General features: G+C 69.6%; 50 protein-coding genes and 2 pseudogenes (1 of these 52 running past the window's edge). 27 read left to right on the forward strand and 25 right to left on the reverse strand.

Annotated elements, in window-relative coordinates; all coding sequences use genetic code 11:
- Positions 1 to 442: 442 nt before the first annotated feature.
- Both NRP21_RS23480 and NRP21_RS23485 read left to right on the forward strand, forming a co-directional pair.
- Positions 443 to 1141, forward strand: a complete 699-nt coding sequence (locus tag NRP21_RS23480; RefSeq protein ID WP_257718673.1) for a tyrosine phosphatase family protein — start codon at positions 443 to 445, stop codon at positions 1139 to 1141.
- Positions 1142 to 1157: 16 nt separating this feature from the next.
- A complete protein-coding gene (locus tag NRP21_RS23485; protein ID WP_257718674.1) occupies positions 1158 to 1805 on the forward strand; it encodes a 3'-5' exonuclease family protein in 648 nt (215 codons plus the stop codon).
- 259 nt (positions 1806 to 2064) lie between these two features.
- Here NRP21_RS23485 and NRP21_RS23490 read toward each other — a convergent pair whose 3' ends face one another.
- The 3 genes from NRP21_RS23490 to NRP21_RS23500 all read right to left on the reverse strand — a co-directional run bounded on the left by NRP21_RS23490 (position 2065) and on the right by NRP21_RS23500 (position 6039).
- Positions 2065 to 3339 carry an SEL1-like repeat protein gene (locus tag NRP21_RS23490; protein ID WP_257718675.1) on the reverse strand — a complete coding sequence of 425 codons (1275 nt, stop codon included), beginning with the start codon at positions 3337 to 3339 and terminating at the stop codon, positions 2065 to 2067.
- 331 nt (positions 3340 to 3670) lie between these two features.
- The gene (locus NRP21_RS23495) at positions 3671 to 5236 is read right to left on the reverse strand and encodes an ABC transporter substrate-binding protein (RefSeq protein WP_257718676.1); all 1566 of its coding nucleotides are present in this window, start codon (positions 5234 to 5236) and stop codon (positions 3671 to 3673) included.
- Entirely contained in the window at positions 5233 to 6039 is an 807-nt protein-coding gene (locus NRP21_RS23500) for an alpha/beta fold hydrolase (RefSeq protein ID WP_257718677.1), read from the reverse strand. Before NRP21_RS23500 ends, NRP21_RS23495 begins: the two co-directional genes overlap by 4 nt.
- 160 nt (positions 6040 to 6199) lie before the next feature.
- Between NRP21_RS23500 and NRP21_RS23505 the strand changes: the two genes are divergently transcribed.
- The 3 genes from NRP21_RS23505 to NRP21_RS23515 all read left to right on the forward strand — a co-directional run bounded on the left by NRP21_RS23505 (position 6200) and on the right by NRP21_RS23515 (position 10012).
- On the forward strand, positions 6200 to 7060 hold the full coding sequence (locus NRP21_RS23505) for a helix-turn-helix domain-containing protein (RefSeq protein WP_257718678.1): 861 nt from the start codon (positions 6200 to 6202) through the stop codon (positions 7058 to 7060).
- A 400-nt stretch (positions 7061 to 7460) separates the two neighbouring features.
- Positions 7461 to 9191 carry an ATP-binding protein gene (locus NRP21_RS23510; protein ID WP_257718679.1) on the forward strand — a complete coding sequence of 577 codons (1731 nt, stop codon included), beginning with the start codon at positions 7461 to 7463 and terminating at the stop codon, positions 9189 to 9191.
- 176 nt (positions 9192 to 9367) lie between these two features.
- Entirely contained in the window at positions 9368 to 10012 is a 645-nt protein-coding gene (locus NRP21_RS23515) for a DUF3182 family protein (RefSeq protein ID WP_257718680.1), read from the forward strand.
- A gap of 120 nt (positions 10013 to 10132) precedes the next feature.
- On the opposite strand, the pseudogene NRP21_RS23520 reads toward NRP21_RS23515, so the two are convergent.
- The 9 genes and pseudogenes from NRP21_RS23520 to NRP21_RS28100 all read right to left on the reverse strand — a co-directional run bounded on the left by NRP21_RS23520 (position 10133) and on the right by NRP21_RS28100 (position 17354).
- Positions 10133 to 11208, reverse strand: a pseudogene (locus tag NRP21_RS23520) (IS3 family transposase).
- A 95-nt stretch (positions 11209 to 11303) separates the two neighbouring features.
- Positions 11304 to 11939, reverse strand: a complete 636-nt coding sequence (locus tag NRP21_RS23525) for a calcium-binding protein (protein ID WP_257718681.1) — start codon at positions 11937 to 11939, stop codon at positions 11304 to 11306.
- Positions 11940 to 12074: 135 nt separating this feature from the next.
- Entirely contained in the window at positions 12075 to 12281 is a 207-nt protein-coding gene (locus NRP21_RS23530) for a hypothetical protein (protein ID WP_257718682.1), read from the reverse strand.
- A gap of 1347 nt (positions 12282 to 13628) precedes the next feature.
- On the reverse strand, positions 13629 to 13910 hold the full coding sequence (locus NRP21_RS23535) for a DUF6894 family protein (RefSeq protein WP_257718683.1): 282 nt from the start codon (positions 13908 to 13910) through the stop codon (positions 13629 to 13631).
- Positions 13911 to 13933: 23 nt separating this feature from the next.
- Positions 13934 to 14389, reverse strand: coding sequence for a helix-turn-helix domain-containing protein (locus NRP21_RS23540; protein WP_308219930.1), 456 nt, complete (start codon positions 14387 to 14389; stop codon positions 13934 to 13936).
- Between the two features lie 968 nt (positions 14390 to 15357).
- A complete protein-coding gene (locus tag NRP21_RS23545) occupies positions 15358 to 15636 on the reverse strand; it encodes a hypothetical protein (RefSeq protein ID WP_257718684.1) in 279 nt (92 codons plus the stop codon).
- A 185-nt stretch (positions 15637 to 15821) separates the two neighbouring features.
- A complete protein-coding gene (locus tag NRP21_RS27955) occupies positions 15822 to 16175 on the reverse strand; it encodes a hypothetical protein (protein WP_308219931.1) in 354 nt (117 codons plus the stop codon).
- Positions 16176 to 16590: 415 nt separating this feature from the next.
- Positions 16591 to 16797, reverse strand: a complete 207-nt coding sequence (locus NRP21_RS23555; RefSeq protein ID WP_257718685.1) for a hypothetical protein — start codon at positions 16795 to 16797, stop codon at positions 16591 to 16593.
- A 62-nt stretch (positions 16798 to 16859) separates the two neighbouring features.
- Positions 16860 to 17354 (reverse strand): Fic family protein, encoded by a 495-nt coding sequence (locus NRP21_RS28100; RefSeq protein ID WP_408639656.1) that lies wholly within the window; start codon positions 17352 to 17354, stop codon positions 16860 to 16862.
- Positions 17355 to 17747: 393 nt separating this feature from the next.
- Here NRP21_RS28100 and NRP21_RS23565 point away from each other — a divergent pair, with 393 nt between their 5' ends.
- The 14 genes from NRP21_RS23565 (at position 17748) to NRP21_RS23630 (ending at position 32805) form a co-directional block, all read left to right on the forward strand.
- Positions 17748 to 18395: a hypothetical protein gene (locus tag NRP21_RS23565; protein ID WP_257718687.1), complete on the forward strand. Its 648-nt coding sequence runs from the start codon at positions 17748 to 17750 to the stop codon at positions 18393 to 18395.
- Between the two features lie 118 nt (positions 18396 to 18513).
- Positions 18514 to 19116: a TetR/AcrR family transcriptional regulator gene (locus NRP21_RS23570; protein WP_257718688.1), complete on the forward strand. Its 603-nt coding sequence runs from the start codon at positions 18514 to 18516 to the stop codon at positions 19114 to 19116.
- Between the two features lie 81 nt (positions 19117 to 19197).
- Positions 19198 to 20457, forward strand: a complete 1260-nt coding sequence (locus NRP21_RS23575) for an FAD binding domain-containing protein (protein WP_257718689.1) — start codon at positions 19198 to 19200, stop codon at positions 20455 to 20457.
- Between the two features lie 45 nt (positions 20458 to 20502).
- Positions 20503 to 20805 carry a DUF485 domain-containing protein gene (locus NRP21_RS23580; RefSeq protein WP_257718690.1) on the forward strand — a complete coding sequence of 101 codons (303 nt, stop codon included), beginning with the start codon at positions 20503 to 20505 and terminating at the stop codon, positions 20803 to 20805.
- Complete coding sequence (gene actP, locus NRP21_RS23585) at positions 20802 to 22469, forward strand: cation/acetate symporter ActP (RefSeq protein ID WP_257718691.1); 1668 nt, start codon at positions 20802 to 20804, stop codon at positions 22467 to 22469. Before NRP21_RS23580 ends, actP begins: the two co-directional genes overlap by 4 nt.
- Positions 22470 to 22495: 26 nt before the next feature.
- Positions 22496 to 22924, forward strand: a complete 429-nt coding sequence (locus NRP21_RS23590) for a cupin domain-containing protein (RefSeq protein ID WP_257718692.1) — start codon at positions 22496 to 22498, stop codon at positions 22922 to 22924.
- A 255-nt stretch (positions 22925 to 23179) separates the two neighbouring features.
- On the forward strand, positions 23180 to 23803 hold the full coding sequence (locus NRP21_RS23595) for a hydrolase (protein ID WP_257718693.1): 624 nt from the start codon (positions 23180 to 23182) through the stop codon (positions 23801 to 23803).
- A gap of 132 nt (positions 23804 to 23935) precedes the next feature.
- Positions 23936 to 25039, forward strand: a complete 1104-nt coding sequence (locus NRP21_RS23600; RefSeq protein WP_257718694.1) for an HlyD family secretion protein — start codon at positions 23936 to 23938, stop codon at positions 25037 to 25039.
- Positions 25036 to 26595: an MFS transporter gene (locus tag NRP21_RS23605; RefSeq protein WP_257718695.1), complete on the forward strand. Its 1560-nt coding sequence runs from the start codon at positions 25036 to 25038 to the stop codon at positions 26593 to 26595. The genes NRP21_RS23600 and NRP21_RS23605 overlap by 4 nt, the downstream gene beginning before the upstream one ends.
- 106 nt (positions 26596 to 26701) lie before the next feature.
- Complete coding sequence (locus NRP21_RS23610) at positions 26702 to 27970, forward strand: c-type cytochrome (protein WP_257718696.1); 1269 nt, start codon at positions 26702 to 26704, stop codon at positions 27968 to 27970.
- Entirely contained in the window at positions 27967 to 28455 is a 489-nt protein-coding gene (locus NRP21_RS23615; protein WP_257718697.1) for a (2Fe-2S)-binding protein, read from the forward strand. The genes NRP21_RS23610 and NRP21_RS23615 overlap by 4 nt, the downstream gene beginning before the upstream one ends.
- Positions 28452 to 30698 (forward strand): xanthine dehydrogenase family protein molybdopterin-binding subunit, encoded by a 2247-nt coding sequence (locus NRP21_RS23620; protein ID WP_257718698.1) that lies wholly within the window; start codon positions 28452 to 28454, stop codon positions 30696 to 30698. Before NRP21_RS23615 ends, NRP21_RS23620 begins: the two co-directional genes overlap by 4 nt.
- Positions 30699 to 30772: 74 nt before the next feature.
- On the forward strand, positions 30773 to 31081 hold the full coding sequence (locus NRP21_RS23625) for a UBP-type zinc finger domain-containing protein (RefSeq protein WP_257718699.1): 309 nt from the start codon (positions 30773 to 30775) through the stop codon (positions 31079 to 31081).
- Between the two features lie 47 nt (positions 31082 to 31128).
- Entirely contained in the window at positions 31129 to 32805 is a 1677-nt protein-coding gene (locus NRP21_RS23630; RefSeq protein WP_257718700.1) for an FAD-dependent oxidoreductase, read from the forward strand.
- 208 nt (positions 32806 to 33013) lie between these two features.
- On the opposite strand, the gene NRP21_RS23635 is transcribed toward NRP21_RS23630, so the two are convergent.
- Entirely contained in the window at positions 33014 to 34129 is a 1116-nt protein-coding gene (locus NRP21_RS23635) for an FAD binding domain-containing protein (protein WP_257718701.1), read from the reverse strand.
- Positions 34126 to 35349, reverse strand: a complete 1224-nt coding sequence (locus NRP21_RS23640; RefSeq protein ID WP_257718702.1) for an MFS transporter — start codon at positions 35347 to 35349, stop codon at positions 34126 to 34128. The genes NRP21_RS23635 and NRP21_RS23640 overlap by 4 nt, the downstream gene beginning before the upstream one ends.
- Positions 35350 to 35444: 95 nt before the next feature.
- Here NRP21_RS23640 and NRP21_RS23645 point away from each other — a divergent pair, with 95 nt between their 5' ends.
- Entirely contained in the window at positions 35445 to 36347 is a 903-nt protein-coding gene (locus NRP21_RS23645) for a LysR family transcriptional regulator (RefSeq protein WP_257718703.1), read from the forward strand.
- 183 nt (positions 36348 to 36530) lie between these two features.
- Here the strand turns inward: NRP21_RS23645 and NRP21_RS28105 are convergent, their stop codons facing one another.
- The 5 genes from NRP21_RS28105 to NRP21_RS23665 form a co-directional block, all read right to left on the reverse strand.
- On the reverse strand, positions 36531 to 36809 hold the full coding sequence (locus NRP21_RS28105) for a sensor histidine kinase (RefSeq protein ID WP_408639657.1): 279 nt from the start codon (positions 36807 to 36809) through the stop codon (positions 36531 to 36533).
- Positions 36810 to 36812: 3 nt separating this feature from the next.
- Positions 36813 to 37031, reverse strand: coding sequence for a hypothetical protein (locus NRP21_RS23650; RefSeq protein ID WP_257718704.1), 219 nt, complete (start codon positions 37029 to 37031; stop codon positions 36813 to 36815).
- Positions 37032 to 37048: 17 nt separating this feature from the next.
- The gene (locus tag NRP21_RS23655) at positions 37049 to 37423 is read right to left on the reverse strand and encodes a hypothetical protein (protein WP_257718705.1); all 375 of its coding nucleotides are present in this window, start codon (positions 37421 to 37423) and stop codon (positions 37049 to 37051) included.
- Positions 37424 to 37795: 372 nt separating this feature from the next.
- Positions 37796 to 38299 carry an MFS transporter gene (locus NRP21_RS23660; RefSeq protein WP_257718706.1) on the reverse strand — a complete coding sequence of 168 codons (504 nt, stop codon included), beginning with the start codon at positions 38297 to 38299 and terminating at the stop codon, positions 37796 to 37798.
- Between the two features lie 72 nt (positions 38300 to 38371).
- A complete protein-coding gene (locus NRP21_RS23665) occupies positions 38372 to 38926 on the reverse strand; it encodes a helix-turn-helix domain-containing protein (RefSeq protein ID WP_257718707.1) in 555 nt (184 codons plus the stop codon).
- A gap of 269 nt (positions 38927 to 39195) precedes the next feature.
- Here NRP21_RS23665 and NRP21_RS23670 point away from each other — a divergent pair, with 269 nt between their 5' ends.
- Both NRP21_RS23670 and NRP21_RS23675 read left to right on the forward strand, forming a co-directional pair.
- The gene (locus tag NRP21_RS23670; RefSeq protein WP_257718708.1) at positions 39196 to 40710 is read left to right on the forward strand and encodes an ATP-binding response regulator; all 1515 of its coding nucleotides are present in this window, start codon (positions 39196 to 39198) and stop codon (positions 40708 to 40710) included.
- Positions 40685 to 41329: a response regulator transcription factor gene (locus tag NRP21_RS23675; RefSeq protein WP_257718709.1), complete on the forward strand. Its 645-nt coding sequence runs from the start codon at positions 40685 to 40687 to the stop codon at positions 41327 to 41329. Before NRP21_RS23670 ends, NRP21_RS23675 begins: the two co-directional genes overlap by 26 nt.
- A 7-nt stretch (positions 41330 to 41336) precedes the next feature.
- Here the strand turns inward: NRP21_RS23675 and NRP21_RS23680 are convergent, their stop codons facing one another.
- Entirely contained in the window at positions 41337 to 46301 is a 4965-nt protein-coding gene (locus NRP21_RS23680) for an AAA family ATPase (protein WP_257718710.1), read from the reverse strand.
- A gap of 80 nt (positions 46302 to 46381) precedes the next feature.
- Positions 46382 to 46774 (reverse strand): Dps family protein, encoded by a 393-nt coding sequence (locus tag NRP21_RS23685; protein ID WP_257718711.1) that lies wholly within the window; start codon positions 46772 to 46774, stop codon positions 46382 to 46384.
- Positions 46775 to 47439: 665 nt separating this feature from the next.
- On the opposite strand from NRP21_RS23685, the pseudogene NRP21_RS23690 reads away from it, so the two are divergent.
- From NRP21_RS23690 to NRP21_RS23705, 4 genes and pseudogenes are all read left to right on the forward strand, one after another.
- Positions 47440 to 48611, forward strand: a pseudogene (locus tag NRP21_RS23690) (IS3 family transposase).
- Positions 48612 to 48846: 235 nt separating this feature from the next.
- Positions 48847 to 51066, forward strand: a complete 2220-nt coding sequence (gene katG, locus NRP21_RS23695; RefSeq protein WP_257718712.1) for a catalase/peroxidase HPI — start codon at positions 48847 to 48849, stop codon at positions 51064 to 51066.
- Positions 51067 to 51429: 363 nt separating this feature from the next.
- Positions 51430 to 52146, forward strand: a complete 717-nt coding sequence (locus NRP21_RS23700; protein ID WP_257718713.1) for an IS6 family transposase — start codon at positions 51430 to 51432, stop codon at positions 52144 to 52146.
- Positions 52143 to 52688 carry a hypothetical protein gene (locus tag NRP21_RS23705; protein WP_257718714.1) on the forward strand — a complete coding sequence of 182 codons (546 nt, stop codon included), beginning with the start codon at positions 52143 to 52145 and terminating at the stop codon, positions 52686 to 52688. Before NRP21_RS23700 ends, NRP21_RS23705 begins: the two co-directional genes overlap by 4 nt.
- Positions 52689 to 52722: 34 nt before the next feature.
- Here the strand turns inward: NRP21_RS23705 and NRP21_RS23710 are convergent, their stop codons facing one another.
- Genes NRP21_RS23710 through NRP21_RS23720 form a run of 3 tightly spaced genes read right to left on the reverse strand, consistent with a single transcriptional unit; the run spans position 52723 to position 54313 of the window.
- Entirely contained in the window at positions 52723 to 53145 is a 423-nt protein-coding gene (locus tag NRP21_RS23710) for a hypothetical protein (protein ID WP_257718715.1), read from the reverse strand.
- Positions 53146 to 53148: 3 nt separating this feature from the next.
- Positions 53149 to 53589: a hypothetical protein gene (locus NRP21_RS23715; protein ID WP_257718716.1), complete on the reverse strand. Its 441-nt coding sequence runs from the start codon at positions 53587 to 53589 to the stop codon at positions 53149 to 53151.
- A gap of 4 nt (positions 53590 to 53593) precedes the next feature.
- The gene (locus NRP21_RS23720; protein ID WP_257718717.1) at positions 53594 to 54313 is read right to left on the reverse strand and encodes a hypothetical protein; all 720 of its coding nucleotides are present in this window, start codon (positions 54311 to 54313) and stop codon (positions 53594 to 53596) included.
- Between the two features lie 211 nt (positions 54314 to 54524).
- Here NRP21_RS23720 and NRP21_RS23725 point away from each other — a divergent pair, with 211 nt between their 5' ends.
- Entirely contained in the window at positions 54525 to 56234 is a 1710-nt protein-coding gene (locus NRP21_RS23725) for a hypothetical protein (protein ID WP_257718718.1), read from the forward strand.
- Between the two features lie 22 nt (positions 56235 to 56256).
- Here NRP21_RS23725 and NRP21_RS23730 read toward each other — a convergent pair whose 3' ends face one another.
- Positions 56257 to 56399, reverse strand: partial view of a hypothetical protein gene (locus tag NRP21_RS23730; RefSeq protein ID WP_257718719.1) — the end only. The gene runs 457 nt beyond the window's last position; only the last 143 of its 600 coding nucleotides appear in the window; the start codon falls outside the window, past its right edge — the gene reads right to left on this strand; its stop codon occupies positions 56257 to 56259.

Raw genomic sequence — 56399 nt, forward strand, 5'->3', positions numbered from 1 at the left:
GCTTTGGGTACCTCTGCCGCCCGGCCCATCCATCCCAAGCACCTACAGCGACCCCTTGACCGCTATAGGAGCTTCAAGGCCTGTTGTAACTGCGCCTCTCCGGCCCTCCTCAACGTGGAGGATGAAGGCCGTCGCGGCCTGCGTCCTTCACACGCGACGAGCCGTATCAGTGCAGGGCGAGGCTCAATACAGCAGGAGCCGGGCAGACGAGCCCGACGGTACTGCAGGCCACCACCGGCCCTCGGAGCACATCCACCTTCTCGGCAGCCATTCGCGCCATGCGGGGTCGGCTCGAGAGCACCAGGGATGGCGACCGTCTCTCGGGAGACGTGCCGGCTTCAAATACCGGCGATGGCTGATCCGCGAAGGACGGCTGCGTCAAAGGAACTTCTGCCCTCGACACAGCGGCCCGCAGAAGAGTTCCGCACCCTGCTCTCACCAGATGCACCCCAGCGAACCGCGCTGTGGTGGCGCGGATGTCCGCTCGAGCACTCCCGGACGGAACACCGCAAAGCGATCTACCCGTACCCTCAAGACTATCGAAAAGAGCCATGACATCGAAACCATTTACAACGAGCCGCTCGGTGTCTCGGCCCGCACTTGGGCCCGCCGCCACGGGCACGCGTTCCCGGGCGTGATCACGGTGGAAGATCCGGATCAGCCGGCGAGTGACCTCGTCCGCTTCGAGCAGCAGCCACCGGATCACCTGGTGCTGCGCTTTGTCGACCTCGACAGCCCCGCGCCCTCGCCCCACACCGGCCTGCCAAGGTTCAGGATGGCGGACGAAGCCGACCTCGAGCGCGCCCTTGCCTTTGGCCGGGCGAAGAGCCGGGCCCGGTTGCTGGTCCACTGCAATGCCGGAATCGGCCGGTCGACTGCCGTTGCCTTCGCTATTCTCGCCGACCGGCTCGGCCCGGGTCAGGAGCAGCAGGCGCTGGACGAAGTGCTTCGCATCCGACCGCAGGCCGTTCCCAACCTCCATGTCGTCGATCTCGCGGACAGGGTGCTCGGCCGAGGGGGTGAACTGGTCCGCGTCGTGGCTGCCTGGGACGCGGCAAGACCGGATAACGCCCGGCATCGCTCGTACAACCGACTTGCACATTTCGTCTTCAACAGCATGCGTCTTGATCCCGGCCATTGAGGTGGGAAGGAACACCATGATCATCTTTCTGGATTTCGAAGCGTCCTCGCTGGCTGTGGCCTCATTCCCCGTGGAGGCTGGTTGGGTGACGGAGGACGGAGAAGGCGAAGCGCATCTCATCCGCCCCGCGCCGGGGTGGGACGACTGGTCCGCGGAGGCCGAGAGGATGCACGGTTTGTCTCGCGAGCACCTCGCGCGGGAGGGGAAGTCCGTGGAGGAGGTAGCCCGGCGAATTCTGGACGTGCTCGGCACGGAAGGGGTGACGGTCGCGACCGACGCGGCCAGGTGGGAGCAGATGTGGTTGAATCGCCTGATGCAGGCGGCCGGGCTGATGCACTCGATCAAGGTCCTCGAACTCGAGCGCGAGGTTCTCCTGCCCGAGGCCCAGCGCATCCTCCATCTGGCGCCGGCCGAGGGCACGCGCGGCGCGCATCTTGCCCGCGGCGCTCTCCTCGACCGCGCCAGTGAGATCGTGGGCGACTCCCAGCATGCCGAGAAGGAATTGCGGCGAGTCCGCCATCGCGCCCTGCAGGATGCCGAAGGCATGCGCTGGTGGTGGCTGGAGGTTCGGGAACGCGTGGCAGAGGCTCTCGGAGAGGAGTACGGCAGCCGTCTACTCGCGCGGAAAGGATCGGTTCCGCCCGGCATCCTGGGCTGGGATTGATCTTCCCGCTTCCGCCTATCTGGGTGAGCGGAGACCTGGCTCGTGCGTGCCGGCGAGGTGTGGCGACCCGATCCCGGCTCCCGCGTCCGGCGAAGATGCCGCCGAGCCGCGACTTCCGTTCTGCGCCCATCCCAGCGGTTCGCGTGCCTCTATCGCCTTCCGGGAAGCGGAAATTCGTCCACCCCGAGTGGCCTATAGCTGCTTGGGGTCGAACGCGGCCTCGCCAGGGCGCGGCAAAGCCGGGCAGAGACCGGGAAGCTCAATCCACCGCTTCCGATACGAGCCGGAAAAGAACGGCAAGCGTCCGCCGCGTCCGCTGCGCCGCATCGTAATCACCCCTCGGCGCCGTCATGTACGCGCAGGACGCGAACTGATTGTACCGTTTCACGTCGCGATCGCATCGCGCGATCCATGGCGCGGAACGCGCGTCGGCCAGTCCGTGAAGCGCCCGCGCGTCGTCGCAGACCGTCTTCGCGTTATCGGTGCAGGCCTGCGCGAACGCGATGTAGGTGAGGTAGTCCGCCCTGTCCTCGTCACGAACCGTGCGCCCGCGTCGCGCCTGGATGGCCTTGCCGAGGAAATGGCAGCCTTCCGGATCGATCAGGATGGCCGTGTTGTGGAAGAAGCAGGCCTTGGCAAGCGCCTCGAAAGCCGTGTCGAGGTCGCGCTGCACGCCGGTCCCGGTGAGGTACATCCAGCCGATATACTTGCAGGCATAGGGCCCCTGGCCGGTGTCGTCGCCATCGCACGTGGTCGCCAGCCTTTGCCGGGCGCGAGCGTAATCCCGCAGGTGCCGGTCGTGCAGGTACAGCTTGCCCGCCTCGTAGCATCCCAGGGTCGTGATGCGCGCGTCGCATGACATGTCGTAGTGTTCCAGCGCCCCGCCGAGATCGCCGCGCCGCGACGCGCTGACGCCCCTGCTCCAGCACGTGTCGACGTTGAAATCGGCCTCGCAGGGCGGGGATTGCGCGGCGCGAACGGGGTCATGGATGACGTAGTTGGGGAACGACGCGCCATCCGACGTTCGCTCCCGCCCGATCGCACGCAGGCGGGCGAGCAGCCCGTCGGGAGTGCGTGCGATGCTGTCCGGCCGGCACTCCAGCCGCGCGAGCTGCGTGCCCTGGCGATCGACCGTCAACAGTCCGAACGGGCGGAGGGTGGATGAGCCGGACCCCGCCCCTTCCCGAAAGCCGGCGGCGAAGTGGTAAGCCGTGTCCCCGTTCCTGAAGGTGACAACTTCGTCGATCGTGTTGCCGGGGCCGTTCTGGCGCCGGTAGTCGAGATCGGCCAGCGAACTCGAGAGGGTCAGCTCCGGGTTCTGCTGCGGTGGGCCGTAGCGGTAGGTTGCCCGATCGCCCTCGAGGACGACCGAGGCTTCCCGGTTCTGCCCTGCGATCCGGCATGTCAGGACCACCTGCGTGCCGGCTGGGTCGGCCACAGCAGCGAGCGTGACCGTGCAGGAACCCACGACGGCAACGGCGATTGCCAGGGCACGCAGCATTCTGGAGCCGTTCGAGATGCAGTTGGCGCTCATTGCCCCTCGTATCCTGCGGATGTTTGCGTGATCCGGATCGAGGGCCAGCTTAGCCTGCCTCGCACGTGTCGCGAACCGGCCGTGGGTGCCGGCCCGGATGGTATCGAGGAGGACGCACGTCAGGAAGTGGTAGGGCAGCGCTGGGGGGATAGCGAGAGTCGGCTCCGGGTCGGAAGCGGCCGAGAATCCTCCATCCCCTGGATCCCGCTTTCCCAGACGCTCCGCCCAGAAGCAGAAGTTCCGCTTTCGGCCAGCCCCGGGCAGAGGCAAGCGAGTGCGTTTGCCTCTGCCTGACAGGCCACCCTCCCGCTCGAGCTCTTGTGAATACAGGTCAGTCGATCCGCGTGAGCCAGAGCTTGATGACGTTGTCCGGCATCAGCGGTGTGGCGACATTGGCCCGCACGCCCCAGGCGAGGAATTGCTGGTGCAGGGGGATATGCCCGATCTCGTCCCGGTGGATCCGCAGGACCTCGCCGATCATGGCCCGGCGTCCGGCCGCGTCGGTCTCCCGCTGGATGCGCGGGATCAGCTCCTCAATCCGGGCGTTCTCGTAGCCTCCGGAGTTGAAGGCGCCGTGGCCGTTCCGCGGCGCCGCCGCGATGGAGACCAGGGGATTGAACGCGTCGTAGGTCGGGGTGGACCAGGATTGCAGGTAGAAGCTGGTGTCGCGAGAGAGCACCTTCTGCGACCACTGGGCGCGCGGGCGGATGTTCGGCACCACCTTGATGCCGATTCGGGCCAGCATCGGCACCACCGCCGTGCAGATGGCGGCGTCGTTCACCAGCCGGTCGTTCGGGCAGTCCAGCCCGATTTCGAAGCCGTCCGCGTAGCCCGCCTCGGCCATCAGACGTTTGGCCGCCTCCACGTCGGTCCGCGGCCGCAGGTCCAGCGCGGCGTCGTAGCCCTCGATCCCCGGCCCGATGATGAGACCGGCCACGCGACTTTCCCGCCGCATGATCCGCTGGTGGATGGCCTCCGCATCCACCGCCAGGAGCATGGCCCGGCGCACACGCAGGTCCTTCAGCGGGTTGCGGCCGCGCAGCGGGCTGTCCGTCAGCTGCTCCCGCGCCTGATCCATGCCGAGGAACACGGTCCGTATCTCCGGCCCCTGCAGCACGCGCAGGCCCGGCGCGGCGGCGATGCGCGGGATGTCCTGCACCGGCACCGGCTCCATCAGGTCCAACTCGCCCGAGAGCAGGGCGGCGACGCGCGTCGCGGAGTTGCCGATCGGGCGGAACACCACCTCCGTCAGATTGTGGCGCGGCGTGTCCCACCAGCCCGGATTACTGGCGAGCACGGTGCGGCTGTCAGGCTCCCGCAGCACCAAGCGGAAGGGGCCGGTGCCGTTGGCGTTGCGGCTGGCGAAGTTGTCTTGCCCCTTGCGGATGTCCACCGGCTGGGTGGCGTTGTGCGCCTCCGCCCATGAGCGGGACATAATGCCGAGGAAGACGATCTCCCGCGGCAGGATGGGGTTCGGCCCCTTGGTCTCGATCTCCACCGTCATCGGATCGGGCGAGGTGACGGCCCGGATGGTGGCGGTGGCCACCTTCATATCCGATCCGTCCGCCATGGCGCGCTGGATGGAGAAGACCACGTCGTCCGCCGCCAGCGGCGTGCCGTCCTGGAAGCGCACGCCCGGGCGCAGGCGGAAGCGCCACATGTCCGGCCGCGCCTGCTCCCAGGAGACGGCGAGAGAGGGCTCCAGCTCCAGCATCTCGGTCATGCGGAGCAGCGATTCGTAGATGTTCGCCAGGGTGGATTGGGTGAAGGTCTCGTAGAGGCCGTGCGGGTCCATGGTGCGGATGTCGCCGACCGAGGCGTAGCGGAGCGTCCTGGCCTGTGCAGCGGGCGCCAGCAGGGCGAGGCCGCCCGCGAGGGCGAGGATGGCGCGCTTCATGCGGGGACCTCCGGCTGGAAGCGGCTGTCGGGCAGCCGGGTGAGGAAGCGGGCGAGGGCGGTGTCGAACGCCGCGGCCGCCTCCCACATCGGGGCATGGCCGCTCTCCGGGAAGACGACCAGCTCGGTATCGGGGATCCCGTCCCGCAGGCGGTGCGCGTGCTCCATGGTGCGGCCATGGTCGCGGGCGCCGTGCAGGATCAGCGTCGGTGCCCCGATGCGCGGCAGGCGCGGTTCCTGGTCGGTGGCGACAAGGCTGAGCTGGGCGTCGATCATCCCCTGCAGCGGGGCGCGGGTGGCCGTATCCACGTACTCGTCGAACAGTGTCTGGTCCGGAATCTCGGCGAACCAGTGGCGGCTAATCGCCTCCAGGTTCTCGCGGCTGCCGCCGCCCTCCTCCAGTTGGCGCAGCACCTCCATGGCGATGCCGTGGTTGCGGATCGACGGACCGGTCCCGACCAGCACTAGGCCCGCGACCACCTCGGGATGGCTGATCGCGGCCTCCTGGCAGACCACGCCGCCCATGGAATGGCCGCAGATCACCGCCCGACCGGGGGTGAGCGCCCGGATGAACCCGGCCAGTCGGCGTGCGAAGGAGGGGATGTTGTAGCCGGCTGGCGGCGGGTCGGATTCGATGAAGTTGTTGATCGCCAGGCCCCGCCAGCCAGCCGGCAGGGCCGCCATGGTCTGCCACCACAGGCCGGAGCTGCTTCCGAAGCCGCCATGGACAAAAACGATGCAGCGGTCCCCGGTTCCCGCCTCCTCGTAGGCCACGCGGGAACCTTCGACGGTGACGCTTTGCATATTCCATCCGCAACCTGTTCGGTGGGCGCAGCATCCAGGCGCCCCGGGCATCGCTCAAGAACGGAGAATGGGCGGACTGGGAGGATGCCGGCCCCGTGGTCAAATTCAGGCTGGCGTCCCGAAAAGAGCACCATGGCACGAGTCCTGCTGGTCGTCCCCCATGTCCGACCTTCGGCGCTACCCCGGCATCGGTGAGAGGCTGCGCGCCCATCGAATGGCCAGCGGCCTGACGGCGGACGACATGGCCGCGCGCCTCGGCATCTCGCGCACGGCCCTCTACCGCTACGAGCGGGGGGAGCCGCCGAAGCTGCCGACGCTGGAACGGGCGGCGGCGCTGCTGAACTTGCCCCTGGGCACCTTGCTGGGCGTCGGCGCGGAGTGGTTCGCCTCCGCCGGCGCCTTCTTCGAGCGGCTTCGCCAGTTGGAGGAAACGGCGGAACACATCTTCGTCCTCTTCGGCACCGGCTCCTTCCTCCTGACGTCGGACGCTTACGACCTGGTGCTGCCGGACCTCGTGCGGGAAACGCTGCCGCCCGGAACGGACCCCGCGCCGTTGCTGGCCACGCTGCAGGCCCGCAAGGCGGCCTATCGCCGCCGCCGGCCCTCCATCGCGGCCCTCGTCTCCCTACCGGAAATCAGGGACGCCCTGCGCGAGGGCATCGCCGGGACCGCCTCGCTATCGGAGGTGGAACGGGAGCGGCGGCGCTCCCTCGCGCGGCACGAGGCGAAGTCCGCCGCCGTGCTGGCCGAAGCGCCGCCGCGCGGCGTGCAGGTCGCGGTCCTTCAACGCCCGGTCCCGAGCACGGGCTTCTCCATGGCGAGAGGACGGGGAGAGACAAGCCTGGCCATCAGCCCCTTCCGGATCGGCGCGCATGCCAACCTCTCGGCCGGCATTGCCATGGTCACCCGTGCCCCGGATGCGGTTCGCCTGCACGACGAGGTGGCGGACAGCCTATGGCGCGAGGCGGCCAAGGGTGAAGCCGCAGCACGCTTGATCCGTGCCGCTCTCGAAGCAGGATGACCCTTTAAGCGCAAGGGCAAGCCAGATGGCTGACGCAGAGGTCTGCTCTCTCTCGTCCCAGTCTGGATTCGGCTATGCCGCTGTCGACCACACCCCGCAGTTCCGCTGAGCGCCCAAGGACGTCACCGCCTCCGGCCGCTGGACCGCCGACAGCCGCACCCCGCCTTCCAGCAACACCGCCGTTAGCCTGAAGCGCTCCGGTGGCGCGGGTGGTGACCAGCACTCGTAACCAGCCGCGTCAGCGACGGCCCAGGCGGTTGTACTAGGGTCTGGGCCTCAATGGCCCAAGAGGGGCTGCTTCGGATGCTTGGTGGCCCCTTTGCTTGTTCAATTTCCGCCCTATCTCTGGCCCTCTTTACACTGGCCTCCCGCAGGCTGGATCGATTGCTGGGGGCCTTCGATGGATGAACCAGACCAAGCGGCCGGGGTGGCCAGCGGCATCCCGGCGGAAGGCTCGATGGACCAGGGAGCACTGGAGCCCTTGGGCCGCCCCGGCCTGCATCACTGGAAACAGGCCGAGATCACCGACACCACCCTTGACGATCGTGGCAGCGTCTTCTTCGCCGCCGTCGAGATGACCCGGATGCCGATGATCCTGGCCGATCCCCGCCAGGACGACTGCCCCATCGCCTTTGCCAACAATGCCTTTCTCGACCTGACCGGCTACGAAGAAAAGGAGGTGGTCGGGCGCAACTGCCGCTTCCTCCAGGGAGCCGGGACTGACCCCGCCCATGTCCGCCAGCTTCGAGAGGCCATTCAGGAAAAGCGGCCTGTTGCGCTGGAGATCCTGAACTACCGTCGCGACGGCACGCCGTTCTGGAACGCCATCTTCATGGGCCCGGTCTTCGACACGGCGGGCGAGCTGATCTTCTTCTTCGCCAGCCAGCTTGACGTCTCCAAGCGCCGGGAGAGCGAGCAATCCCTCCGCCAGGCCCAGAAGATGGAAGCCATCGGTCAGCTGACCGCGGGGCTGGCGCACGACTTCAACAATCTCCTGCACGTCATCGACAGCAGCCTGGAACGCATGAAGGCCAAGCGCTTCGACGATCGTGCCTTCGAACGCTTCCACGACGCGGCTATGGCTGCATCGGATCGTGGGGCCAAGCTAACCCGCCAGCTCCTGGCATTCGCCAGGCGTACTCGGTTGGAGCCCAAGGGCGTCGACCTGACCGAGCTGGTGAACTCATTCACCGAGTTGCTGGACACCTCCGTCGGCGAAAAGGTCGATCTGCACCTCAACCTGCAACGCCGCCTGCCCCAGGTGAAGGTGGACCCCAACCATCTGGAGATGGCTCTCCTCAATGTCGTGGTGAATGCCCGCGACGCCTCGCCCACAGGGGGCGCCATCACCATCACGACGCGGGCCATCCATCTGAACGGCGACGCCGCTGCCCGCCATCTGGAACCGGGCGACTACGTCCTGCTCTGTGTCAGCGACGAGGGCGTGGGCATGCCGCCCCATGTTCAAGCCCGGGCGGTCGAGCCCTTCTTCACCACCAAGGGTCCGCAGCACGGCACGGGTCTCGGCCTCGCCATGGTACACGGCTTCGTCCAGCAATCTGGTGGGCGGCTTGAGATCGAGAGCGAGCCCGGGCGGGGAACGACCGTCCGGATGCTCTTCCCCCGCTATGTGCCAGAAGTGGAGGCGAAGGGGACGAGCCATACTGGCTACCAAGCCCAGGCGGTCGAGGCCTCGGCCCGGGTTCCACTCATCCTGGTCGTGGATGATGGTCGCGAGATCGCCGAGATGGCTCGCGAAGCGCTGGTCGAGATAGGCTACCGGGTGGCCGTCGCACATAGCGCCGAGGAGGCGATCAAGGCTTTCAATGACGCGGCCGCGAGCGGGGATGCCTTCGACCTTGTGTTCTCGGACGTGCTGATGCCCGGCGGAGCCAACGGGTTGGTCCTGGCCGAGCAGGTACGCGAGCGGTCGCCGGGCACGCCCGTGATCCTGACCACCGGCTACAACGACGAGATGTCGATCGATGGCCCGCAGTCGGTCGCCCTGGAGGTGCTGGGCAAGCCGTACAAGCGAACTGAGCTGATCGACCGCGTGCAGGCCGGGTTGCGGCGGGGTGCCCGAACCGGGCCGGGAAGGGAGACGTCCGACTTCGGCCACGCGGAGGCTTGATAAGGTGAGGCTTGTCGTCGGCATGAAGTCCTGATGGCGGCTCAAAGCACGTTCTGAAATCGACGTTAGAGCATCATCATCATCTCAGGTGCATCATGCTCAACGACGTCCGTCCGGAGGTCGGGTCATTCCCGGCTGCCTCGACGCCGCTTGTGGCGAGGTCTTCTCTCGAAGGGGTGCCCCCCCTGGCGGAGGAGCGAGAACACACCTCTAACGAGCACGACCGCGCATCGCGCCACGTGCTGCTGACGCGGATCGCCGGGTTGCTGAGCGTCCCGCTCCTCCCGGCTGTCGAAGCGGCGCAAGCTGCCGATCGGGCCGTCTTCCTCGTTCCAGGCGACACGATCGAGGTAACTCCGGGGCATGGCCTCGGCGCCCTCTCTCCTTCGCGGATCCTGGGCGGAATTCTCCCCGCCATGTTCGTGGGAACGAAGGCCATTGCCCATGGGCTGGTGGACCCGGCTGCGGCATGCCCGCCCGAGTGGTCCCACTGGATGGCCGAGGAGACATCGGATTGCGTTCTGCGCGGCTACACGGCCTTCACGCGGAACGATGCTTTCAGGGCCGGGCGCCTGCTGCTCACCCACGGTCCGGCACGGTTGAAGGATGTATGCGGCAAGGCCGGGCTGAGCCAAGCCGTGGTGCGGAACGAGGCGGAACTCGCCGCTGCCCTGGCCCTGGAAGACCCAGATAGCCTCGCCCGCTGCGGCCTCGTGCTGGAGCAGGATCTCGTCGACGTTATCACTTACAGCGTCGGCAGCGCCCAGCTGCGCGGCGAACGGATCAGCTACTGGGGTCAGCAGAACCTGACGAAGGACTGACCAGCCCCCATGAGGGGATCCGGCCGAAATCTTAGTGGATCCTGGTGTTGACCCTGTACCCGGAAGTGGTCCGGCTCATGGGAGAGCCGGCCGGCTTCTTCAGGGGCCGTTTGCGGCCGCCTAAGCAGCAAACTCGAGGGGCGTGAGGTGCCCCAGGGCACTGTGAGGCCGGGACGCGTTATAGTCCCTCCTCCAAGCCTCGATCTTGCTCCTGGCGTCCTCGAGCGACAAGAACCAATGGGTGTCCAGGCATTCGTCCCGGAGCCGTCCTTTGAAGGATTCGATGAAGCAGTTGTCCGTCGGCTTCCCTGGTCGGGAGAAGTCCAGCGTCACAGCATTCTCGTAGGCCCAGCGGTCCAGCACCTTCGAGACGAACTCCGGCCCATGGTCGACCCGGATCAACTGCGGCGCCCCGCGCTGCAATACGATCCTTTCGACGGTCTCGACTACGTGCTCACCGCGGATGCTGCCATCCACGACGACCGCCAGCGCCTCACGGGTGAAGTTGTCCACCAGCGTCAGCGCCCGGATCCGGCGTCCGTCGAACAGCGCATCCGACACGAAGTCCATCGACCAGTGCTGGTTCGGCCTCAGCGCTGCGTCGCGCTCCAATCGCCGCGCCGCCGTGACGTGCCGCCTCGGCCTCTTGCGCCGTAGGCTCAGCCCTTACAAGCGGTACAGCCGGTAGACCCGCTTCCGGTTCACCCGCCACCCTTCCCGTCGCAGCAGCACGTGGATTCGCAAATAGCCATAGCGGACCCGGACGGCCGCGATCTCGCAGATCCGCATCCGCGGGTGCGCCTGGCCGTCCCGGCGAGCGCGATAGCGCTGGGAGGAGCGGTGGAACCGCAGGGCCGCGCAGCCCCGCCGCTCGCTTACCCCGAACGCGTCCTGCACGTGGCGGACGAGTTCGCGCCGGCGGCCAGGCGTCAGAGTTTTTTTGCCAACACGTCCTGCAGCATGGCCTTGTCGAGGCTGAGGTCGGCCACGAGCCTTTTCAGCTTCGTGTTCTCCTCTTGGAGCTGCCGCAACTGCCGCAGCTCGGACGGGCCGAGGCCCCCGTACTTCTGCTTCCAGCGGAAGAAGGTCGCCTCGGACACCCCCATTTTGCGACAGACCTCGGCCACCGGCGTGCCCAACTCCGCCTGCTTCAGCGCGAAGGACACCTGCTCCTCTGTGTAGTGGCTCTTCCTCATCGGCGGGCCTCCATCCAGGTTAACAACCCTGCCGGAAGCCTCTCAGATCAGCCGGACCAGTTTCCAGGTTTGAGGTCAAGTCAGAACTCTGAGCCTCAGACCAGCTGGATCTTCTCGATCTCGGAGAAGCGCAGGGTCTCGCCGCCGATGTTGATGGTGCCGCTGAAGGTGGCTGGATTGCCTTGGGCGTCGGTGAAGCTCACCGTCGGCCCTTGAGGGCTGCTGCCAACATGCATCTGCAGGTTCACGTTGCCGTCCAGCGCCAGCGAGGACTGCAACTGGTGCAGGTTCACGTTGTCCAGCTGCAGCGTGTCGGTCCCTGAGCCGCCCTCGAACCGGTCGCTCCCGTCACTTGGCGCCCAGATGAAGCTGTCGTTGCCCGCGCCGCCGTAGGCCACGTCCGCCGCGCCGTCACCCACGCCGCCGTCCAGGCTGTCGTTGCCTTCCCCGCCCTGGAGCTGATCCTGACCGGCGCCCCCGTTGAGGGTATCGTGGCCGTCGCCCCCAAAGAGCAGGTCGTTGCCGACGCCGCCGCTGATGAGGTCATTCCCGGCCTCGCCAAAGACTTGGTCGTTCCCGGCACCCGCAGCGATGGTGTCGTTGCCAGAGCCGGAGAAGATGACGTCGTCCTGGCCGGTGCCGGTGACCATGTCGTTCCCCGCTCCCGTCTGTTGGAAGGCGCCGCCCACGACCTTATCGAGGCTGTCCAGGGAGAGGGGCTTGGGCGGCATGGCGGGGTTCCGGGACCGGGTTGGTTCCGAGACCATACCGGCCTGTCAGGATCTTTGACGAGGCGGGCCGCGCCGATTTCTGCGATCGGCTCCGCCTATGAAGAAGGCCTTCAGGCTTCCATACCAACCGGCCCCTTACGCCCTCTCCACCACCACCGACACCGTGGGCGCCAACCGCGCCTCGCTGGCGACATCCTCACCGAGGTTTTGCCCCAGCACCTCCACTACGACGATCAAGCCATCCTCCGCGGCGGCCAGCATCGCGACGTTCAGCGCCTGGGCTGCGGCGCGCACCCTCTCGGCGTGTTCCATGTCGCGGCGGTGCTCGGGCAGGAGATCCATAGGGCAAGGATGGCATTCGCTAGATGGCACGTGGAAGGCGAAACTGCCGGCTCCTGCCGTCCGTTGAAGCCCTGTCGCGTGCGGGCGGCCCTGGAGGTGGGGCCAGCAATCCGGTCCCCCTGGGGTCGCTCCCCTTACGGCCAACCCGCCGCCTCTCTCCCCTGATGGTCAGCGTCGCTTCAGCGGCAGCGCCCCGTTCCGAACCATGATGACCACTACGTCCAGCACGCTCAGGGCAGTCTCTATCGGGTCGCCGCGGAACACGACCGGATCAGGCCTCCACAGGGCCAGCTCACGCCCCGTGTCATCCAAGACGGCAAGGTCCCAACCGCCTCTCCGATAGAAGACCACAGCGCGCAACGCTTGGTCCTCATGAGCGAACTGGCGGGTGAGGTGAGGCCCTTGCGCGTGGTCGCCATGGCAGTGGTCGCCCGGTCTATCCGGCGTGTCACGTCGGCCAGTTGCCGCGCCTCAGCACGAAGATCTCTGGATATCGCCTCGATCTCCTGTGCTCAGGCAGGAGGTATGGCGGTCCCCAACGATGCGCAACAACAACCTATGGTGTGACAGCCTGCGAACAGACGCGGTGCCAGCATGACCGGCCGCGCCATTATAGCCGCCATCCTGGCCGACGGCGCCACCTACCGGGGGCTGGGGGAGACGCTGGGCCTCCAACCCGACGCCGCCAGAATGCGCGCCAAGCGCGCGGGGCTTCGGCCCCGCCACCGCAAGCGCCCCGCCAATCCGGAGACGGCGCGCGGGTGCGGATCGCGCGCGCCATGCTGGCGCAGGACTGCACTTGGGAGGCGATCGGGGAGCGGTTGGGCATGTCCCCGGCCGCCATCCGTATGATGGTAAGGAGGGCGAGGACGTGACCGGCTTCCTTCCCCTGTGGCTGGCCGCCCCGATCCTGGTTCTCTTCTCCGGAGCCACGGTGGTAACAATCGGCGCCGGATCGCGCGTCCCGCCATGGCTTCTTCAGCGGCGGTGCTCCTGGCGATCGGCACGATGCGTTGGGCAGCGCCCGGCTTCAGGAGATGGTGGCCGAGCTGGACGCCCTGGTGGAGCAGTACGGTTAAAGCGAGCAGGAGTGCAGGCGATGTTCACGGTGAGGTGGAAGAGGGCGTCGGACGGAAAGGTGGTCCGAAGCGAGGAATACGACACCGCTGAGGAGGCGATCGCGGAAGCGCAGGATCCGCTTCTCATGGGGGAAGGCCAGGAGGTGAATGTGGCCGTGACAAACGAGAATGGAGCGGTGTTGTTCCCGCCGCCTTCCAGGGCTTCTCCACCTCCGCAAGAGCCGTAGGCGCCAACTGGGCCTCGCTGGCCGTGTCCTCGGCCAGATGCTCAATTGCTGACAGAAGAGGCGCGGTTGCCGAGAGGCGGGACGGAGTGATCCAACCAGCGCCCAGTCAGGGAGAGCCGACAGGTGTAGATCAGGATGCCTAAGTTGTCTCGCACATCCACGATGAACTCTCGGCTGCTCCCATCGGGGATGCCTTCCTGGGCGATCTCGGACAGCAACTCCTGAGCTGCCTGACGCGCCGTCTCCCGGCTGGAGAGATCGGCGCCGACTTGGTCGCGCATGCACTCGATGCCATCAAACCTGTCAAAGTAGTATTTGCTCACGGCTTCGATGTCCTCTGGACCGCTTACCCAGCCATCATCTTGGCCACTGCGATCAGGGCGCTGCGACGCTTCGGATCGGTGATCGTGCAGAAGACCTGAAGCAACTCAGCGATGTCGTCGCCGGCGCTGGACTGGAGGTCTGGTGCGGGCGGCGGCACATTCTCGTTGGCTCCGGCCGTGATCAGCACGTCCGGGCGGATCTCCAACGCGCTCGCGATGCTGATGAGCCTGCTGGCTGCGATCCGGGTGGTGCCCATCTCATAGCGATGCAGCTGGGCGCCGGTGACGCCCACCATCCTCGCGAGCGCCTTCTGCGTCATCCTTTGTGCCTGGCGGAGATCTCGGATCTCTCGTCCGACGGCTGCGTCCGACGATGTCGGGGAGCGGTGATTTGCCTCTGCTGGACCATCACGCCGCTGGCTTTCAAGGCTCTTGGGCGACATGCCCATGTGCTCAGCCTGCCCGGCACTCTTGGCCATGATCCTGGTGCTGGGAGGGACTGACAGGTCCGCAGCCTTTACCGAAGATACTTCATCACCCTGGCTGATTTTAAAAATCAAGAGACGATCCAATCCGCAATAGAATGGGGCGTAGCGCTCAGTAGTGCTGCCGAACACCCCCCATATTGCACATCGACAGTTCAGAACCAGTATCTCCGGATACCAGAGTTGTGGGATATTTTATTTCTCTCTGGTGAAACTTGTTCGACAAAGCATGGAACCATGCTCGTTCAGAGCTGATGCTGGATCCAGGCCGTAAAGGCAGGCACCCGCCCCGAGGCCAGCAGCCGGCAACCACCGCCCCATTGCTGCCGCATTCGAACTAGATCGAACTTCGCCAGCGCCGCCTGCCACGGAGGGAGGCGCGCCGGGCGGTGGCGTTCTAAGCAATCAGCTGGCAGGTGTAGTTCCAGGAGCCCTGTCGTTGGCAGCACTCCACCGGAGCTGCTCATCCAAGAGCCGCCACCATGGCGAGGATGGTGAAAACCAGGAATAGGTGAGAAAGGTAACGAGACAGCGGCGCTCGTTCAGCATCTCGTCAAGCCGTGACGGGCGGTTCTGCGTTCAAAGCCCAGATCAGCCCTGCATAAGGCTGCCGGTCCATGTGCCGAGGCGGTATCGAAGAGGCAAAGCGGAATCTGGACGGTGTCGTGGTTCTGCGCCGGATCCTGGGCAGGATGGCGGCGTAGGGCGGCGCTGCCGACCCAAAAAAAGGCGACGCCCAAGGGCGCCGCCGAGTTTGGGGAGGAAACGTCCAAGAAGACAGGCAAGTCGTGCCTGCCAAAGACGAGCATACGGCACCGCACCCCGCCCACAAGTAACATGCTGCGGCGCAGCATTTGGTAGGCCGGTGCTACCCTCGTGTTGAGGATCAGATCCAGGTAGTCGCTGTAGAGCGGCATCCCGGTCGCCAACAGTTTCGCGATCCGCTGGATGATGGGCCAATTCTACTCCGAGATCTCCAGCGCTGGCGCCTTGGCGCGGTTCTCCAGCCCCGCACCGAAGCGCCGCTCCAGCTCGTGGCTCCAGTGGACATCGCAGCCCTGGCCATAGGGCTCGCTGTATCCAGCATCCGGGTTGGGGCCGGCGGGGAGCAGGCCTCGCCCCTTCGCCTCCAGCACCGCCGCCTGCCCGCCCGCCGAGTATATGGCGGGTTGCTGCGCTTCCTTCCGGGTGCGGGGATCCTCGCCGGGGAACAGGCACTGTGCCTGGAGGGGCGGCCCCATGTGGACTCTGACCCAACTGGGCGGCATGCCGAACACCCGCCAGCCCAGCACCGCGTGCCCAGCTTCGTACACACACGTCCAGGCCCATCAGGTCACGCCACCCCGCGCCCGTGTGCCGGCGTTGTCAGCCGCCACGCTACACGCCGCTCATCGGCATGATATGCGACCAGCCCCTGCGCCTCGCCCTACTCGATGCGCCCCAGCGCCAGGCCGAGCAGGCGGCAGGCCTCCGCAATGCGGCGCCCGCCCTCGGCCGCCTCGCCCTCCAGCAACACCTCCACCACCAGCTTCGCGCGCCGCCCCTCGACCGGTGGCGCCGTACTTGCCGTGGTGTAGTGGTCGGAGAGCATCCGCAGCAGGTTCACCACCTCGGGGTCCGGCAGCTCCACCTGATAGACGCCGCCGCTCCACTTTAGCACCCGGCCCGGGTGGCACCGGCCGCAGTCTAGGATCGTGACTTCGGCGCGGGCGTCGGTGGTGGGCTTCAGGGCGAGAAAGGACAGGCGCAGGTCAGGAGGCAGGCGGCTCCGGCAACCCATCCGGCATACGCCCCGTCACCTCTGCCACAGCGCGGGCGTTCGACAGCACCAAGCGCCGGCCTTCGCGGTCGAGCCCTTCCCAGAGCCGCACCAGCTCGTCCCGGCCGGCGTCAGCCCGCAATGGCGACGGTGGCGAGGGCCGAAGCTGGAGGCGCATGCGAGGGGGCGAATCGGACATTGCTATGCAAGGGTAGGCCAAACAAGAACATTGCGGTAACACGGGTGGGAGAGCGCCCCACCTGGGACGGCGAGGCGGTGACGGCTCTGGCCCTCTCGGCGAAACGGCCGTTAGCGCTCCCGCGCATGTGCAATCGTTACAGGCCCAGGACCAATTCCTTCCGCGCGTCCCGCGGCAGAGCACTCCAGGTCTTCAGCAACTCCATCCGGCCGAATGTGCCGAGGCAGCGTTCGATAATTATGAAGCTGCCGCAGGCGACGATTTCCACACCTCCGCCCCCGATAGGTCCGCAACGGTGAAGACTGTTGTCCGGGGTGAATCCTGGGCGGCCAACTTTTGTGCCTGCTTCAGCCCCGCAGCTACCGCTTGATCGAGAGTGGCGAAGTCGCTGACCTTCGTTCCGTCCTGCTTAAGCGTGAAATCGCCACCTGCCGCGATACTCATGGACTCCCTCCTTCTGATCTAACAATGACGAGCAGCTTTCCAGGCCGCCACCATGGCGTCTGTCATGTCCTGGGCATAGCAGAGCGGCGCCGAGCCACCAGGGCGGCTGTAGGCGCTCCTTCCGCAACAGGAAGAGCCGTTTCGGGCCGAGTTGTAAGGGCAGGACCAGAACCTCGGCCGACGAGTTCGTCCAGGCCGCCGCCCGCTTCACGCCCAGGGCGGGGACGCCAGCCCTGATGGACATGGACCGGATCCTGCGCCCGCACGACAGCGCCCTGGGGTGGGTCGTCGCCGCGGGCGAGGCGGGCCTTGTAGGAGTCGACGTTACGCGCGAGGCCGCGGGACACGGACCAGAGGGCCGATCCGATGCCGGTCCGCCGCAGCAGGGCGTGGGAGAGCAGGCGCGTGGCGCGCCCGTTCCCGTCCGCGAAGGGGTGTACCCAGAGGAGGCGGTGGTGGAGGCCGGCGATGGCGACGAGCTGGTCCGCGCGCCCGAAGCGCTCCGGCGCGCCCTCGTCGAGCCGAGACGGCCAGCGCCGAGGGCGCCGCGAGGTGATCGAGCTCGCCCGCGTCGATCGCGGCCTGCACCCCGATGTGGGCGGCGGCCTCCAGCTGGAGGTTCCGCCTCCTCGCGTCGCCGGCGAAGTCGTCCTTCAGGGCGCGGTCGATGTCGATGGGGCGGGTGTCGTGGCCCTCGATCAGGTTGGAGTAGTAGCAGTTCATCCCCCGCACGAGGTCGCCGATGGCGGTGGTCGTGGCCGGGGACAGCCGTCCTGCCAGTCCGCCGACCTCCGTCCCGATTGAGAACGCTAGGTCTCGAAGGCTGCCCGAGGCCGGCTGCTCGGAGCCGGGCACGATCGTCGGGGAGGCAGGGCCCGCGTTGCGCATGTCCATGGCCGGCTGGAACACCTCATCCGGCGAGGCAGGACTGCCGGTCCGGCCAGCTCCTGTTGCTCAAGGCGCAGCTCCTGGCCCCCTCTAGCCCGAAGGAGGCGGAGGATGCGTGGGCGGCCGCGGCCCGGCGGCTGGAGTTGCTGGACGAGCTCGCCCGCATGCGGGCCGGGGCCGACTGGCTCACGACGCGCCCGCAGCTCGGGCGCGCGATGTTCGGCCGGGGGCAGGCCACACCAGCTCCCGCAAGCCCCCAGGCAGAGCTCCTCGTCGCGTTCCTGGAGGCGACGCTGACGATGCTGGAAGGCAGGGAAGGGCAGACCGCCGCTCCCATCTCCACCTACCGGCCCAGCCCGCCCGACCTCTGGCGCATTCCGGACGCGGCCCGCCGCATCACCGAACTGCTCGGGCAGATCCCGATGTCGCTGACCCTGGAGCGCTGCCTGCCGCCCATCCCGTCGCATGCGTCCGACCGCCCTGTCCGCCTCCGGGCGGCACTCGCCAGCACCCTCGTCGCAGGGCTTGAGATGGCGCGAAATGGGATTGTTGGACCTGGATCAGGTCGAGCCTCTTGGGCCTATTTCGATCGTGTATCCGATATCCGCCGCCGAGCAAGCTGCTCGAAAATCAACATTTGGCCTGACTGCCCGAAGTCTGAAGCGGTTGGCGCCAATGGGCCTGCTGCGGGGCAAACGCTGCAGCACTGAAGGGTGTGCGCCGCCTCGGTGCTGGTTCCCCCGATACACCCTGCCCATGCTACACTGATCAGGTGATCAACTATGGAGACCTTGATTGACGCTAGCTCCAGTTGGGCGCGGTCGGCGTATGGCTCCGGCCGACCGTGAAGCGAGGATCTTGGAGGGTGCCGTAGCGTTCTTCGCGGACGTCGGGTTCGAGGGTGGCACGCGGGAACTCGCTGCTCGCCTTGGCATCACGCAGCCTCTGCTCTACCGCTATTTTCCAAGCAAGGAGGTGCTGCTCGACCGCGTCTACCAGGAAGTCTACCTCAGCCGTTGGAATCCGCAGTGGGAGAAGTGGCTCACGGACCGTTCTCGGCCTCTAGAGAAGCGGCTGACTGCCTTCTACCAGGACTACGCCCAGGTGATCATGACCTATGAATGGGTACGCCTCTTCATGTTCGCGGGCCTTAAGGGTCTCGACTTCAATGCCCGGTACATCGCTTTCCTGAGGGCGACCGTCTTCGACAAGGTGGTTCTGGAGCTTCGCGTCGATTGTGGCCAGGAGGACACCTCCCCGGTGCGCGACGAGGAGGTGGAACTCGTCTGGGGTCTCCACGCGGCCATCTACTACCTCGGGGTGCGGCGCTGGATCTATCGCATGCCGATGCCGGCCGACCTCGACCGAGACATCGCACTTCGCGTCTCTACCTTCCTCGGAGGCTTCTCACGGGTCTACGCCGACGCCTGAAATGATCGACTGATAATTTATCTTGCAGGGCGGGCTGCGGCCAGGCCATAGTTTATCCAACGATAAATTATGGAGGCCATGATGTCCCGCGCTGCTCCTAGCGCTACTTCGCCCCACCTACCTCGACGGGCCCTGATCGTCGGCGGATCCATGGCCGGGCTCTTTACCGCCCTCTTGCTCTCGCGCCAGGGATGGCAGGTCGATGTTTTCGAGCGGGTCGGCGGCGAGCTGTCCGGGCGCGGCGCCGGGATCGTCACCCACGCACCGCTGTTCGACGTGCTCGCCCGGGCCGGGGTCTCGTGCAGACCGGACGATCTCGGCGTCGGGGTGGCCGGGCGGCGCGTCTTCGACCGTGCGGGCCGGCTCGAGGCCGAGATTGCGCTTCCGCAGGTTCTGACATCCTGGGGGCGCCTCTACGCGGTGTTGCGCGCACACCTACCAGCCGAGCGTTACCACACCGACGCGAATCTCGTTGCAGTGGAGGAAGGGTCGGACGGCGTCACCGCGCGTTTCGAGGACGGCACCACCGCGCGGGGGGACCTCCTGGTGGGAGCGGACGGGCTGCACTCCACCGTCCGCAACCTCCTCTCCCCCGGCGTGCGGCCGAGCTATGTCGGCTACGTCGCATGGCGCGGCCTGGTGGAGGAGGCGGCCCTGAGCGACGCCACCCGGCGCGCCCTCTGCGGGCACTTCGCTTTCAGCCTTCCGCCGGGCGAGCAGATGCTCGGCTATCCCGTGGCCGGCGCCGACGAGGCCGTCCTGCCCGGGCACCGGCGCTTCAACTTCGTCTGGTACCGGCCTGCCGCGTCAGGAGAGATGCTCGGTGACCTCCTCACCGACGACGCGGGGACGCGCCACGAGATCTCGATCCCGCCCAACCGCATCCGCCCGCAGGTGATCGCTGCCATGCGCGCCGACGCGGACCGCCTCCTTGCGCCGCAATTCGCTGAGGTGGTGCGGCGGACTGCGATGCCGTTCCTGCAGGCGATACTGGACCTGGAGGCGCCGCGCATGAGGTTAGGAACGCGCAGTGTCATTCTCGGGGATGCCGCCTTCGTGGCGCGGCCGCATGTCGGCATGGGCGTCACGAAGGCGGCCGTCGATGCGGCGGCCCTGGCCGACGCCCTGGCCGGGCATCCGCGGGATATCGGCGCCGCGCTGGACGGGTTCGAGCGCAAGCGCCTGGCAAGCGGCCGCGCGGTGATCCGCCGGGCCCGACACCTCGGCGCCTACATGCAGGCGCAGATCCTCGATCCCGAGGAGCGGGCCATGGCCGAGCGCCACCGCAGCCCCGAAGCGGTGATGACCGAGACGGCCGTGGCCACCGGGCTCGCCGCCTGAGCAACAGCCCGGCCAACCGGGCACTCGAACACGAAGGAGAGGAAGATGTCTGAACTGGAACGCCTGCGCGCGCACCCCGCCTTCCGCCAGTTGGCAAGGCAGCGCGCGATGCTGGGATGGGGCCTGGCCGGCACCATGACCGCTACCTACTTCGCTTTCATCCTCTGCGTGGCGTTTCGCCCGGGGCTGCTAGGCGCGCCCATCGCTGCCGGCTGGACCACCAGCTATGGCGTGGTGGCCGGTGTCGGCGTGATCGCGCTGGGCTTCGTGCTGACCGCGGCCTACGTGCTCCTCGCCAATGCGCGCTTCGACGCGCTCGGTCGCCTCCTGCGGGAGGAGGGAGCATGAGCCGCCACGCTCTCGGGGCGGCGCTCGCCGTCCTAGCCCTTCCGGCGGTCGCCTGGGCGGCCGGGCCGGAGGTCGCGGGGGCCGTGACCCGATCGGCCGTGAACCCGTTGGCCATGGCGCTCTTCCTCGCCTTCGTCGTCGTCAGCCTCGGCGTCACGATCTGGGCGGCGCGGCGGGGCACGCGCTCGGCCTCCGACTTCTACGCGGCGGGCGGCGGGCTCGGCGGCGTGCAGAACGGGCTGGCCATCGCGGGGGACTACACTTCCGCCGCGACCTTCCTCGGCGTGACCGCTCTCGTCTACGGGTCGGGCTATGACGGGATGATCTACGCGATCGGCTTCCTCGTCGGCTTTCCCATGATCCTGTTCCTGGTGGCGGAGCCGCTGCGCAACCTCGGCCGGTTCACCTTCGCCGACGTGCTGGCCTACCGGCTGCGCGAGGGACCGGTCCGCATTCTCGCGGCCTCCAACACGCTCGTCATCGTCCTCTTCTACCTCATCGCGCAGATGGTCGGCGCGGGGAAGCTCATCCAGCTGCTCTTCGGAATGCCCTACGGCACGGCGGTCGGGATCGTCGGGGTGCTGATGATGGTCTACGTCACCTTCGGCGGCATGCTGGCCACCACCTGGGTGCAGATCATCAAGGCCGTGCTCCTGCTCTCGGGATCCGCAGCGATGTCGGCGCTCATCCTCGCGCGCTTCGGATTGAGCCCAGAAGCCCTGTTCTCCGCCGCGGCCGCGGTTCACGCCAAGGGCAGCGCCATCATGGCGCCCGGCGGGCTGGTGCGGGATCCGCTCTCGGCCGTGTCGCTCGGCATGGCGTTGATCTTCGGTACGGCGGGGCTGCCGCACATCCTGATGCGCTTCTTCACCGTGGCGGATGCACGGGCGGCAAGGAACTCCATCCTCGTCGCGACCGGCTTCATCTCGGTCTTCTACACGCTGCTCTTCATCCTCGGCTTCGGAGCCATCGCCCTCGTCTCCACCGATCCTGCCTTCCAGGACCCGGCGGGTGGGCTTCGCGGCGGCGCCAACATGGTGGCCCTGCACCTGGCGGAGATCCTGGGCGGCCCGCCATTGCTGGGCTTCGTCTCCGCCGTCGCTTTCGCGACCATCCTCGCGGTCGTCTCCGGCCTGACCATCGCCGGCGCCTCGGCCGCCAGCCACGACCTCTATGCCCGCGTGCTGCGCCGCGGTCGCGCCACGGAAGCCGAGGAGGTGCGCGTCTCTAAGGGCGCGGCGGTAGTGCTCAGCCTGTTCGCCATGGGTCTGGGCCTGCTCTTCGAGAACCAGAACATCGCCTTCATGGTAGGGCTGGTCTTTGCCATCGCCGCCAGTGCCAACTTCCCGGTGCTGCTCCTGTCGATCGCCTGGCCGGGGCTGACCACACGTGGGGCGGTCGTCGGTTCGGCCGCAGGGCTGGTTTCGGCCGTGGGGCTGGCCACGATGGGGCCCGGGATCTGGACGGCGGTGCTCGGCCTCGGCGCGGCACCCTTTCCCTACGACAACCCGGCCCTGTTCTCCGTGCCGCTCGCCTTCCTGCTCTCCTGGGCGGTGTCCGCACTGGACCGGAGCGCGGCGGCATCGGCGGCGCGCTCCGCCTTCGCGGCACAGCACCTTCGCGCCCAGACCGGCTTCGGCGCCGCTCCCCCCGCCCTGCACTGAAACAGCCCTGGACAATGAGATCCGCCATGACCGACACCGTGCATGCTCCTGCCCCCGCCTTCGATGGCTGGCCTGAGGCCATCCGGATGGAGCTGGAGACGGGCGCCATGAATCCCCGGGTGGGCACGCGCCTGCTCTCCGAGACTGGTCGCGTCCGGGTCTGGGAAATCCGCCTCGCCCCAGGCGAGCGGATCGGCTTCCATCGCCACGTGCTGGACTACTTCTGGACGGCCGTGACGCCTGGCCGTGCCCTGTCGCGCCAGGGTGACGGAACGCAGGTCGAGGCGGTCTATACGGCCGGGCAGACCCAGCACTCCGTCTATGGGCGCGGCGACGCCAAGGTGCATGACCTCGAGAATATCGGGGACACCGAGCTGGTCTTCACCACGGTGGAGTTCCTGGACAGCGCCAATGCACCGATGGCCCTGAGCGGCGCGCGGGACGATGGGGCGTGATGCCCGCCCCATCCTGCTCTCGGGGCGGTCCGGCCTGGCGGAGGTCCGCTTCCGCCGCGCCGGGGCTTCAGGCCAGGCCTCCGGCCCGTGTTAATGGGCTGACGCCCGCTCCTCCAAGATGCCAGGTCTGGAGGAGACGAAATACGTCCGTTTCCTGCAAGGCCTGAGTTGCCGGCCGCACTAGCCTCACCGCGACGCCGAGCTTGGCGCGGCCCGCGAGACGGGATCCCCAACCCTATCCCCATTGGACCGACGATGGCCGACATCCTCTTGCAGCCCGGTGACTGCACTCTCCTGCTGGTGGATGAGCAGGCAGGTCTCGCGTTCGGGGTCGGCTCGGCAGACCGCCAGCTGCTGCGGAGCAACGGCATCGCGCTGGCCCGGACCGCCGTTGCTTTCGGCCTCCCGGTGGTCGCATCGACCTCGGCATCAAAAGTCTTTAGCGGCCCGATGATGCCGGCCCTGCGGGAAGTGTTGAACGGCGTCGTGCCGATCGAGCGGAGAAGCATGAATTCCTGGGAGGACGAGGCGGTTCGCGCCGCGGTCGCGTCCACCGGCAGGCGCAGGCTGCTCGTCGCCGGCCTCCTGACAGAGGCCTGCGTTTCCTTCCCGGTCCTCAGCGCCCTAGCCGACGGATACGGCGTCTCGGTGGTTGCAGATTGCTGCGGCGGCCTGACGCCGGAGAGCCACGACTTGGCGCTACGCCGGATGGAGAGTGCCGGCGCGGCCATGACGTCCTGGCTGCAGCTCCTCCTGGAGCTGCAGCGCGACTGGACGCGCCGGGAGACTTACGAGGCGGCACGATCGATCGTCGTGGATCACGGCGGCGGTTACGGCATCGGTCTGGCATATGCCCGGGACATGATCAGGCCGGCCTGATCCCCGTGATCCTGATCCGCGGACGCGGGAGGCCTCGGGCGGGGCAGGGCTTGGGCGAAGGTCCGAGCCGATCCCGGCGATGGCAGGCCAGCGGGCATCGGGCCGCACAGGATGGATAATGGACGAGCGAGCATGAGCGAGCCCCCTGCGCCGCCCTCTCAGGCGCCCGCGGTCACTGCGAGCAGGTCCTGGTTCGCGGGCATCCTGCCGAACCTGCTGGCCCTGGTCCTGGCGGCCGCGCTGGTGGTCGCGGTGGTCGCGCGGTGGGACAGCTGGGTCAGCGGCCGCATCCGGCAGTGGACCAACGACGCGTACCTGCAGAGCGACGTGACACCGCTCTCCGCCCTCGTCGCCGCGCCGATTAGCCGCGTCGCCGTGGACGACTTTCAGACCGTGCGCGCCGGCGACGTCCTGCTGGAGTTGGACGGGCGTGTCTATGCGGCGCAGTTGGCCCAGGCCGAGGCCGGCGTGGCCGCGGCGACCGCCAGCATCGCGAACCTGCAGGCCCAGGAGATGCTACAGCAGGCCAACATCAGCGCGGCCGAGGCCGCCGTGGCGGGCGCGACGGCCACGAACGGGCGGGACCGGCTGGAGGCGGCCCGCCAGCGGGCACTGCTCCGCAGTGGCATCGTCGGCACCGAGCAGCACGTCGAGCAGGCCAATGCCGCGCGGGATCTCTCCGATGCGCAGCTGGCGCAGGCACAGGCCGGGCTGCAGGCGGCGCGCCGGCAGCTGGAGGTGCAGCGCAGCCAGGAGGCGCAGCTCCGGGCCAACCTCCACGCGGCCGAGGCCGCGCGGGACCTGGCGCGCATCAACCTCGGCTACGCGACGGTCACTGCGCCGGTGGATGGCACCGTCGGCCGGCGGCGCGTCTATCCCGGACAGTATGTCGGCGTGGGAACCCAGGTCATCTCGGTCGTGCCGACGAGCGGCCTCTACGTCATCGCCAACCTGCGGGAGACCCAGGTCACGCGGCTCCGCAGCGGGCAGCCGGCGGAGATCCGGGTGGACAGCTTCCCCGGCCTGCTCCTGCGCGGGCACGTCGCGGACTGGTCCCCCGGCACCGGCGCGCAGTTCGCGCTGCTCCCGGCCGACAACTCCACGGGAAACTTCACCAAGGTGGTGCAGCGGATCCCCGTGAAGATCATGCTCGACGGCGATGCCGGGATCGGGGGGCGGCTCCGCGCCGGCATGTCGGTCGAGGTCACCATCCACACGGATGCTCCCGCGCCGTGATCGCCGCCGGCTCCCTCTCCGGCACGCCGGCCCCTGCGGCGATGGTGCCGTCCGGCCGCCCGCTGGTGGGCATCCTCGCGGTGCTGCTGGGGGCGCTGATCTCCACCCTTTACGGCCGGATTACGAGCTTCGGCCTGGCCGACCTGCGCGGCGCCGTGGGCGCGGGATTCGACGAGGGCGCCTGGATCCCTACGGCCGCCACGGTGGCGCAGATGTTCATCGGCCCGCCGGCCACCTGGCTCGGCGCGGTCTATGGCCCCCGGCGCGTCCTGCTGGCGTCCGTCAGCGTGTTCGGCCTGGCCTCGGTGCTCATCCCCTTCTCACCGGATCTGCCGGCGCTGCTGCTGGGCCAGGTGGTGGCCGGCCTCGTCTCCGGAACATTCATCCCGCTCACCATCGGCTTCGTCCTGCAAAACCTCAGGCCCTCCTGGTGGCCCTACGGCATCGCCGCCTTCGGGCTGAACCTGGAACTCTCCCTCAACATCCCCGCCTCCCTGGAGGGGTTCTACCTCGATCACCTAGGCTGGCCCTGGATCTTCTGGCAGGGGGCGGTGCTGGCGGTGCCCATGGCGGCCTGCGTCCTCCTCGGCATGCCGCGGCAGCCCGTCAACCGGGCGCTGCGGGACCGCGCCGATGGCTGGGGCATGCTGCACGCCGGCGCCGCCTTCTCCTTAATCTACGCGGCGCTGGAACAGGGCAACCGCCTGGACTGGCTGCACTCCGGCCTCATCTGCGCGCTGCTTCTCGGCGGGGCCCTGCTGCTCGTCGCCTTCGTGGCGCGGGAACTTGGCACGGCGGAGCCGTGGGTGAACCTCAGCTTCCTGCTCCGCCGCAACATCCTGCCGCTGCTGGCCATCCTCGTGCTCTACCGCTTCGTGCTCCTCGCCACCGCCTACCTGATCCCGCAGTACCTCACCACGGTGCAGAATTTCCGTAGCCTCGAGGTCGGGTCCGTGCTGATTTGGATCGCCGCGCCGCAGTTCGTCCTGGCGCCGCTGGTGGCGCTGGTGCTGACCCGGGTGGAGCCGCGGATCGTGCTGGCGATGGGCGCCGCGACCATGGGCGTGGCCTGCATCATGGCCATGCGAATCACCCCGGAATGGCAGACGGGCGAGTTCCTGCCGTCGCAGATTTTCCAGGCGGTGGGCCAGACCTCCACTCTCGTCGCGATGATTCTCTTCTTCGTTCGCCATCTTCGCCCGGCGGATGCGCTGACCTTCGGGGCGGTGCTGCAGACGGCCCGCCTCCTGGGCGGTGAGTTGGGCAGCGCGACGATGCAGACCTATCTCCGCCTATCCGAGCAGGTGGACTCCTACCTCCTCGGCCTGCACCTGCAATCGGGCGCCGCGGATATTGCGGAGCGGCTGACGCGCATCGCCGCGCTAGCCGGCTCGCCGGCCAGCGGCGAAGGGGATGCCTCCGGCCGGGCACTCTCGATCCTGGCCGGGGCCGTCCAGGCGCAGGCCAACGTCCTCTCGGTCATCGACGGCTTCGGGGCCGCGCTGATCGCCGTGGTCGCCATGCTCGGCCTCATCGCCCTGCTTCGCGAACCCTGAAGGGAATGGACATCATGATCATTCAAGCCGCGCGGGTTAGCGGCAAGAACGCGGGGCCTGCCGCGGGGATCATCACGGGCCTTGTCACCCGAGAGCCGACAGCAGCATGAAGCCCGTCTGGAGACACCTCCTGATCGCTGGCCTGGCAGGATCCGTGCTGGCGGCGGGCGTCGCTCTCGCGCTAGCCTGGGAGCCGGCGATCGGACGCGTCCCGCGGCCGGATCCGGCCGGCTTCGATCCCGCCATCGTCGCCCGTGGCGCGACGCTCGCGACGATCGGCGACTGCGCGGTCTGCCACACGGCGCCGAGTGGTGCGCCCTATGCCGGCGGGCGGGCGCTCGGGACCCCCTTCGGCACGCTCTACGCCACCAACATCACTCCGGACGAGGCGACCGGCCTCGGCAACTGGTCCCCCGCCGCCTTCCGCCGCGCCATGAAGGACGGGGTGCGGCGCGACGGCGAGCACCTCTATCCCGCGCTGCCCTACGAGCACTTCACGCATGTGCGGGACGACGACCTGGACGCCATCTACGCCTTCCTGATGACGCGTCGCGCCGTGGACTCCCCTGCGCCGCCCAACGCCCTGATCCCGCCCCTCGGCTTCCGTCCGCTCCTCGCCGGGTGGAAGCTGCTCTTCTTGCACCGCGGGCCGGTCGAGCCGGTGCCCGAGCGCGGCGAGGCCTGGAACCGCGGCGCCTACCTTGTGGAGGGCCTGGGCCATTGCGGCGGCTGCCACACGCCCCGCAACTTGGCGGGTGGCGAGCAGGGGCGCCGCAGCCTCGCCGGCGGGGTGGCCGAGGGGTGGAACGCGCCGCCGCTGGACGGCTCGGCCGGTGGCTGGAGCATCGACGCGCTCGTCACCTATCTCGGCACCGGCCTTCACTCCTCGCGGGGCGTGGCCGCCGGGCCGATGGGGCCGGTGACCGAAGGGCTGTCGCAGGTTCCGGCGGAGGACCTTCGGGCTATCGCGACCTACATCGCCTCCCGCACCGGGAACGCCGCGCCGGTGCCGGTGCAGGAGCGGGCCGAGGAGGCGGCGCGCGCCCATCCCGAGGGCGCCGGGCTCTTCGCCGGGGCCTGCGCCGCCTGCCATGGCGGCGGCGCGCCCATGCTGGCGCGGAACCGCCCGGGCCTCGGCACCGCGACGCCGATCCTGGCGGCCGATCCGCGCAACGCGATCCAGGCCGTGCTGCAGGGCATCCCCGCGCCGGTCGGCCCGGACCGCCCGTTCATGCCGCCCTTCTCGGACGCGTTGGGCGACCGGCAGCTTGCCGAGATCCTCGCCTATGCCCGCGCCCGCTTCACGGCGGAGCCGCCCTGGAGGGACCTACAGGAGAGCGTGACGCGCATCCGGAAGGAGAACACCCGGCCATGACCGTGCGCCTGACGATCAACGGGGCCGAGAGGCGGGTCGAGTCCCCGCCCGACACGCCGCTTCTCTACGTGCTGCGGGACGAGGTGGGGTTGAACGGCGCCAAGTACGGCTGCGGCCTAGGCCAGTGCGGCGCCTGTACCGTGCAGCTGGACGGAAGACCCGTCTTCTCCTGCCTGCTGCCCGTCGGCGCTCTGGAGGGACGACAGGTCCGCACGGTCGAGGGGCTCGGCACGGCTGCCTCCCCCTCCATCCTGCAACGCGCCTTCGAGGAGGAGCAGGCGGCGCAGTGCGGCTACTGCATCGCCGGCATGATCATGCGCGCGCAGGCGCTGCTGGACCGTGTCCCGGACCCGGACGAGGCCGCCATCCGCGCGCACATGCAGGCCAACCTCTGCCGCTGCGGCACCCACATGCGGATCCTGCGCGCGGTACGCCGGGCCGCGACGGCGATGCGCAGCACTGTCTCGCGGGGGACGGCACCATGAACCGCGCCGTCCCGCGCCGCGGCCTGCTGGCGGCCGGCGCCCTGATCGTCGGCTTCTCGTTCTCCAACCGGGCGCGCGCGCAGCTGGCGGGCGGCGGCGAGGGCGGCGCGGGGCCGCCCGTCACCGCGCCGCACCTTCCGGGCAGCTTGCGCTCCACGCCATGGCTCGATGCCTGGATCCGCATCGCCGCCGATGGCGCAATCACCGTGTTCACCGGCAAGGCGGAACTCGGCCAGGGCATCCGGACGGCGCTGTTGCAGGTCGCGGCGGAGGAGCTGGACGTGCCGCCCTCCACCATCACCCTTGTCACCGCGGACACGGAGCGGACGCCGGACGAGGGGCTGACGGCGGGCAGCCATTCCATGCAGGACAGCGGCATGGCGCTCCGCAACGCTGCCGCCAATGTCCGCCTGCTGCTGACGCGGGCCGCCGCCGAGGGCTGGAAAGTCGCGCCCGCCACCCTCGCCACCACCGGCACCGGCCATGTCCGGGCGGCGGATGGGCGCACCCGCCCCTATGCCGAGCTGGCCGCCGACCTGTCGCTGCACGTGGAGGCCGTGCCCGACGCCCCGCTCCGCTCCCCCGCGGAGTTCCGGACGATGAACCACCATCTGCCGCGCCTGGACATTCCGGGCAAGCTGACGGGCGCCCAGGCCTTCCTGCAGGACATGCGCCTGCCGGGGATGCTGCACGCGCGCGTGGTCCGCGGCCCCAGCGTAGGCACGCGGCTGCGCGACCCGGCCTGGGCGGAGGTGGCCGCGACGCCCGGCATCGTCGCTACGGTCCGGGACGGCGCCTTCGCCGCGATCGTGGCGGAACGGGAGTGGACGGCCATCACCGCCCTGCGCCGGTTGCAGGATACGCCACAAGAGCGCAGCGGCCCGCCCCTGCCGGGCATGGATCCCGCCGCCACGCTGAAGGCACTTCCGGCCCGCGAGATCACGATCCTGGAGCAGGCCGGGCCTGGCGGCACGGCGCGGCATCGCGTGCGCGCGAGGTTCACGCGGCCCTGGATCAGCCACGGTTCGATCGGACCCTCCTGCGCGATCGCGCTGTTCCAGGACGGGCGGCTCACGATCTGGACGCACAGCCAGGGCACCTTCGACGTCCGGCGCGTAGCGGCGGACCTGCTGCGGCTGCCGGAGAACCGCGTGCACGCCATCCATGTCGAGGGCTCCGGCTGCTACGGCCAGAACGGGGCCGACGATGTGGCGGCGGAGGCGGCGCGCATCGCCGTCGCCGTACCCGGCCGCCCGATCCGCCTGCAATGGATGCGGGAGCAGGAGTTCGGCTGGGAGCCGCTGGGGCCGGCCATGGTGACGGAGCTCGAGGCCGCGCTGGACGAGAGGAACCGCATCATCTCCTGGCGGCACGAGGTCTGGAGCAATCCGCACAACAACCGGCCGGTTGATGCCGGCGGCGTCCTGGTCGGCGGCGAGGTGGCCTCTCCCTTCCCACCGCCGGAGCCGAAGCCCATCCCGATGCCGGAGGGGGACGGAAGCCGCAACTCCAACCCGCTCTACGCCCTGCAGGACATGCACGTCGTCTACCACTTCCTGCCGGAGATGCCTCTCCGCGTCTCCGCCCTGCGGTCGCTCGGCGCGCACCTGAACGTCTTCTCGATCGAGAGCATGTTCGACGAGCTGGCCGCCGCCGCGCGGATCGACCCGCTTGCGCTGCGGCTCGCCCATATGGAGGACCCGCGCGCACGGGCCGTCATGGCGCATGGCGCCGAGCGCTTCGCCTGGAGTAGCCGCCCGCGGGGGGATGGCCGGCGCGGATGCGGCATGGGGTTCGCCCGCTACAAGAACCTCGGCGCCTACTGCGCCGTGTTCCTGGAGATCGAGGCGGAGCGCGAGACGGGCCGCATCGCCGTCCGCCGCGCCGTCGCCGCGGTCGATTGCGGGCAGGTCGTCAGCCCGGACGGCGTCCGCAACCAGATCGAGGGCGCCATCGTCCAGTCGCTCAGCTGGGCCACCCAGGAGGCCATGGCCTTCGACGCGGGACAGCGACTGGGCTTCGATTGGAGCAGCTATCCCATCCTGCGCTTCCGCGACGTGCCCGACCTGGTGGAGGTCCATCTCCTGGACCAGCCGAACCAGCCCTTTCTCGGGGCTGCGGAGGCAGGGCAGGGGCCGACCTCGGCGGCCTTGGCGAACGCCCTCGCGGACGCGACGGGGAAGCGGATGCGCGACATGCCGCTCAGCCCGGCACGGGTGAAGCAGGCCATGGGCGCGATCTGAGACCGGTGCGCCCTGGGCGGGAGCCGCCACCCGCCCCCACGCCACCCTTGGCAGGATTTCCGGAGCGACCGACGATGCCTGACGAATGCCGCCACCATTCCTCCATCACCCAGGTGACGCCGGGTACGCGGGGCTGCGCCGAGTGCCTGGCCATCGGCTCCCGATGGCTGCACCTCCGCCTGTGCCGGAGTTGCGGGCATGTCGGCTGCTGCGACAGCTCGCCGCATCGCCACGCCCGGCACCACTTCCAGGCCACCGGGCATCCTATCATCGAGGGGTATGACCCGCCGGAGGGCTGGGGCTGGTGCTACATCGACGACGTAGAGGTGGACCTCGGCGGCGAGCCGACACCGCAGTTGGGCCCGATCCCCCGCTACTATTAGCGGGGCCGAAAGGGCCGCACGGCTCGTTCATGGAGATGAGGCCCGTCATGACGACGCTTCCGAATGCTGCTGCCGCCTTCCCCGATCCTGCCGATCCCTACAGGCGGACGGAGCAGATATTCCCGCGCTTGACCGACGACATGGTGCGCCGGGCCACCGGCTATGGCCGGATCGTGGATCGTCCCGAAGGCGGCGTGCTCTACAGCCGGGGCAACCGCATCGTCGACTTCTTCATCGTGCTGGAGGGCGCCATCGAGGTCCTGGCGCTCTCCACCGAGGATGGAAAGCCGGATACGGTTCTTACCGTGCATGGCCAGCACGGGTTCACCGGCGAACTGGATCTGCTGAACGGGCGCGAGACGCTCGTCTCGGCGCGCGCCCAGCCCGGTTCGCGCCTGCTCAGGATTGATCGCCCCCACTTCCACCGGATGCTGCAGGCGGAGGCCGACATCGCCGAGCTGGCGATGCGCGCCTTCATCCTGCGGCGCATGGGCTTCATCCAGCACGGACTCGGCGGGGTCATCCTGCTCGGGGCGAGCCGGACGGCCAGCTTCCTCGGGCTGCAGCGCTTCCTCGGCCGCAACGGATACCCGCACGAGGTGGTCGATATCGACCGCGACCCGCAGGCGCAGGTCTTCGTCTCGGCGTTCGGTCTTCGGGCCGAGCAGTTGCCGGTGGTAATCCTGCCCGGACACAAGGTTCTGTATGATCCCGGCACCGCGGCCCTCGCGGACACGCTCGGCCTGACGGAGGAGATCGCGCCGGAGGAGGTCTTCGACGTCGCCGTGGTCGGCGCAGGACCGGCGGGACTGGCCTCCGCCGTCTATGCGGCCTCGGAGGGACTGCGGACCATCGTCATCGAGGGGCTGGCACCCGGCGGGCAGGCTGGCACGAGCTCGCGGATCGAGAACTATCTTGGCTTTCCCACGGGGATCACGGGTCAGGCCTTGGCCGGGCGGGCGCAGATCCAGGCCCAGAAGTTCGGGGCCCGCTTGGCAATCTCGCGGATGGTGAAGGGCCTGGATTGCAGCGCACACCCGTACCGCCTCGCTCTCGAGGATGGCCGCTCGGTCACGGCACGCGCCGTTGTGGTCGCAAGCGGGGCCCGCTACCGCAAGCTGAACGTGCCGGACTACGAGCGCTTCGAGGGCCAGGGCATCCACTACGCCGCGACGGCGATCGAGGGCCGGCTCTGCCCGGGAGAGGAGGTCATCGTCGTCGGTGGGGGAAATTCGGCGGGACAGGCGGCGATGTTCCTGTCTCGCATCGCCAGGCGCGTTCACATGCTCGTCCGCGCGGAGGGGCTGGCCGCCACGATGTCGGACTATCTCGTGCAGCGGATTGCCTCGACCGAGACGATCTCGCTGCGGCCGCGATCCACAATCACGGGGCTTGGCGGCGCCGGCACGCTCGAGGAGGTGACGTGGTTCGATGGGCCGACGGGGCGGAGCGTGACGCGGCCCGTGCGGAACGTGTTCGCCATGATCGGGGCGGAGCCGAACACCGCCTGGCTGGGATCCTGCCTGTCGCTCGACGGCAAGGGCTTCGTCGTGACCGGACGGGATGCCGATGGCGCGCCCCTCGCCGATACCTTCGCGAGCAGCCGGCCCGGCATCTACGCGGTCGGCGACGTCCGTTCGAGTTCCACGAAGCGCGTGGCCTCGGCGGTGGGAGAGGGGTCGGTGGTCGTGCAGTCGATCCACCGATATCTCGGCGGCATGTGAGGGGGGCGCATGGGTGAGTCCTGGCACGGCGAGGGAGGCACCGCTGTTCGAGGGCGCGCCAGCGGGACCAGTGCCGCCCATGCGTGCGGAGCCGCGCCCTTCACATCCCGTGAAGCGGACGCGCGAAGGCCGGCGCGCTGTTCCGCCGAGGGTTGGGCGTCTTCGGAAGGAACCCCGCAACGGAACGCGCTGCCCTCCGCAGGCCGTGCTACCCCAGACCTGCACCCAGGCGGCGGCCATAGGCAGCGATGGCCGTGCCGACCGGCATCCGCTCCCGCTCATAGGCGCGCAGGGCGTCCTCTGGCGGAAGGCGGCCGAGATGCGCGCACAGTGCCATGGCGTCGCCCGCCGCCTTGGCCACGCCCATCGCGGTGTGCGGCCGCACCACGAAGGCGGCGTCGCCCAGCAGCGCCAGGCGGCCCGAGGCCATGCGCGGCGCCTCGTAGTCGAAGATCGCCTGGATGAAGGGGCTAGGCTCCGAGGCGACAGCCGCTGCAAAGGCGGGCGGGAGGAGCGCGAGCCCGTCTTCGCGCAGCGCCGCGGTGCGCGAGGCGGGCAGCTGCCCTGGTGAGAGCGAGTAGGGGTGCGCGAGGCCCGAGGCATCGGTCAGCACGCCGGCGAGGACGCCCGATGCGACAGGGCGGTACCAGACCCAGTTGTAGCGCCGAAGCCCGGGCTTCATCTCGCCCCCCGGACCCGTGACGGAGTAACCGAGGATCTGCGAGCGCGGCGCCATATAGAAGGCGAAGCGGTCCAGCAGCGTCTCCGCCGCCTCGGCCGGCAGTCCGGCCTCCGGCACAAGCCCGCGCCAGGCGACGTAGCCGGCGTAGCGGTTGGGGGAGGGCAGGCCCGTTACGGCCTCCCTCACCACCGAGCCCAGGCCATCCGCGCCGAGCACGAGGTCGGCGCTCTCGCTGCTTCCATCCGTGAAGTGCAGCACCGCCTCGGCCCCGCTCTGGGCCGCGCCCTGCACCGTGCGGCCCAGGCGGTAATCCCCGTCTTCCAGCCGTGTCCGGACGGCGTGGTACAGATAGTCCCAGGACACCTGCATCTGCGGCGTGGCCTGCCGGTGCGCGATGCCGCCGGCGCGGTCCAGCGTAATGCGGTCGCGCGCCACCACGCCCACCCTTACTGCGTCCTCGGCACCAATCCGCCGCAGCACGTCGAAGACCTCGCGCTGGGGCACCAGCCCGGCGCCGCGCCCTTCCAGGCCGTGGGCGGAGCGCTCGAAGACGCGCACCTCATGCCCGTCCTGCCGCAGCAGGATGGCGGCGAGGAGGCCCCCGAGGGAGCCCCCGGCCACCGCGACCCGCAGCCTTCTCATCGCACGCCCCCTTGGGCACGGCGGGCCGTGATCTCCAGCAGGAGGGCAATGGCGCCGAGGGCGGCGCCGAGTTCGCAGACCGCGGCCCAGCCGCCCTGTTCCCAGGCCGCCATGGCTCCGGCCGAGCCGGCCGCGCCGCCGAGGAACATGCCGGTCATGAAGACGGTGTTGATCCGGCTCCGGGCCTCGGGCCGCAGGGCGTAGATGACGTGCTGGTTGGAGACGAGCGCGCTCTGCACCCCGAAGTCGAGGATGATCACGCCCAGGACAAGCCCGCCGATCGCCGGCCAGGCGCCGAACACGGCCCAGGCCGCAAGGGTGAGAAGCGCGCCGAGCCCGATCACCAGCCGCGGCCCGCGCCTGTCGGCCAGGCGGCCCGCCAGCGGTGCCGCGGCGATCCCCACGGCGCCGACCGCGCCGAACAGCCCCGCCACCTCCGCGCCCAGCCCGAAGGGGGGCTGCTCCAGCCGGAGCGCGAGCACGGTCCAGAAGGCGGAGAAGGAGGCGAAGAGCGCGGCCTGCATCAACGTCGCCCGGCGCAGCGCGGTCTGCCCGCGCCAGAGGTCCAGCAGCGAGCGCAGGGCGGCGCCGTAGCTGATGGAGGCCGCGGCGGGCCGGCTGGGCAGGATGGCGGCCATCAGGGCCGCGGCGCCGAGGGCCATGGGCACAGCCAGCCAGAACATGGCGCGCCAGCCGCCATGGGCGGAGACGAAGCCGCCCAGGGTCCGGCTGAGCAGGATGCCTGCCAGCACGCCGCCGGTGACGATCCCCACGGTTGCGCCGCGCCGGGCCGGCGGTGCGAGATGCGCGGCTAGGGGAACGATCTGCTGGGCGACGGTCGCGGCCATGCCGACGACCAGGGAGGCAAGGACGAGGACCGGCGCGCTCGGCGCCAGCGCCGCCAGAGCCAGAGCTAGCGCCAGCACGACGAACTGCGCGACGATCAGCCTCTTCTGGTCGAGAAGGTCGCCCAGCGGCAACAGCAGGAACAGGCTGGCGGCGTAGCCAAGCTGCGTCGCAGTCGGGATCAGGGCCGTGGCGTCGGAAGCGGCAAAATCCTGCCCGATGATGCCGAGCATCGGCTGATTGTAGTAGATGTTCGCGACGGCCACGCCCGCCGCCGCAGCCATGGCGAAGGTGAGCCCCGGGCTGAGGCCCGGGGGCGGCCCACCTTTCACGGCGCTGTTGCCGAGCAGGTTGGAAGTGGAGGTGTCCAGCATCGGTCTGGGTTCCTTGTGCGGTGCTCCCCATCTGCTCCCCTGACTTCCCGCGCTGTAGCCATCCCTATTGCACGGGCGGTATAACGCCGGGCGTTATGATTAACCTGACCAATGTCGCGGTGCTGGTGGAGGCGGTGGGTGCCGGCAGCCTCGCGGCAGCTGCGCGGCGCCTCCGGATCACGCCGATGCTCGCCTCACGCCGTCTCGCGGAGCTAGAGGAGGAGGTGGGCGCCCGGCTGATGCACCGGACGACCCGGTCGCTGTCCCTGACGGTGGAGGGCGAGGCCTTCCTGCCCCATGCCGAGGCGCTGTTGGAGGAGGAGGCGCAGGCCCGCGCCTCCGTGCGGCCGGCCGCCACCGGCCTCACCGGCACCTTGCGTCTGACGGCCTCAGTCCCCTTTGGCCGCAAGGTGGTGGCGCCGCTCGTGCCCGTCTTCCTGCAGGACCATCCTGGCCTGCAGGTCGATCTCCTGCTGAGCGACAGCATCGTGGACATCGTGGCGCAGGGCCTGGACCTCGCGATCCGCATCGCCGTCCTTCGCGACAACACGCTCGTTGCTCGCCGGCTGGCGGACAACCCGCGCGGCCTCTACGCGTCGCCCGCCTACTTGGCAGAGCACGGCATTCCCGCGACGCCGGCGGAACTGGTCCACCATCGCTGCCTCATGCTGACCGGGACGAGCCACTGGACCTTCCTGGCGGGCGGCAGGACGGTCCGGCAACGCGTCTTCGGCCCTTTCACCTCCAGTTCGGTGGAGGCGTTGCACCAGGCCTGCCTCGGCGGTCTCGGCATCGCGATGCTGTCGGCCTGGGACGTGCGGGAGGAGGTCGCGATCGGGCATCTTCTTCCCATCCAAATGGATGCGGGCGTGCCGGAGCCGCTGGCCATCTGGGCCGTCTACCCGACCGTCCGCCTCACGCCGCCGAAGGTGCGGCTGTTCATGACTGCCCTGGAGGCCCGTTTGCGGCAGCCTGGAGGTGCTCTCCCGAGGCACTAATGAGCGGGAGAGGCACTCTGCTGCCGGGTCGGAATGGCCTTTGTGACCAGGCTATCTTCTCCGAGGTATGGCGGCACTGCTGCGCCTTGCCGGAACCTGTGCGTGGCGTACTCCCCTCCACTGGTCTGACGGTGCTGATCGCTGCGGGGCAGCTGTGGCTCGGCCCTTTGCCGCCCGCGTCGCTTACCCCGGCGTCACGGCTGGCAATGTGAAGCGGAACACCGCCCCATTGCCGGGCATGCTTTCCGCCCGAAGGTGCCCGCCATGCGCCTCCACACAGCTTCGACAGATGGCGAGACCCATCTCCATGCCCTCCGCCCTGGTCGAGAAGAAGGGCTCGAAGACGCGCGAGAGATGGTCCGCGTCGATGCCGTGACCTCGATCCCGCACCTCGACGGACACGCTGCCTTCGGTGCAGGACAGGCGAACGGTCAGGTCGTGCGGCCCGGGTTGGCCGGCAATCGCCTAGGCGCCGTGCAGCATGAGGTTGACCAGGACCTGCTGGATCTGCACGGGATCCGCGATCACCTGCGGCAGGTCTCCCCCGGTGTCGAAGTGGACGGACGCGCCGCTGGAGCGCAGGTCCCACTCGATCAGAAGGATCGCCTCCCTCGTCACCTGGACTAGGTCGACGGGCTCGGTCCGCCGGACGGCGCTGCCGATGAAGGAGCGGAGGCGGGTCACGTCCTCTCGCGCGCGAATCAGCGGGATACGCCCCCGCGCTCGACGAGCGTCTCGTAGTCCGCCTCGGCCTTCAGCAGGCGCGCGAGGAACCTTGCGCCGGTGAGTAGGGCGGCCGCGGCGAGAAGGGCGGCGGCCAGCCCCGCCCACGCGCCGCCCTGAAGGACGGCGACGGCGACCGCGGCGCCCGCGCCGAGGGCGCGCAGGAGAAGGACTGCCGCTAGCGTGGCCGCCGACAGAAGCCGCCTCAGCCGTTCCTGCCGGCTCGCACGGCGGGCCCAGCGTGGCAGGGAGCCTGCAATGGTTGGCGCTGTATCCTGCGCGTCCGGCTGCAGAGCGTAGATGACGTGTTGGTTGGAGACGAGCGCGCCCTGCACGCCGAAATCGAGGATCACCACCCCCAGCACCAGCCCCGCGATGCCCGGCCAGGCGGCCCAGGCGGCCAGGGTGAGGAAAGGCGCCGGGTCCGATCACCAGCCGCGGGCCGCAACGGTCGGCCAGCCCTCCGCCCAGCGGGGCGGCCGCGACGCCCACGGCGCCGACCACGCCGAAGACCCCAGCCACCTCCGCGCTGAGCTCGAAGGGAGGCTGCTCCAGCCGGAGCGCCAGGATCGTCCAGAAGGCGAAGAAGGAGGCGAAAAGGGCCGCCTGAATCAGCGTCGCCCCGCGAAGGGCGGGGTGGCCGCGCCAGAGATCCAGCAGGGACCGGAGCTCGGCGCCGTAGCCGAGCGTGGCGGCGGCGGGCCGGCGCGGGAGGATCGTCGCCATCAGCGCCGCCGTCCCCAGCGCCAGGGAATGACGAGCCGGAACATGCCGCGCCAGCCGCCATGGGCGGAGACGAAGCCGCCCAGCGTGCGGCTGAGCAGGATGCCTGTGAGCACCCCGCCGGTCACCGTGCCCACCGTCGCGCCACGGCGCTTCGGAGAAGCGAGGTGGGCGGCGAAGGGTACGATCTGCTGGGCCACGGTCGAGCAGAGCCCGACGACGAGGGAGGCGAGCACGAGGACCGGCGCGCTCGGCGCCAGCGCCGCCAGCGCGAGCGCCCCCGCGAGGACGATGAACTGCCCGACGATCGGTCGCCTCTGGTTCAAGAGGTCGCCGAGCGGCAGCAGCAGGAAGAGGCTGGCGGCATAGCCGAGCTGGGCCGCGGTGGGGATCAGGGCGGTGCTGGCGGCGCCGGGAAAGTCGCCCTCGACGATGCCGAGCATGGGCTGATTGTAGTAGATGTTTGCCACCGCGATCCCCGCGGCGGCAGCCGTTGCGAAGGTCATGCCCTGAGTCGGAGGGCCGGCCGATGCGGGGGCGTGCCGGCCTGGATGCCTGTCGTCGCCTTCGTGCCTCCCTCAGGCCTGCCGCGCCGGCGCCGCCTGGTGCTGGCGGCGCCAGGCGAGCGGCGTGCTGCCGGTGAGGCGGCGGAACACGCGGGAGAAATGCGCCTGGTCGGCCAGCCCGCAGGACAGGGCGATCTCGCAGAGGGGCGCGCGGCTTTCCAGCATCAGGGCCTTGGCGCGCTCGATGCGGCGCTCCATGACGAAAGCGTGCGGCGACTTGCTGAAGCTCTGCTTAAAGGCGCGGGCGAAGTGGCCGCAGCTCAGCCGCACCTCGGCGGCGAGGTTCTTCTGCAGGATCCGCCTCTCCAGATTGGCCTCGACATAGCGGGCGATGTTCACGGCCTGCCACCGCGCCAGCCCGCCGGGGACCGGCGAGACGCCGGCCCTGCCCGGCCCCGCCGCGTCCAGCAACCGGGTAGCGCGGGCCAGGGTGGTCGCCGCGGCCCCATGGTCGCGGTCGAGCAGGTCGAGCGCGTCCCGCAGCAGGCGGTGGACCGTGCCGGCTTCTCCCCGCCTCCAGGACTCCTCGTGACCGCCGGCTCGAATAAGGTGTCCGCTGGTGATCATCGCCCTGCTCCGCTGTTGGGAAGTGTCCGCTGGCGGGAGACTGAGCGAGCGCCGGGCCGACCTCCACTCGGCACAGGTTCGTGCCGGTAAGCTATTGCGCCCGCGGAAGCTATACTTCCGTATAGGGGGGCCGATCATGGTGCGCGGCCCCGCGCCGCATCGTTGGGTCCCGCCCGGCGGTAGCCGTGGCGCCGGGCCGGGCATCGTGCATAATCCGGACCTGCCGGGCGCCGCGCGCAGGCCGGCATGGCGGAACGCCGTGAGGGAAGATGAAGTCAGCGCGCATCCTGATCGTCGAGAACGACCGCATCGTGGCGCGGGACCTCGCGCAGCAGCTGGCCCGGCTCGGCCACGTCGTCGCCGGCACGACCTCCCACGGGGAGGAGGCGGCGGACCGGGTCCTCGACACCGGCGCGGAGCTGGTTCTGATGGACATTCACCTCGACGATGGGATGGACGGGGTCACGGCCGCGCAGGAGATCCGCGACCGCTGCGGGGTACCCGTGATCTTCCTCACGGCCTATGCCGACGAGACGACGGTGCGCCGGGCAAGCCGCACCGAGCCCTTCGGGTACCTGCTGAAGCCTTTCGAGGCCCTGCAGCTCATGACCGTGATCGAGCTGGCGCTTTTCAAGCACGCGGCGGAGCGCGAGCTGCGGATCAGCGAGCGGCGCTACGCCACGACCCTCTCCAGCATCGCGGACGGCGTGATCTCGACCGATGGGAAGGCGAAGATCATCTTCATTAACCCCGTCGCGGAGGCGCTGACCGGCTGGAGCCGCGAGGAGGCGATGGGGCGGAACATCACCGAGGTCTTCCAGGTGGAGAACGGCATCACCCGGGAGGGGGTGGAGGATCCGGTGGTGCGGGCGCTGCGCTCCGGCCTCGCGGAGAGCCTGCCGCCCCATTCGGTGCTGCGCTCCCGCAACGGCGGCGAGGTGCCCGTCGACGACAGCGGCGCGCCGGTGCTGGGCGATGACGGCGCGGTGCTCGGCGCCGTCCTCGTCTTCTCCGACGTGACGCGCCGGCGGCAGGCGGAGGAGGCGCTGCGGCGCGGGCAGGCCGAGCTGGCGCATGCCGCGCGCCTGACGACGCTTGGCGAGCTGACCGTCTCCATCGCCCATGAGGTGAACCAACCGCTGATGGCCGCGGTAACGAATGCCGAGGCCTGCATCCGCTGGCTCAACGCCCCGTCGCCCGACGTGGAGCGGGCGCAGGAGGCCGCTCGTCGGGTGATGCGGAACGGCCACCGGGCCGCCGAGGTCATCCGGAGCATCCGGGCACTGGCGCGCAACAGCAAGCCGGAGATGGTCCCCTTCGACCTGCGCCCGGCGGTGGAGGACGTGCTGAGGCTGATGCAGGGCGAGCTGCAGGGGGCCGGCATCGCGCTGCGGACGGGGTTTCCGCCCGCGCCGGTCGTGGTGACAGGGGATCGGGTGCAGCTCCAGCAGGTGGTCATGAACCTCGTGCTGAACGCGCGGGAGGCAATCGGCGCGGGAGAGACGGACGGGGTGATCCGCGTCGTGCTGTCGGAGAGGGGCGGGGAGGTCGCGCTGGCCGTCGAGGATTCCGGACCTGGGATCGCGGCGGAGATCCGGGACCGCATCTTCGAGCCGCTCTTCACCACGAAGGAGGGCGGCCTCGGCCTCGGCCTTTCGATCTGCCGCTCCATCACCGATGCGCATGGCGGGCGGATCGGCGTGCGGCCGAACGGGCCGACGGGCTCCGCCTTCGAGATCGTCCTGCCGGGCGCGGTCGATGGGCATCACGACCACCAGGGCTGAGGGCGGCAGAGAGCCGCTGGTCTATGTCGTGGACGATGATCCCGACGTGCTGGAGGCGGTGGGGGAGTTGCTGCTCTCCGTCGGGCTGCGGCCCGCGCTCTTCGCCTCGCCGTCGGATTTCCAGGGTGCCCTGCGCCGGGATGTCCCGGGTTGCCTCGTGCTCGACGTGCGGCTCCCCGGGCGGAACGGGATCGATGCCTTCGCCGATCTCCGCAGGACCGGCATCGACCTGCCGGTGATCTTCATCAGCGGGCATGCCGACGTGCTGATGGCCGTGCGCGCCATGAAGGCGGGCGCCTTCGAGTTCTTCACCAAGCCTGTCCGCAACCAGGACCTGCTCGATGCCATCCACGCCGCCCTCGCCGCCGACGCGGCGGGGCTGGAGACCCGGCGGAGGCTGGCGACAGTGCGGCAGGCGCATGACGGCCTCTCGGCCCGCGAGCGCGAGGTGATGTCGCTCCTGGTGGAGGGGTTGATGAACAAGCAGATCGCGGGCCGGCTGGGCGTCTCGGAGCCGACGGTGAAGGGCCACCGCTTGCAGATCATGCGCAAGATGGGCGTCCGCAGCCTGCCCGACCTCGTCCGCGCCGCCGCCCTGCTGGATGCGGGCCGGGGCTGACCGGCCGTCACGCCGGGCCGGCCGCCTCGCCTCCCCCGGCGCTGACCGGGAAGGTGACGGCCAGGCTGGCGCCGGTGCCCGTCTCCATGGCGATCCTGCCGCGCAGCTGATGGGCGAGGTCGCCGAGGAGCTGCAGGCCGAGGCTGTCGGCGGTTTCCGGATCGGGGATCCTGCCTCCCGCGAAGCCGTTCCCGTCGTCGACGACCGAGAGCCGGGCCATGCCCGCCTCCTCGCCGAGGGTGACCCGGATCTCCCCCGCGCTCCGCCCAGCGAAGGCGTGCTTGAAGGCGTTGGTGACGAGCTCGTTCACGATCAGCCCGCAGGACACGGCCTTGTCCAGGTCCAGGTGCAGGTCGGCGAGGTCCGTCACTACCGCGATGTTCCTGTCCGGCGACCGATACGCGCTCCCCAGCCCGGCGCAGAGGCTGCCGAGGTGCCGGCGCATGGAGACACGAGTGTAGTCGCCCGCGTGATAGAGGTTCTCGTGCACCAGGGCCATGGAGCGGACCCGGTCGCGGCTCTCGGCGAAGAGGCCGGCTACCTGCGGGTCCTGGATGCGCGCGGCCTGCAGGTTGAGAAGGCTGCTGATGAGCTGGAGGTTGTTCTTCACCCGGTGATGCATCTCCTTCAGCAGCGCCTCCTTCTCCTCCAGCGCGGCGTTGCCGAGGGAGATCGCTGCCTGGGAAGCGAGGAGCCGCAGCACCGCGAGTCGTGCCTCGGTGAAGGCGTGCGGGGTCAGCGCGTTCTCGAGGTAGAGCAGCCCCATGAGCTTCGCCTGCCGGAGCAGCGGGAGGCAGAGGAGGGAGCGCGTGGGACCGGCCTCGAGGTAGGGGTCCGCAGGGCGGTCATGCCGCCTCGCCGCGTCACCGATCAGCACCGGCTCCCCCTCCTGCATCGTGCGGCCGAGGATCGAGAGGGGGGCGGCGGCCCCGGTGAGCGGGGCGTCGGGAAAGGTCACCTCGATGCCCTGCGATCCCGCGCGGGCCTCGGCGGCGGACCGCAGCTCCCCGGACCGCGGCAGCACGAGAAGGCCGCGGGTGGCGCCCGCATGCTCCAGCACCGTGACCATCAGGGTCCGCATGAGCGCGGGCAGCCCCGCCTCGCCGGACATGGCCTGCGAGGAGCGCACGAGGCTGTCCACGTCCAGCGCAGCGCCGTCCGGCAGGTGCCGGGCCGCCCTCGGCTCCTCACCACCGGCGAGCTCCCGGTGCAGGCTGTCGATCCTCTGGACCTTCGCCGTGGCGCCCCAGGCGAGGTAGGCGCCCCGCGCCTCGCGGAGATGCGCGAGGGCGGCCGTCGGCAGGTCCCGCCGGTGGTAGAAGCGGAAGGCCCATTCCTGCGCGAGGGCCGCCACCTGGACGAGCCCTCCCTCTCTCGCCGCGCGGATGGCGGATTCGACGTGCCGTATGGCGGCCAGGCTGTCGCCGCGCACGGCGGCGATGGCGGCGTCCACCAGCAGGGCGCGCGCGGCCCAGTTCGCCGGGCCACTCTCCGCCCAGACCCGCATCTGCTCCCCGTGGCGCAACAGCCCGGGGCTCGGCTCCGCGGGCGCGGAGGCCTCCTCCACGGCCGCGCGCGCGAGGGCGGCGTGGAAGTGGTATTCCGCCAGCTCGACATGGCCGCCGGTGGTCCAGAGAAGCGGCGCCGCCCTCTCCGCCATGGCGAGGGCCAGGGGCATGTCACCCTCGTAGACTGCCGCCTGTAGTCGCCGGATCCAGTGCCAGCAGGCCGCGATGGCGAGATCCGGCTCCGCCTCCAGCCGCGCCTCGAAGACCGGGTCGGCGATGTCCGACGGCAGGCCGCGCAGGGCCCGCAGCAGGCCGATCTGGCTGGTGATGATGTCGGCGATCAGGCCGAAGCGGATGCGGCGGACGAAGGCGAGCTTCGCCTCGGCCTCCGCCTGCGCCTCGCCGAGCGGGGTGCCGGCGGCAATGAGGCTGGTGACGAGGGTGCAGGCCGAGAAGCCGGAATAGGTCAGGTCGCCCACCTCCACCGCGATCTCGTGCGCGCGGCGCAGCAGCGGCAGGGTGCGGGCGAAGGGCCAGGTCCAGGGCGCGACATGGCAGGCGAAGCACATCCGCACGCGCGGCTCGTAGCGCGCCAGCGGCTCGGCTTCCACCATCTCTTGTCCCAGGCGCCCGAAGTGAAACCCGGCCGGGTAGTCGCCGAAATACGGGCCGAGGACCATGCCAAGATAGGCGTAGCCGAGGGGGGATGCGTCGGAGTTCCCGTTCGCCAAGCTCAGCCGGGCCATGCGGCAGAGGATGAGGCAGACCAAGTCCTGGTCCGTGAAGAAGCTGGGGGGCAGGGTGGCCGCCAGCACGTCCATGAAGGCCTGCGTCTCAGCAGAGGCAGCGCGCGGGAGCGTGGAAAGGGACTCCACCGGGCGGTCGCCGAGCTCGGCCCGGAGCGCGGCGTATTCCTGCCGGGCTGCCTCGGGGCCGGGATGGGCGTTCCAGTCGACTCCCGCGTCCCGCAGGAAGACGAGGCAGGCCTCGACAGCCCGGTCGTTCCGGTCCTGCGCCGTGTGCAGGGTGATGAGAAGGGCGGCCACGCCGGCCCGTTCCGCCACTCCCTCCGCCTCAGGCAGCAGGTCCAGCAGTTGCCGCTCCGCCGCCGCCTGCTCGCCCCTGAGGAACAGGCACTCCGCTGCCCCGAGGGCGAGGCGGAAGCCCAGCCGGCCCGGCCCGCGTTCCCCCACCCCGGCGTCCCGCCCCAGCGCATCCAGCCCGGCCTCGAAGTAGCCTGACGCTACCTCGTAGGCCGTGCTGCCGCGGGCGTGCCGGCCGGCACGCAGGTTGAGCGCGGCGACGCTTTCGCGCTCTGCCCAGTCCGTCACCAGCCCCGCCGCCCGGTTGTACTGGTCCACGACCGGGGGGACAGTGCTGTCCACCTCCTCCGGGCCGAGGGCGGCGGCGAGGTGGCGGGCGATGCGGAGGTGTCGCGCGGCCCGGTCCTCCCCCGGTAGAAGGGCGTAGGCCGCCTCTTGAATGCGATCGTGCAGGAAGCCGTAGGTGCCGGCCGCGTGCACCACCAGCCCCGCCGCGATGGGCGCCCGCAGACCGTCCTGCACGGCCTTGCGGCCGGCGCCGTGCGCCAGGCCGAGCCGGTCCGCGGAGACGCTGCCGCCGAGGCAGGCCATGGTGACCAGCAGCGCGCGGTCAGCCTCCGGCAGCCGCACCAGCCGCTCCGCCATCAGCGCCACGACGTTCTCCGTCGCGGGCTTGCGGAGGATGCCGTCCAGGTCCCAGCGCCAGCGCAGGGCGGCGTGGTCGAAGCGCAGCAGGCCCTCCTCCGTCAGCCCCGTCATGAACTGGCCGGCGAAGAAGGGATTGCCACCCGTGCGCGCGGCGATGGCGTCGCTCAAGGGGCGCACCGCCTCCGGGTCATGGTGCAGGGTATCTGCCACCAGCCGGGCCATCTCCCCGGCCGGCAGCGGGCCGAGAGCCAGCTCGTCCACCACGATGCCGACCCGTCGCGCGGCGGCGATGGTGGCGTGCAGGGGGTGGCCCGGCGCGACCTCGTCGTCACGGTAGGTGCCGGCCAGCATCATGTGGTCGGGCAGGCCCTCGGCCAGCGCCTTCAGCAGCGCGAAGCTCTCCTGGTCTAGCCATTGCAGGTCGTCCAAGAACAGGACCAGCGGGTTCTGCGGCCGCGCGAGGAGCGCCAGGAAACCACGGACGGTGCCCTGGAAGCGGCGCGCCTCGTCGGCCGGCGGCAGGGCCGGCAGCGCTGGCTGTTCCCCGATCAGCCGCGCCAAGTCGGGGCCTAGATTCGTCAGCACCCGGCCGTTACGTCCCGCCATCCGCCGGATCCGCTCCCGCCAGCCCGCCCTCTGCGCCTCCGTGGCCCCAAGGATCCGGCCGGCCATGTCCCGGACCATTGCGCTGAGGGCGGCGTAGGGAATGTCGCGCCGGTACTGGTCGCACTTCGCGGCTGCAAGCACGCCGCGGACCGGCAGCAGTGCGGCGCGGAGTTCCTCGACGAGCGCCGACTTGCCGATGCCGGCGGGCCCGGAGACCAGCAGCATCCGCCGCTCGCCGCGCTCTGTCAGGCCGCGGAGCGCGGCGGCGAGCACCTCCTGCTCGTGCTCCCGTCCATAGAGGCGTTCCGGCAGCACGATCCGCTCCGGCACGTCGCCCTCGCCGAGGGGGAATGGCTGGTATGGCGGCCCCACCCCGATGCAGCGGCGAAGGTCGGCCTCGAGTCCGCCCGCGGTCTGGTAACGGTCCTCCGGCGCCTTCTCGAGCAGCTTCATGACAATCGCGGCCACGCCCGGGGCGCCCGCGGCGATGGCGGCCGGAAGCGGCGCGGGCGGGCGGGCCAGGTGGGCGTGGAGCCACTCGAGCGGGTCGCGCGCCGTGAAGGGCAGCCGGCCGGTCAGCAACTCGTAGAAGGTGACGCCGAGCGCGTAGAGGTCGCTGCGGGCATCGATGGAGCGGTTGACGCGCCCGGTCTGCTCGGGCGCCATGTAGGCGAGGGTTCCGTCGATCAGGGCGGGCGGCGAGGCCTGCTGGCGCACGCGCGGCAGGTCGCAGGCCACGCCGAAGCCGGTGAGATGGACCCGGTCCCCGGCATCGACGAGGAGGTGGCTGGGCTGGATGTCGCGGTGGATGAGGCCGCTGCCGTGCATCTGCCGCAGCGCGGCAGCGGCGTTGGCGGCCACGCGCAGGAAGCGGGCGATCGGCAGGGGGCCGGTCACGGCCGGGCTCGCGGGATCGCCGCCTGGATCCTCAAGCATCAGTGCCTCACCCGCGCCCAGGGCCACCGGGCCGAGAGGCAGGGCCGCCCAGTCGCGGGAAAGGCGCCCCGCCAGCGCGTGCTCCCGCCGTATCCGGACCTCGGCGGAGGCGGCGGTCTCCTCGGAAGCCGCACTCAGGACGAGACGGCTGGCATCTCCGGCGCGCGCGCGGGACAGGACCGTCCGGCCATCCCATCTAAGCGGCTGGAGGCTCTCGCGATCGATTGTCACCGTGCGCGACTCCGCATCCCATCCCCGGGGAAAAGGCGACAGGTTACGTGAGAGGGGAGCCCGGACCAAGCCACGCCGCGTCAGCCGTTCCCGTGCCGGCCCGTCTTGAACAGGAACCAGACGCGGCCCTCGGCCACGTCGATCCAAACCTCGAGGAGGCTGGCGGTCGCTACGTCGCCCTGCCCGTCGCACATGGACCGCAGCGCGCGCATGCAGGCCACCAGGGCGGCGTTGTCCTCGCGGAACTCGGCGAGCATGCCCTGCGGGCCGACGGGGTCCGCATCGTTGTCCAGCACGCGCTGCAGCCGCACGATGTGCCCGACAGAGCGGTCGGTGGTGCCCCCCAGCTTCCGCGCCCGCTCCGCGAGCGGGTCCACCATGGCAAGCAGCTCGCCCGCCTGATCGGCCAACATGGCGTGGTAGTCGCGGAAGTGCGGGCCGGCAACGTGCCAGTGGAAGTTCTTCGTCTTCAACGTCCTTCCTCATTCTCGGTGCATGTATGCAGGTTGACCTTGCGGGCTGCTGGCGAGAGCCGGGGATATGGGCAAGAGAACGTTGCTGGCGCCGCTCGCGGGTGTTCGGATCCTTGGTGTCGAGCGCGACGGTGGAGGATGGGTCGTCCCCGCAGCAGGGCCGGGTCACGGGACCTGCCCTGCCTGCGGCACGCCGTCCCGGAGCCGCCACAGCACCTACTTGCGGCGCCGGCAGGACCTCCCCTCGCAGGTTGCGCGGGTCACGGTCCAGATCAGGACCGCTCGCCTGAGGTGCCGGAACCCCGGCTGCGACGAACACGGCGCTTGGCTGACCTCGCCCTGCTCCTCGAGCATAACGTGGGCGGGCGCCCGGCGGAGCGGGTCCTGGCCCGCCTGGACATGCCGCTGAGCGATGACACCGTGCTCCGTTCGCTCAGGCGCTTCGCGGCTCGAGATATCGCGTCCCCCGTCCGGGTGCTCGGGATCGACGACTGGGCCTGGCGCAAGGGCCAGACCTACGGGACCATTATGGTCGACCCAGAGCGACGGGCAGTCGTGGACGTCCTGCCACACCACTCCTCGTCCACCACGGCAGACTGGCTGCATGGTGACCCTCCACCAAGTTGGTGGACACCTCGGATAGGCTCCTTAGGGAGCGAGGTGTGCTGACGACGACCAAGACGCGACGTGAATTCACGGAGGAGTTCAAGAGGGAGGCGGTGGGGCTGCTGGCGAGCAGCGGCCGCCCGCTTATGCAGGTAGCGACCGAGTTGGAGATTCAGCCTTCGATGCTGCGGAACTGGCGAGGTCGGCTCGGATCTGTGGCTGGTCAGGCCACGGCTGCGGAGCGTCCCGCTTCGACGGGATCGGCGGTGTCCGCTGAGCAGGCTGAAATTCGGCGTCTGCAGAAGGATCTCGAGCGGGCGCAGATGAAGCGCGACATCCTAAAAAACTATCGGCATATTTTCGGGCCTGCCGAGATGAGGTTTCGCTTCGTCGAGGACCACCGGAGCGTCTTCCCGGTGCGGGTCATGTGCTCGGTGCTTGAGGTCAGTGCCAGCGGGTACTACGCGTGGCGGAGGAGGCCCGAGAGCGTCCGGGCTGGAGCCGACCGGCTCCTTCTGCAGGACATCCGCCGCGTGCATGCCGAGAGCCAGCGCCGTTATGGCAGCCCGCGCATCCATGCTGCCTGCAGGCCGAGGGTCACCGCGTAGGCCGCGGGTGGCCCGCCTGATACGCCGGCACGGCATTCGGGTGCGCACCAAACGACGGTTCCGGGTGACGACGGACAGCAGTCACGCCTTCCCGCTCGCCCCGAACCTGCTGGATCGCCAGTTCAACGCCGCCGGGCCGAACAGGGTATGGCTGGCAGACTTCACCTTCATTCCAACCGGCGAGGGCTGGTTGCACCTCGCCGTCGTGCTCGACCTGTTCTCGCGCAAGGTGGTCGGTTGGGCGATGCGCGAGACCATGGCCCAAGAGCTGACCCTCGCGGCCCTTCGGATGGCGATCACCAACCGCAACCAGGGCCTGGACTGCTGCACCATGCAGATCGCGGTAGCCAGTACGCTGCCTACCACTACCGGCGTCTGCTCGCCAGGCACGGCATGCTCTGCTCGATGAGCCGAAAGGGCGATTGCTGGGACAACGCCCCAAGGGAAGCTTCTTCGACAGCCTCAAGACCGAACTGATGGACGACGAAACCTTCGACACCCGACAGGCTGCGAGGTCTCCTCTCTTCGCCTTCATCGAAAGCTCCTACAACCGACAGCGTCTCCACTCGACTATCGGCTACAAAGCCCCCACCGAAATGGAACAACTCGCCACGGCCGCGTAGGCCGTAACCCGTGTCCACTCAAGCGGGGAAAGGTCACGTCCGCCCTGCGCGCCTGAAAAACACCCTTCGCCAATCCCAGGCCGATGGTAGTAGCATTGCCCACAGACGCCTCCTCTGGGTGGTGTTTAAAACCTCCACTCTGGCATACCGGTGCCGTCGGGGGGGCGTCCACCCCATCAGAACCTTCACCCTCTGCGTTTACACGAGCACTAGCCGCAGACATAGGAGTGAGAGAATGGCTGACGAGAATTCCCTGGAGCGCTGCCCGATGGGTGGGGGCGAAGGAAAAAGCCGCTCATTGCTTGGTCGCGCCAATAAAGACTGGTGGCCCGACGCGCTGCCGGTCGACATCCTGCACCAGCATGGCGTGTCGCCTGACCCGATGGGTGCGGAATACGACTATGCCGAGGCGTTCAGTGCCCTCGATTACGCCGCATTGAAGGCCGATCTCACCAAGCTGATGACCGACAGCAAACCATGGTGGCCGGCAGACTATGGCCATTACGGCCCGTTTATGATCCGCATGGCCTGGCACGCTGCGGGCACATATCGAGTTGTTGACGGTCGCGGTGGCGCGTCGTCAGGCCAGCAGCGCTTCGAGCCGCTCAACAGCTGGCCGGACAACGGGAATCTCGATAAGGCCCGCCGTCTGCTCTGGCCAATCAAGAAGAAGTACGGAAAGCACATCAGTTGGGCGGACCTGTTCATCCTCGCCGGCAATGTCGCGATCGAGAGCATGGGTGGCCCGATCTTCGGCTTCGCCGGCGGGCGCAAGGACGTCTACCAGTCCGAGGGCGACACTTATTGGGGCTCGGAGGAGGTTTGGGTCGGGCATGCGAATCACAAGACGCGGATTCGCCCTGAGGAGCAGCTCGATCTGGAGGGACCGTTGGCTGCGGATTCCATGGGCCTGATCTACGTCAACCCCGAAGGTCCGGGCGGCAATCCCGATCCCCTGGGATCGGCGCGCGACATGCGGGCGACCTTCTTGCGCATGGCCATGAATTCGGAGGAGACCGTTGCGCTCACTGCCGGCGGCCACGCTTTTGGCAAGGCCCACGGGGCGAAGCCAAGTGAGAGTTTCAGCAAGGCCCCTGCGTCGGAAGCCGTGCATATGCAGGGCCTGGGCTGGCTCACGGATAGCGAAGAGATCGGCAAGGGACACATCACTACCTCGGGAATCGAGGGGGCGTGGACACCTAACCCGACGCAGTGGGGCGGTGATTATTTCCGTCTGTTGTTCAAGTACGATTACGAGTTGGTGAGAAGCCCCGCGGGCGCGCAACAGTGGCAGCCGATCAATCCCGACCCGGAGGACATGGCCCCCGACGCGCGCGACCCAAACAAGCGCGTGCCGACGATGATGACGACCGCCGACATGGCGCTGAAGATGGATCCCGAGTTCCGGGCGATTTCTGAGCGCTTTCGCGACGACCAGGCGGCACTCGACAACGCATTCGCGCGCGCTTGGTTCAAGCTCACACACCGCGACATGGGCCCGAAGATCCGCTATCTGGGCCCCGAGGTCCCTGAAGAAACGCTGATTTGGCAGGACCCGGTGCCTGAAGGGACGGTGCCGCCCGATGTCGATATCGCGGCGTTCAAAAAGGAGGTGCTGGCGTCGGGCCTCAGCATCGGTCAACTCGTTAAGACCGCTTGGGCGTCGGCGTCGACCTACCGTAAGTCGGACCATCGCGGCGGCGCCAACGGCGCGCGGATCGCGCTGGAGCCTCAGAAGAACTGGGCAGTCAATGAGCCGGCTGAGCTGGCTACGGTGCTCGCCAAACTGAATGAACTGCGCGGCGCCATGTCGCTCGCGGACGCGATTGTGCTGGCCGGCTCGACGGCGATCGAGAAGGCGGCGAAGGATGCCGGTTTCGATGTGACAGTGCCCTTCACCGGCGGTCGCGGCGACGCAACACAGGAATGGACCGACGTTGAGAGCTTTGTCTGGATGGAGCCGCAGGCCGATGGCTTCCGCAACTACCTGAAGACACGGCAGCCGGTGAAGACCGAGGAGCTGCTGCTCGACAAAGCCTCGCTGCTCGGCCTATCGGCGCCGGAGATGACGGTGCTGCTCGGTGGTCTGCGCGTACTCGGGGCCAATCATGGCGACAAGCCCGAGGGCGTGCTCACCACCCGCAAAGGCCAACTGACCAACGACTTCTTCGTCAATCTGCTCGACAACGACACCTTCTGGAAACTGATCGACACGTCGAGCGACGAGGAGTTCGTGGGCCTCGATCGTGGCGGCCAGCAGGAGCGCTGGCGCGCCACGCGCACCGACCTAATCTTCGGTTCGAACTCGCAGCTGCGAGCGACCGCGGAGGTTTATGCCGAAAACGGTAACGAGGGAAAGTTCGTCAGAGACTTCGTCAAGGCCTGGGTAAAGGTGATGAACGCTGACCGCTTCGACGTGACCGACAAGCCGGTGTCCTCGAACATCGCGACCTGACGGCGGCATGATCCGGCAAAGAAGGCGGTCGCAAGAGCGGCCGTCTTTTTTGCCCGCAAGTTGGTACGTCGCGGCAAGGGCGCAGAAGCAGTGAAGCTGATCGTGGAGCGGGCCCGGGCGGTAACTGGTGTTGGTTTGGTTCGAAACAGGTATGTGCGAGGGGAGGCTGGGCATGATGCCGAATTTCCAGGCTATCTCTTCGACCGGTCCCGCAGGCGCGGCGTGGACGATGTGTGATCAGTGCGGGTGCGCTTGCAGCACGGCGCATCGACCTGTGTGTGGATGAGAGGAGGGCCGACGGCATCGTCAACATGGTCGGCCGCCAGCTTGCCCGAGCGACCCACCACCGGGTAGTCGGCGGGGATGACTACCCCCGCCGCCTGCCCCAGCTTCGCCGGGTATCGCTTCCCGGCCGAGATCGTCAGCCAAGCGGTGTGGCTCTATTTCCGCTTCCCGCTCAGCTTGCGGATGGTCGAGGAGATGCTGGCTTTCCGCGGCATCGTGGTCAGCCATGAGACACTGCGCCAGTGGAGCCGCAAGTTCGGCCAGGCATTCGCCAACGGGATCCGCCGCCGGCTGCCCCGGACCGGCGACAAGTGGCACCTGGATGAGGTCGTCCTCAAGATCAACGGTGTGACACACTGGCTTTGGCGCGCCGTCGACCAGGCCGGGATGGTGCTCGACGTGCTGGTGCAGAGCCGACGGGATAAGCAAGCTGCCAAGCGTCTACTCAGGAAGCTGCTGAAGCGGCAGATGCGGCCACCTCGGGTCATGATCACCGACAAACTGGCAAGCTATGCTGCCGCGAAGAAGGAGGTGATGCCCTCCGTCGAGCACCGGCAGCACAAGGGGCTGAACAACCGTGCGGAGAACTCGCATCAGCCGACGAGACGTCGAGAGCGACAGATGAAGCGCTTCAAATCAGCAGGCCAAGCGCAGCGCTTCCTCTCTGCCCACGACGGAATCAACAACCTCTTTCATCTTCGCCGCGACCACCTCCACGCCAGCGAGTACCGCGCCGCAAGGGCACGCGCATTAGAGCTGTGGTCCGACATCAGCGGGATCACCGCGTCGACTTGATCGCCCTTGATCCCGGCGCCGATCAGCCAGCCGCGTCGCCCCGAGACCAGCAAGTTGACGATGCCCTCGCGGCCGCCCTCGCCACAGCGCCCGCCCTCCTGCGCGCGCAGAGCACGATCGGCCCCGCCGAGCGCCGGGCCATCGCGGCTTACCGGCAGGAGAAGTATCCAGCCATCGAGAGCGGCATCCAGCAGGCTGCCGGATTCGCCGTGCCGGTCGAGGTGGAGTGGGACCAGCTCACCCTGCCGGGCGATGCCCAGTATTACGCGCGCGACGACTTCTTCGGGAAGACGATCTTCGAGCCGCTGACCACCGCGTTGCGGAGCATCACGGCCGATGCGATGGGGCGCGATGCTCTGCGCGGGGAGCTTCAGCGCATCCACATCCGCTACGACGAGAAGACAGCGCCTGCTTCCAACTACCCGAACGGGCTCTCCTTCCAGGTCGGCACGCTCGACATCAATTGGCGCCCCTACGCCAACACCGGCGACGTGGCGGAGCGGACCCAGGCCATCACGGGGCTCCTCGAGAAGAACCTCTGATCCTCGCCGCTGAAACAGAGGCCGGAGCGGGGCGTCATCCGTCCTGCTCCGGGTCATAGACACGCTCGAAGGCCTGCGCCGTGCAGCGCGGGCAAGAGAGGTAGATCGCGGTGCCGCCGCGGGGCAGCACGATCCCTCGTCGCTCGCGGTCGATGCGCCATCGCGCGCGCCGCCCGTCCGCGAGGGTGACGAGACCTTCGGCGTGGCAGCGCGACATCTCCAGGTCGTGATAGTAGGCCCGCGCATCCACGCGGCGCGCCGCGGCGAAATAGGCGCGCACCTCGCGCGGCCGCAGGCGGAAGCGGGCGCACTGCGCCGCGGTCTCCTCCCCGCTCACGTCGTTGCCGCGCGCGCCGTTCGCGGTGATGCGGATGTCCGAAACCGGCCCGGGCAGGCGCGCTGCCGTAGCCGGCCCAACGGCGAGAACCGCCAGCAGGAGGGTGACGGCACGGCGCACGCCCTACTCCTCCGGGCCGCGGTAGATGGTGACGAGGCGCCAGCCCTCCTGCCCGCGCGCGAACTCCAGGCTGCCGATGCGCGCCTGGCCCGGCGCGACGTTGCGGGGATCGAGGACCGGCTCCGGCGTGTCGCGAATCACGTCCAGCACCGTGCGGTTGTTCCTCACGTCCTCCACCGTCCGCAGCAGGCGGCGGAAGGCGGCGGGAAGGGTCGCGGCTGTCAGGCGGCGCATGGGCTCATCGTCCAGCTCGCCGCGGCTCTCCAGGGGCAGGCGGCTCATGCGCGTCACGGCCGCCATGTCCCCAGCCCGGACGGCGGCGCGGAAGCCGCGCCAGAAGGCTGCGATGGAGGCGGCGCGGGGATCGCGCTGGGCGGCCGCTGGCCGGACAACGAAGGAAACGGCGGCGAGGGACGCTCTGGCGAGGAGGCGGCGCGTGGGCATGGCGTCATCCCTTGCGCCTGTAGAAGCCGGAGAAGGTGACGTTGTGGCCGCCGCAGCCATTGTTGTCGCGCGCCAGCAAGTAGGGGCCGCGCCGCCACAGGCGGATGCGGCAGGTGAACTCGTCGCCCGCCTCGTAGGCCTGGGTGCGGCCGTCCTCGCCCATGGAGAAGGCCAGCACGCCGTTCACGGGCCGCGCCTCGCCCGCCACCTCGCCGATGTTGACGCCGCCACGCCGCACGCGCTCAGGGTCGCCCATGCCCCAGGTGGCGTCGCCCTTCACCACCAGCGCGCCCTTGGAGCCGGGGGAGATGACGATGTCCTGCTCCGGCGCCCTCCACTGGCCGTTCCAGTCGGCCGGGGCTTGCTCCGCCTCCGGCAGCGGCAACAGGGCGGCGGCGGGCGGGCAGCCGATCGTCGCCGCGCCCCGCGCGCCCACGAAGCCGGCGCAGGTATAGGCGCCACCGGAGGCGCCGTGGGACGGGCCGGTCAGCACCACGTCGCCCGGCGTGAGATAGGCCCGCGCCCGGCAGGCCGCGCCCTCGTTCGGGCAACCCCGCACCAGCGTGCCGTCCTGGACGAAGTTGACCCGCGACACGCCGGGCCGCACGGCGGCGACGCGCGCATCCTCCTTCACGAGGTCGGACCAGACGCAGCCCGCCCGCGCCGCCACGGGCGCGAGGCAGAGGATCGCCTCCAGGGCGAAGAGGACGCGGCGGAGCGGCAAGGCATCTCTCCCTTCCTGCCGCCTCGGCATAGCCGACCGGGCGAAGATGGGGAGCGGGGCGCCGATCAACTCCCGCGGCGCGCGGCCAAGTCGGGGAAGGCGGGCCCCACCCGCGGCGGCCCCGCGCATCCAACGCCGGCGCCGGGCGCTGGAATGCCACGGAGGGGCCGCGACCCCGCCCCGTCCCGCGAGAGGCAGCACGACGCTCGAAATGCCTGATCCCGTTTCACCCGCCGCGTCGCGGGCCCTCATCGCCGCGCGCCTCGGCATCGGCCTGGCACAGGGCGTCGCGCTCCGTGCGCTCTCGGCGATGGTGGAGGGAGCGGTGCCGCATCCCTGGGCGGCGGCGAACCCCAAGGGCTTCGGCCTGCTGGTCCTCCTCGCCGCTCTCTTGCCGCTGCCCGTCCTCCTCGGCCTCGGCCACATCCGCGGGCGGGCGCTGGCGGCGTGGACGCTCGCCTCGGCCGCCCTGATACTCCTCCTCGGCGGCCATGACCTGCGCCAGCACGGCGAGCTGTCGCTGACGCCCGCGAGCAACGCCCTGATGCTCTCCCTCGGCGGGCTCCTCTTCATCGGGCAGGCGCTGATGGCGGCGGCCGATGCCGGGCGCCGGTGGTGGCCCCGCTACCCCGACCTCTTCGAGGCCGCCTGGCGCACGGGGATGCAGCTCGCCCTCGCCCTGGCCTTCGTGCTGGGCTTCTGGCTGATCTACTGGATCGGCTCGATGCTTTTCTCCGGCATCGGGATTAAGGCGCTGCGGGACCTCGGCGGGCGGTCCGGCTTCGTCATCCCCGTCACCACCGCCCTCGGCGCGGCTGGCATCCACCTGGCGGATTCGGGCGGGCGGCTCACGCGCGGGCTGCGCGCCCTGCTGCTCGCGCTCGGCGCCTGGCTGGCGCCGCCCGCCGCGGGCCTCGCCGCCGCCTTCCTGCTCAGCCTGCCCTTCACGGGGCTGGAGGTGTTCCGGGGGAGCGAGGCCGCGAGCTGGCTGACGGCGGCGGCCGCCGGCCTCGTGGTGCTGATCAACGCCGTGCACGGGGATGGCGGGTCGCGCGGCGAGGGGTCGGCGGCCCTCCTGCTCGGCCTCTCGGCCCGCCTCTCGGCCGTGCTGCTCCCGGTCCTCGTGGCGTTGGCGGCCCTGGTGCTGGCGCGCACCGTCGGCTCGCGCGGGCTGACCGAGATGCGCGTGGAGGGCGCCGCCGTGCTGGCGCTGCTCGCCGCCTACGCCGTTGCCTACGCCTTCGCGGCGCGGCGGCCGGCGATGCGGGCGATCGAGCCGGCCAACACCACCATCGCCCTCCTGGCGATCCCCGTCCTCGTCGCGCTGAACACGCCGTTGGCCGATCCCGCGCGCCTGACGGCGGAGAGCCAGACGGGGCGGCTGCTGCGCGGCGAGGTCGCCCCCGACGACTTCGACTTCTACCGGCTGGGCAAGGCCGGGCACAGCGGCGGGCGCGCGTTGGCGGCCCTGGCCCGCCACCCGGACCCGGAGATCGCCCGCCGGGCCGATGCCGCCCTTCCCCGCCCGGAGACACCCCCGCCCGCCACGCTCGAGGACGCCGCCGAAGCCCCGCTGCGCCTGCGCGCCCTGCCGGACGGCACCGCCCTGCCGCCCGGCCTGGCGGAGGCGATGATGCAGGTGCGGCCCGAGTGCGTGGAGGAGGAGTGTGTGGCCCGCCTCGTCGAGCTGGAGGGGCAGGACACCTGGCTCGTCGGCCCTGTCTACGGCGGGTTCAGGGCGATGCGGGCGGAGGGCGCGGGCTGGCGGCTGCTGGCGATCTTCAACGCCCCGCTCCAGTGCCGGGACGCCGCGCGGGCCGGGCTGCGGGCGGGCCCGCCGAACGCGGCGCCCTGGCTGCCGGCACTCGAGCTTGGCGGCGTGGTGCTGCGGCCCGTGCTGCCACGGGACCATTGCCGATAGGACAGGGCGGGGCTCCCGCGCCTCAGCGGCGGCCCGGCGGCCCGGCCATCAGGATCAGCCCGGCCTCCGCGATGCCGCGCGCGTCCGGCGCCGTGGTGGCCAGGAGGGTGAAGCGCACCGGCCGCGCCGGGCCGCTCTCGGCACCCGTTCCCGGCTCGGACCAGT

Origin of the sequence: Roseomonas populi, assembly GCF_024594815.1 — a bacterium.
Taxonomy (GTDB): domain Bacteria; phylum Pseudomonadota; class Alphaproteobacteria; order Acetobacterales; family Acetobacteraceae; genus Roseomonas; species Roseomonas populi.

Excerpts from the sequence above, each read along its gene's own strand:
- NRP21_RS23620 (WP_257718698.1), top strand. The coding sequence starts at position 28,452 with ATGAACCGCGCCGTCCCGCGCCGCGGCCTGCTGGCGGCCGGCGCCCTG.
- NRP21_RS23640 (WP_257718702.1), bottom strand. The coding sequence starts at position 35,349 with ATGCTGGACACCTCCACTTCCAACCTGCTCGGCAACAGCGCCGTGAAA.
- NRP21_RS23510 (WP_257718679.1), top strand. The coding sequence starts at position 7,461 with ATGGATGAACCAGACCAAGCGGCCGGGGTGGCCAGCGGCATCCCGGCG.
- NRP21_RS23625 (WP_257718699.1), top strand. The coding sequence starts at position 30,773 with ATGCCTGACGAATGCCGCCACCATTCCTCCATCACCCAGGTGACGCCG.
- NRP21_RS23600 (WP_257718694.1), top strand. The coding sequence starts at position 23,936 with ATGAGCGAGCCCCCTGCGCCGCCCTCTCAGGCGCCCGCGGTCACTGCG.
- NRP21_RS23555 (WP_257718685.1), bottom strand. The coding sequence starts at position 16,797 with ATGAGTATCGCGGCAGGTGGCGATTTCACGCTTAAGCAGGACGGAACG.
- NRP21_RS23570 (WP_257718688.1), top strand. The coding sequence starts at position 18,514 with ATGGCTCCGGCCGACCGTGAAGCGAGGATCTTGGAGGGTGCCGTAGCG.
- actP (WP_257718691.1), top strand. The coding sequence starts at position 20,802 with ATGAGCCGCCACGCTCTCGGGGCGGCGCTCGCCGTCCTAGCCCTTCCG.
- NRP21_RS23545 (WP_257718684.1), bottom strand. The coding sequence starts at position 15,636 with ATGGGGCCGCCCCTCCAGGCACAGTGCCTGTTCCCCGGCGAGGATCCC.
- NRP21_RS23505 (WP_257718678.1), top strand. The coding sequence starts at position 6,200 with ATGTCCGACCTTCGGCGCTACCCCGGCATCGGTGAGAGGCTGCGCGCC.
- NRP21_RS23610 (WP_257718696.1), top strand. The coding sequence starts at position 26,702 with ATGAAGCCCGTCTGGAGACACCTCCTGATCGCTGGCCTGGCAGGATCC.
- NRP21_RS23645 (WP_257718703.1), top strand. The coding sequence starts at position 35,445 with ATGATTAACCTGACCAATGTCGCGGTGCTGGTGGAGGCGGTGGGTGCC.
- NRP21_RS23725 (WP_257718718.1), top strand. The coding sequence starts at position 54,525 with ATGCCTGATCCCGTTTCACCCGCCGCGTCGCGGGCCCTCATCGCCGCG.
- NRP21_RS23485 (WP_257718674.1), top strand. The coding sequence starts at position 1,158 with ATGATCATCTTTCTGGATTTCGAAGCGTCCTCGCTGGCTGTGGCCTCA.
- NRP21_RS23700 (WP_257718713.1), top strand. The coding sequence starts at position 51,430 with ATGACTACCCCCGCCGCCTGCCCCAGCTTCGCCGGGTATCGCTTCCCG.
- NRP21_RS23595 (WP_257718693.1), top strand. The coding sequence starts at position 23,180 with ATGGCCGACATCCTCTTGCAGCCCGGTGACTGCACTCTCCTGCTGGTG.
- NRP21_RS23670 (WP_257718708.1), top strand. The coding sequence starts at position 39,196 with ATGAAGTCAGCGCGCATCCTGATCGTCGAGAACGACCGCATCGTGGCG.
- NRP21_RS23575 (WP_257718689.1), top strand. The coding sequence starts at position 19,198 with ATGTCCCGCGCTGCTCCTAGCGCTACTTCGCCCCACCTACCTCGACGG.
- NRP21_RS23675 (WP_257718709.1), top strand. The coding sequence starts at position 40,685 with ATGGGCATCACGACCACCAGGGCTGAGGGCGGCAGAGAGCCGCTGGTC.
- NRP21_RS23665 (WP_257718707.1), bottom strand. The coding sequence starts at position 38,926 with ATGATCACCAGCGGACACCTTATTCGAGCCGGCGGTCACGAGGAGTCC.
- NRP21_RS23495 (WP_257718676.1), bottom strand. The coding sequence starts at position 5,236 with ATGAAGCGCGCCATCCTCGCCCTCGCGGGCGGCCTCGCCCTGCTGGCG.
- NRP21_RS27955 (WP_308219931.1), bottom strand. The coding sequence starts at position 16,175 with ATGGGTTGCCGGAGCCGCCTGCCTCCTGACCTGCGCCTGTCCTTTCTC.
- NRP21_RS23615 (WP_257718697.1), top strand. The coding sequence starts at position 27,967 with ATGACCGTGCGCCTGACGATCAACGGGGCCGAGAGGCGGGTCGAGTCC.
- NRP21_RS23500 (WP_257718677.1), bottom strand. The coding sequence starts at position 6,039 with ATGCAAAGCGTCACCGTCGAAGGTTCCCGCGTGGCCTACGAGGAGGCG.
- NRP21_RS23525 (WP_257718681.1), bottom strand. The coding sequence starts at position 11,939 with ATGCCGCCCAAGCCCCTCTCCCTGGACAGCCTCGATAAGGTCGTGGGC.
- NRP21_RS23580 (WP_257718690.1), top strand. The coding sequence starts at position 20,503 with ATGTCTGAACTGGAACGCCTGCGCGCGCACCCCGCCTTCCGCCAGTTG.
- NRP21_RS23530 (WP_257718682.1), bottom strand. The coding sequence starts at position 12,281 with ATGGATCTCCTGCCCGAGCACCGCCGCGACATGGAACACGCCGAGAGG.
- katG (WP_257718712.1), top strand. The coding sequence starts at position 48,847 with ATGGCTGACGAGAATTCCCTGGAGCGCTGCCCGATGGGTGGGGGCGAA.
- NRP21_RS23490 (WP_257718675.1), bottom strand. The coding sequence starts at position 3,339 with ATGAGCGCCAACTGCATCTCGAACGGCTCCAGAATGCTGCGTGCCCTG.
- NRP21_RS23590 (WP_257718692.1), top strand. The coding sequence starts at position 22,496 with ATGACCGACACCGTGCATGCTCCTGCCCCCGCCTTCGATGGCTGGCCT.
- NRP21_RS23635 (WP_257718701.1), bottom strand. The coding sequence starts at position 34,129 with ATGAGAAGGCTGCGGGTCGCGGTGGCCGGGGGCTCCCTCGGGGGCCTC.
- NRP21_RS23540 (WP_308219930.1), bottom strand. The coding sequence starts at position 14,389 with ATGGCCAAGAGTGCCGGGCAGGCTGAGCACATGGGCATGTCGCCCAAG.
- NRP21_RS23630 (WP_257718700.1), top strand. The coding sequence starts at position 31,129 with ATGACGACGCTTCCGAATGCTGCTGCCGCCTTCCCCGATCCTGCCGAT.
- NRP21_RS23715 (WP_257718716.1), bottom strand. The coding sequence starts at position 53,589 with ATGCCCACGCGCCGCCTCCTCGCCAGAGCGTCCCTCGCCGCCGTTTCC.
- NRP21_RS23480 (WP_257718673.1), top strand. The coding sequence starts at position 443 with ATGCACCCCAGCGAACCGCGCTGTGGTGGCGCGGATGTCCGCTCGAGC.
- NRP21_RS23660 (WP_257718706.1), bottom strand. The coding sequence starts at position 38,299 with ATGACCTTCGCAACGGCTGCCGCCGCGGGGATCGCGGTGGCAAACATC.